Genomic DNA, 50101 nt, shown 5'->3' on the forward strand with positions numbered 1-50101 from the left:
TCTTCCTTTGAAAGATGCTTTACTTGTTGTTTTACGGTAAGATGCATACGGTTTTCTCCTTTCTAAAGACTCGGAAACAGGATTTCCTGTATGCATATTATATCCCTAACCGCCATTCATCCCACGGCCCAAGGGCACGTGGGTTTTCTGTCGGGAACTTTATAAAAAAAGAGATATCCTTTGATATCCCTTCTTCTACCGTGTTTTATTTTTCGTAAATTTTCTGCCAGATAGCTACGAATTCCTGTGCTAAATCAATGACAACTAATGCACACATTAAGTGATCCTGTGCATGTACCATTAATAAGTTCAATGGAGTCTTTTCGCCTCTGATTTCAGCCTGAATCATTTCAGTCTGAGCATGATGAGCTTCATTTACTGATTCCTTAGCAGCATTAATTGATTCTTCTGCCTTTTCTAAATCCCCAGCCTTAGCATACTGAATTGCTTCGATTGCAGAGCTTCTTGCTGATCCTGCGTTCACAATTAAGTTAATGATTGTCTGTTCCTGTTCGTCCATTTTCATTCTCCTTTATCTTGTATTTCCGCTTTATATTTTACCATTTATGTTAAGCGATTTCAATATTGTTTTCGCTTAGCTTATAGTCATAGGGAGAATATAATATTAGAGCTATAATTTACGATAATCAATTAAATCAAAATTCATCAACGCTTTACTGATACCATCATTGTCAATCGTATCAGTTATATAATCAGCAACCGACTTAGCTTCCTGGCAGGCATTGCCCATAGCTACACCAATCCCTACTTCTTCAAGCATTTCTATATCATTTCGACCATCGCCAAAAGCAATTGTATCCTTTATATCCTTGCCCATTGCCTCAACAAGATGGTTAATACCAACAGCCTTTGACTCTCCTCGCAAGGTGAGATCAAATGAATAATCAGACTGATGTCGCTGAATTTCAAAGTAAGGAGAAAGTGCTTCTACCATTGCGGGAATATCCTTCTTATCATTTACAACAATCATCCCAATATAGCTTTCAATTGCTTCAGGATCAAATTCATCAACACAGACTTCATCACGCATTCCCCATTGTTTCGCAAAAGCAATATGTTTAGGATCTTTCTTATCACGAATATAAATATAATCATTGCTTTCAAAATAATAATTAAAGTTCAGTTGATCACTTATTGCCTGAGTAGCTTTAATTGCTTCAGCTGGTACAACAGCCTTATAGAGACACTGATTCTTATATTCGACATAAGCCCCATTACAAGTCACATAGCCGCTAAAAGGATAGGAGAATACGCCCGGCACAATAAAGCATTTGCAGCGTCCTGTCGCTAAAAAGACATCATGTCCATTTTCCTTAAGTTCATCTAGACTCTTCTTGGTTTCATCAGTGATTGAACGAATATCAAGCTTCACATCAATAAGCGTTCCATCTATATCAAAAAATAATAATTTGCCCATAGTTCACCTCATACGCTTATTTTACCCTACATGATGCAACCTTGCAATCATCGATATATGCAAAAAAGGAAGATACCGAAGTATCTTCCAAAGTTTCGAAATTATTCAATGATTTCAGAAACGTTACCAGCACCTACAGTACGTCCACCTTCACGGATAGAGAACTTAGTACCAGCTTCCATAGCGATTGGGTGAATTAATTCAACGTCTAATTCAACGTTATCGCCAGGCATAACCATTTCAACACCTTCTGGTAAAGTGATAATACCAGTGATGTCAGTAGTTCTGAAATAGAACTGTGGTCTATAGTTAGCGAAGAATGGAGTATGACGTCCACCTTCATCCTTTGATAGTACATAAACCTGTGATTTGAACTTCTTATGTGGAGTTACTGAACCAGGCTGAGCTAATACCTGACCTCTTTCGATCTGGTCACGGTTGATACCTCTTAAAAGTACACCAACGTTGTCACCAGCTTCAGCGAAATCAAGCATCTTTCTAAACATTTCAAGACCAGTAGCAACTGTAGTCTGAGTTTCATGGATACCTACGATTTCAAGTGGGTCATTTAATTTACACATACCACGTTCTACTCTACCAGTAGCAACTGTACCACGACCAGTGATTGTGAATACGTCTTCAACTGGCATTAAGAATGGCTTGTCGTTTTCACGAACTGGATCAGGAATATATGTATCCATAGTGTCTAATAATTCCTGGATAGGAGCCTGCCATTCAGGGTCACCTTCAAGTGCCTTTAATGCAGAACCACGGATGATTGGAGTATCATCACCTGGGAATTCGTATTCATTTAATAATTCACGAACTTCCATTTCTACTAAGTCGATTAATTCTTCGTCATCAACCATATCGCATTTATTTAAGAATACGATGATGTAAGGAACACCAACCTGACGAGAAAGTAAGATGTGTTCTCTTGTCTGTGGCATAGGTCCATCAGTAGCAGCTACTACTAAGATAGAACCATCCATCTGTGCTGCACCAGTGATCATGTTCTTGATGTAGTCAGCATGGCCTGGACAGTCAACGTGTGCATAGTGTCTATGTTCAGTTTCATATTCAACGTGTGCAGTGTTGATTGTGATACCACGTTCCTGTTCTTCAGGAGCACCATCGATCTGGCTGTAATCTTCGAATTTAGCTAAACCTTTTTGAGAAAGGTATTTAGTGATTGCAGCTGTTAAAGTTGTTTTACCATGGTCAACGTGACCGATAGTACCAACGTTTACGTGAACTTTGTCACGATTAAAATGTTCTTTTGCCATTTTAAGCTTTTCCTCCTATAATTAGTGCTTTAAAATTTACAAAACTATAATAAATGATTTATTTGGAAAAAGCAATATAATTCAACTTAGTATGAATTAATCTTTGCTCTTACCAGCTTTTTTAACGATTTCTTCTTTAATTGACTTTGGTACCTGTTCGTATCTATCGAACTGCATTGTGTAGTTACCACGGCCCTGTGTGAATGAACGTAAGTCTGTTGCATAACCGAACATTTCTGAAAGTGGTACAGATGCCTGAACGACAACAGCGTTACCTCTTTCTTCCTGACCATCAATCATACCACGACGAGAAGAAATATCACCCATTACTGAACCTAAGTATTCAGATGGAGCAGTAACTTCAACCTTCATGATTGGTTCCAAGATAACTGGATCACACTTCTTAGCAGCGTTCTTTAATGCTAATGAAGCAGCAACTTTGAAGGCAGCTTCTGATGAATCGACATCATGGTAAGAACCATCGAATAATGTTGCTTTGATATCTAAGATTGGATATCCGGCAAGCATACCATTCTGTAATGCATCTTCAAGACCCTGCTGTACAGAACCGATGTATTCTCTAGGAACGGCACCACCGACAACAGCGTCAACGAATTCGAAACCTTTACCATCATTTGGTTCAAACTTGATCCAAACGTGACCATACTGACCACGACCACCAGACTGTCTTACGAACTTACCTTCACAATCAGCAGCCTTAGTGATTGTTTCACGATAAGCTACCTGTGGAGCACCAACGTTGGCTTCAACGTGGAATTCTCTCTTAAGACGGTCAACGATGACATCAAGGTGTAATTCACCCATACCAGCGATAATAGTATCACCAGTTTCAGGGTTAGTAGATGTTCTGAATGTTGGATCTTCTTCAGCTAATTTAGCTAAAGCGTTACCTAACTTATCAGCATCTGACTTAGTCTTTGGTTCAATTGCTAATTCGATAACTGGTTCTGGGAATTCCATGTTTTCAAGGATAACGAAGTTATCTTCATCACATAAAGTGTCACCAGTTGTTGTATTTTTGAAACCAACGGCAGCAGCGATATCGCCGGCATAAACCATATCGATTTCCTTACGTGTATTGGCATGCATCTGTAAGATACGTCCCATACGTTCTCTCTTGTCTTTTGTAGAATTTAATACATAAGAACCGCTTGTAGCAGTACCTGAGTAAACTCTGAAGAATGTTAACTTACCAACATAAGGGTCAGTCATAACTTTGAAGGCTAATGCTGAGAATGGTTCATCATCACTTGCATGACGATCAACTTCATTACCTTCTTCGTCAGTACCTACGATAGCAGGGATGTCTGTTGGTGCTGGTAAGTAATCGATAACAGCATCAAGCATTGGCTGTACACCCTTGTCCTTATAAGCAGAACCGCAAAGAACTGGGAATAAGTCAACAGCTAATGTACCCTTACGGATAGCAGCCTTAACCTGTTCGATTGAAGGTTCTTCACCTTCAAGTACCATCATCATTAAGTCATCATCATAGTTAGCTGCAGCTTCGATCAGTTTTTCTCTATATTCTTCAACCTGATCAACCATATCTGCAGGTACTTCTCTTTCAACAACGTCATAACCGTCAACACCTTCAAAGTAAAGTGCTTTTCTTGTTAATAAGTCAACAACACCTTCGAAAGTATCTTCCTGACCAATTGGTAACTGAAGTGCTACGGCATTAGCACCTAAACGTTTTCCAATTGATTCTAATGACATGATGAAGTCTGCACCAGTCGCATCCATTTTATTTGAGAATACGATTCTTGGTACACCATAAGTAGTTGCCTGTCTCCAAACTGTTTCAGTCTGTGGTTCAACACCAGCTTTAGAGTCTAAGACAGTAACGGCACCATCAAGTACACGAAGTGAACGTTCAACTTCGACAGTGAAGTCGACGTGGCCCGGTGTATCGATGATATTTAAGCGGTATCCCTTCCAGTGAGCTGTAGTGGCAGCTGAAGTGATAGTGATACCACGTTCCTGTTCCTGTTCCATCCAGTCCATCTGTGAAGCACCATCATGAGTTTCACCGATTTTATGAATACGACCAGTATAGAATAGTACACGCTCAGTTGTTGTTGTTTTACCAGCATCAATGTGAGCCATGATACCAATGTTACGTGTTTTTTCTAATGGGAATTCACGTGCCATAATATTCTCCTTTTCTAATAATATATAAAACTATATTACCAACGGAAATGTGCAAAAGCCTTGTTAGCTTCTGCCATTCTATGTGTATCTTCCTTCTTCTTAACAGCAGCGCCTGTGCCATTAGAAGCATCAATGATTTCATTAGCTAAACGATCAACCATAGTCTTTTCGTTTCTTAAACGAGAATACTGAGTTAACCATCTTAAGCCTAAAGTCTTTCTTCTTTCAGCTGAAACTTCAACTGGTACCTGGTAGTTTGCACCACCAACACGTCTTACTTTTAATTCAAGTACAGGCATGATATTTTCTAAAGCTGCATTGAAAACTTCCATCGCATCTTTATTTGTCTTTGCTTCAACTTCTTTGAAAGCATCATATAAGATGTTCTGAGCAACACCTTTTTTACCATCAAGCATGATGTTATTGATTAATTTAGTAACTGTCTTATCGTTATAAATTGGATCTGGCAGTACGTCTCTTTTTGCAATACGTCCTTTTCTTGACATGGGTTATTCCTCCTTCTTTAGATATTCAATGATTTATTTCTTAGGTTTCTTAGCACCGTAAAGTGAACGACCCTGTTTACGATCTTTCACGCCAGCGCAGTCCATAGTACCACGGATGATGTGGTAACGTACACCTGGTAAGTCCTTTACACGACCACCACGAATTAATACAACTGAGTGTTCCTGTAAGTTATGACCGATACCTGGGATATAAGCTGTTACTTCTAAGCCGTTAGATAATCTAACACGGGCATATTTACGTAAAGCTGAGTTTGGTTTCTTAGGTGTCATTGTAGCTACACGAGTACATACACCACGTTTCTGTGGAGCATTTAAGTTTGTAGCTTTTTTAGCTAAAGAGTTATAACCTCTGTTAAGAGCAGGTGATTTACCTTTTCTTACTTTCTGGCTACGTCCTTTTCTTACTAACTGGTTAATTGTAGGCATTAATGTTCTCCTTTCTTGTAAACACACAATTCCGGGTGTTTCAAATTTCTTCATTTTTATAATGCTCGTTTTCGAGCACCTCAGTTATAATACATACTTTCATATTCCAAGTCAACCTTTTTTCTTTGAATTTATCGTAATTTTTAGAAAACGAGACGCACGGTCATGTGTGTAAGGACAAAATATGAACACACGGTATTGTTGTTTAAGAAAAAAAGGCTCTTTCAAGCCTTCACTTCCTTCTTATAAGCATAGATTTTTTCTTCTCTAAAGAATACTAAGGCAAGTAACATCATCATCGCAATACCAACAAAGACATGTAAAGGATAATAAATAACAGCACCTTCAGGGATCAAGAAAGCTAAGATGCCAATTGCACCAGCTGGTGGGATATACATCTTCGTTGTCACAATCATAAAAATCACAAACATGCTTGTTACACAAACTGGTATGATCAATGACATCTTAAGTTGCATCGCCAACATGTAACGCGAATAGCTTGCCACAAGTGCACAGACAAAGATCAATAGAATCGCCTGCATGGGTTTCTTACGCACTTTACCTTGAGGATTCGTAAATTCTGTAAAAGCTACAAGTAATGGTGGCGCAACCGCAAACTTAAAGTCAAAACGAAAAGCCAATACAATGCCAATAAAGGCTAGAAGTGTTCTTGCTAGCATGATCGTTATCTTCTCTTTATTCCACATTGAGGAAAAGACGACAGGCTTAACCTCAACTAAACCTTTCTTTTCAAAGAAGTAATGAACAATCAGAATGAGACTTGTAAAGACAAAGGCACTGATAAGATAATTGATGCTTCTTGTCTGAAGCATGACAGGTAGGACAATCGCCGATATCATGGGCGCAAATGTCGTTTCACTTGATAGAAGCAAGATCTGCCCAATAAAATAGGCAAGAACCATTTCATAGGTAACAGGTAAGTGCACATAGGCTACAATCAACATTCCACATATGGCTGCAACCATGATGGTTATTAAGATACGTATGCGACTTGTTTTCCAGGATAGTTGTGGGCTTACTAAAGCCCCAATCGCAATCGCAGCAATTTCTGGGAACAAGATTTCCTGGTCATGAAAAATGATGGCTGCCTCAACCATCAAAGCAATAATCACAACAGGAATAATATACTTCAATTTCTCTTTCATTTCTCAAACCTCTTGTGATTATTTTATCTTAGCGCCTTAGAGAATGCAATAGTGACTTTAAACACAAAAAACAGACCTCATTTGAGGTCTGCCTTTATTTTAAATATTGCCATTATTATGACGAATAAATTCTTCTGGTTCATCAAAACCAACGCTTTCTGGATCATAAGATTCAGCAGCTTCTTCACTTCTTGCAAGTTCAGCCATTCTTTCAGCTTCTTCTTTTTCACGAGCGATTGTTTCTGGTGACTTTAATGGTCCACGTAAACCAGTACCTGCTGGTAATAAGTGACCAATAATGACATTTTCTTTTAAGCCTTCTAATGTATCAACCTTACCCTTAATAGATGCATCCGTTAAGATACGTGTTGTTTCCTGGAAGGAAGCAGAAGATAACCAAGAATCAGTATCCAATGATGCTTTTGTGATACCAAGTAAGATTGGTCTAGCAACAGCTGGATGCTTACCTTCTTTTAAAACTTCTCTATTAAGTTCTGTAAACTGCTGCTTAGTAAGGTGATTGCCTGGAAGCGCAGTTGTATCGCCACCTTCTACGACACGTAAGCGTTTAAGCATCTGCTTAACGATGATGGCGATATGCTTATCGGAAATTTCGATACCCTGCATTCTGTAGACACCCTGTACTTCCTGAAGGATGTAGTTTTCTACATGTTCAGCATCGGCAACTTCCAATAATTCCTTAGGATCAATAGAACCCTGAGTAATCTTGTCACCAACTTTGACTTCCTGTCCCTGAACAACTTCAAGCTTAGCGTTGTAAGGAGCAAGGTAGCTACGTGATTCAATATCATTTGTAACTGTGATTTCATCACGGCCTTCTTTATCAGTAATCGATGTAACAGTACCATCAATTTCACAGATGATAGATTTCATCTTTGGATTACGTGCTTCAAATAATTCCTGAATACGTGGAAGACCCTGAGTGATATCTTCACCACCAGCGACACCACCCATGTGGAATGTACGCATTGTTAACTGAGTACCTGGTTCACCGATAGACTGTGCAGCCATGATACCAACAGTTTCACCAATTTCCACTGGCTGACCTGTTGCTAAGTTACGTCCATAACAAGCGGCACAAAGACCTTTCTTGGCATGACAGCCAAATACGGAACGGATTTCCACTTCTGTCACACCGGCATCAATGACATCTTGAGCTGTATATTCATCCATTAATTCATTGGCATGAACAACGATTTCTCCTGTTTCTTCATTGATGATGTCCTTAAGTGATGTACGACCAACTAAACGGTCATATAATGGAACGATTACTGAACCATTCGCATTCTTGATTTCTCTGATCTTGAAGCCCTGGTCAGTACCACAGTCTTCTTCTGTAATAACGACTTCCTGAGCAACATCGACAAGACGTCTTGTCAAGTAACCTGAATCGGCTGTCTTTAAGGCTGTATCGGTAGAACCTTTACGAGCACCATGTGTTGAAATAAAGAATTCTGATGCTGTTAAGCCTTCACGTAAGGCAGACTTGATAGGTAATTCGATTGTTTCACCATTAGGGTTAGCCATCAAACCACGCATACCTACGAGCTGAGTAAAGTTAGAGATATTACCACGGGCACCTGAGTCAGACATGATGAAGATAGGGTTTGTACGATCAGCTTCGAACTGATCCTTAACGATGGCCTGTACTTCATCCTTAGCGCGTTCCCAAGTCTTGATAACAGCTTCATAACGTTCATGTTCAGTAAAGAGACCTTTCTGATAGAACTCAACGATATCATCAATTCGCTTATCAGCTTTCTTGAAGATTTCATATTTACCACCTGGAATCTGGATATCGGCAGTTGAAACTGTAATACCGGCAATTGTTGAGAAGTGGTAACCTTGGTTCTTCATCTTATCCAACATTGTTGAGATTTCATCAATGGACATATTAGATTTCTTATAAGCTTCATTGATAATCTTTTCCAATGTCTTCTTACCAAATGGAAGAATAGGAGGCTGTTCTTCAATATGCTTCTTAATATCAGTACCAAATGGTACAAAGTACTTATCAGGTGTAGCTGTTAAGTTTTCTACACTTGTATCATTAACGAATGGGAATTCCCCTTCGAAAATTGAGTTAAAGATAATCTTACCAACAGATGTAATTAAGTAAGAATTATTCTGTTTTTCTGTGAATGTCTGGTTATGTAAAGCATAACCTGGGATAGCACATCTTGTATGTAAGTGAACTGTCTTAGCATCATAAGCCATTAAGACTTCATTAACATCAGCGAAAACAGTACCTTCACCAATCTTACCTGGTGTTTCAGTTGTCAGATAGTAGTTACCTAAGACCATGTCCTGAGAAGGTACAACGATTGGTTTACCATCCTTAGGACCAAGGATGTTATGACTACCAAGCATAAGCTGACGTGCTTCCTGGATAGCTTCTTCACCTAATGGTACATGGACGGCCATCTGGTCACCATCGAAGTCAGCGTTGAAGGCTGGACACATCAATGGGTGAAGACGAATAGCGCGACCTTCAACTAAGATTGGTTCAAATGCCTGAATACCAAGTCTATGTAATGTTGGGGCACGGTTAAGAAGGACTGGATGTTCCTTGATCACTTCTTCAACAACTGGCCAGATACGATCATCACCCTTGTCAATCATTCTTTCCGCAGCTTTGATATTTGTAGCAAGTTCATGATTGACTAAACCATGAATGACAAATGGTTTAAAGAGTGAGACAGCCATTTCTCTTGGAATACCGCACTGGTACATCTTTAATGTTGGACCAACAGCGATAACAGAACGTCCTGAGTAGTCAACACGCTTACCAAGCAAGTTCTGTCTGAAACGACCCTGCTTACCTTTTAAAGTATGGGATAATGACTTAAGCGCTCTACCACCAGCACCAGTGATTGGCTTAGAACGACGGCCATTATCAATCAAGGCATCAACAGCTTCCTGCAACATACGTTTTTCGTTACGAACGATGATGCTAGGTGTTCCAAGTTCAAGTAACTTCTTCAAACGATTATTACGTGTAATAACACGACGATATAAGTCATTTAAGTCACTTGTTGCGAAACGGCCACCATCAAGCTGTAACATTGGACGTAAATCAGGTGGAATAACTGGAAGAACATCAAGGATCATCCATTCTGGCTGGTTACCAGATTCTCTGAATGCATCAACAGCATCCAAACGTTTCAATAACTTTGCACGTTTCTGACCCTGGGCAGTCTTTAATTCTTCTGTAATTGCTTCATATTCGCTATCAAGATCTACTTTCTGTAATAAGACCTTGATGGCTTCTGCACCAATCTTGGCTTCAAACTGATTACCGAATTTTTCCACACATTCACGATAATCTCTTTCTGATAAGACCTGTTTGTATTCAAGTGGTGTTGTTCCCTTATCCGTAACAACAAAGCTTACGAAATAAATGATTTCTTCAAGCTGTTTAGCAGGCATGTCAAGGATTAATCCCATACGTGATGGAATACCCTTTAAATACCAGATATGAGCAACTGGAGCAGCTAATTCAATATGCCCCATTCTTTCACGACGGACTGAAGATCGTGTGACTTCAACGCCACAACGATCACAGACAACGCCTTTATATCTAATTTTCTTATATTTACCGCAGGCACATTCCCAGTCCTTTGTAGGACCAAAGATTCTTTCACAGAATAAGCCGTCTTTTTCAGGCTTTTGTGAACGATAGTTAATAGTCTCAGGCTTCTTAACTTCACCATGTGACCATTCACGGATTTTATCGGGAGAGGCTAAACCTATTCTGATTGCTGAAAAGTTATTCTGCATTATTCTTCCTCCTCGCCTTCATCTTCAAAAGATTCATCATCGAATTCTTCTGAATCAAGGTTTTCATCAGTATCATCAAATGATTCATCGTCATCGAAGGCATCATCAGTATCATGATCTTCTTCTTTATCTTCCTTTTCTTCATCATTTGTAGCTTCTACTGGCTTTTTCTCATCGAAACTACGAGGGAAGCGACGATCTTCATCTTCAATATTACTCATCTGTACTTCATTACCATCTTCATCAAGTAATTCTACATCCAATGATAATGCTTGTAATTCTTTTACTAAGACACGGAATGATTCAGGAACACCTGGTTCTGGTAAAGGTAAGCCTTTGACAATGGATTCATAAGTCTTAACACGACCTACAACATCATCAGACTTAACTGTCAACATTTCTCTTAATGTATAAGCAGCACCATAAGCTTCAAGTGCCCAGACTTCCATTTCACCGAAACGCTGACCACCATTTTGTGCTTTACCACCAAGAGGCTGCTGTGTAACAAGTGAGTATGGACCTACAGAACGGGCATGTAACTTATCGTCAACCATGTGGGCTAACTTGATGAAGTACATAACACCAACAGAAACCTTATTATCAAATGGTTCACCAGTCATACCTGAAATTACTGTCTGCTTACCATCAGGTGCAACACCTGCTTCAGCTAAGATATCCTGTAAATCCTGGGCATTAATACCATCAAAGGCTGGTGTAGCGAAATACTGTCCACCAAGTTCTCTAGCGGCATAACCTAAATGTAATTCTAATACCTGACCGATATTCATACGTGAAGGTACCCCTAATGGGTTCAGCATGATATCAAGTGGTGTACCATCAACTAAGTGTGGCATATCTTCGATTGGTAAGATTTTAGAAATGACACCCTTGTTACCATGACGGCCGGACATCTTGTCACCTTCATGAATCTTACGTTTCTGAATGATATAAACTTTAATAACACGATTAACGCCTGGCTGCATTTCATCGCCATTAGCACGTTCAAAGACTTTGACACGATGAACGATACCAGCACCACCATGAGGAACTCTTAATGAGTTATCTTTAACTTCTCTTGACTTTTCACCAAAGATGGCAAGAAGGAGTTTTTCTTCAGCAGATAATTCTGCCTGTCCTTTAGGTGTAACCTTACCAACAAGAATATCGCCTTCTTTTACTTCTGAACCAATGCGGATAATACCATTTTCGTCCAAGTTACTTCTTGCTTCTTCACCAACGTTTGGAATATCTCTTGTGATTTCTTCAGGACCAAGCTTTGTTTCACGACATTCAATGCTATATTCAACAATATGAATAGAAGTATAGACATCTTCCTTCACAAGTCTTTCACTCATGATAACGGCATCTTCATAGTTATAACCATTCCATGTCATGAAACCAACAAGAACATTCTGACCTAAGGCAAGTTCACCCTGTTCCATAGATGGACCATCGGCTAAGACTTCACCCTTAAGCACATGTTCGCCAACTTTAACGATTGGACGATGATTAATACATGTACCGGCATTTGAAATCGTGAATTTTAATAAACGATAATTTCTTGTCTGACCTTTTTCATTTTCTACGACAATCTTTTTACCATCAACATATGTAACAACACCATCTTCTTTTGCAACAACAGCTGCCCCAGAATCTCTTGCGGCCTGATATTCCATACCAGTACCAACATATGGTGTATGTGGATTTAAGAGCGGTACGGCCTGACGCTGCATGTTACAACCCATCAAGGCACGAGTAGCATCATCGTTTTCAAGGAATGGGATACATGCTGATGCGACTGAGACAATCTGCTTTGGAGAGACGTCAATGAAATCAACATCTTCTGGTCTTGCCATGACGTTTTCACCAAAGTGACGGGCAATAACTTCCTGATCAAGGGCAATCTTGCCTTCTTCGTCAAATTTGACTTTAGCCTGGGCAATGATATAATTCTTTTCTTCATCTGCTGCTAAATAGCGGATATCATTTTCATCAATAACACGATTATTGACTTTACGATATGGTGTTTCAATAAAGCCATATTCATTGACACGGGCATAAGATGCAAGTGTCGAGATCAAACCAATGTTAGGACCTTCTGGTGTTTCGATTGGACAAATACGGCCATAGTGAGATGGGTGTACGTCACGAACTTCGAACCCAGCACGGTCACGTGATAAACCACCAGGACCTAAGGCAGATAAACGACGTTTATTTGTCAGTTCGGCTAATGGGTTAATCTGATCCATGAACTGTGAAAGCTGTGAGCTTGCAAAGAATTCTTTGATAGCCGCAGTTAATGGACGAATATTCGTCAATGATTGTGGTGTCACACTTTCGATTTCAGAAAGTGACATACGTTCACGAACAACTCTTTCCATACGCGATAAACCAATTCTAAACTGGTTCTGAACAAGTTCACCAACTGTACGTACACGTCTGTTTCCTAAGTGATCGATATCATCTAATAAACCTGAACGGCTCATTAAGTTCACACGGTCATCTGACTGTAAGTCAATTGAGTCATAGATATCAACTAAGTTCAACATATAAGAATATGCTGCAATCATGTCAGAAATTGTAATATATTTACAATCCAATGATAAATCAGTACCAATGACTCTCATTTTTCTTGTTTGTTCACTATCAAGGTAGACATCAAGAACTTGGACACGACTATTAGAATCCATTGCTTCATTTGTCTGGATATCACGCATATGTGCACCAGCTTCAAATACAGGCTTTAAGATTTCTAGCTTATCATTTGTGATTTTAGTACCTTTTGGCATAACAAGATTGCCATTTACATCAATAACATCTTCAGCTAAATATCTATTTAAGATACGGTCTAATAGATTGAGCTTCTTATTTAATTTAAAACGACCAGCTTTCGCTAAATCATAACGCTTTGGATCAAAGAAACGCATATATAATAAGTTATTTGCACCTTCTAATGTAGCAGGTTCACCCGGTCTTAACTTATTGTAGATTTCAGTTAATGCGCTATTTGTATCAGTTGTACTGTCTTTTTCGAAAGTATTCTTCAAGAATGGATGTTCACCAAAAATATCAACAATGCTTTCATTGTCACTTAAGCCAAGAGCACGTAAAAGAACAGTACCTGGAATCTTCTTTTGACGGTCAATACGAACATTAAGGACGTCTTTTGAGTCATTTTCGAATTCTAACCAAGTACCTCTTGCAGGGATGACCTGTCCAGAGAATACAGTTTTACCAACTTTATCTGTGCCATTTGTGAAATAGGCACCTGGTGAACGTACTAACTGTGAGACAATAACACGTTCAGCACCATTGATGACGAATGTACCAGAATCCGTCATTAAAGGGAAGTCTCCCATAAAGACTTCATTTTCTTTGATTTCCCCTGTCTGGTTGTTGACTAAACGCAATGTCGCACGAAGAGGTGCAGCATAGATTGAGTCACGATCCTTAGCTTCATCAGCATCATATTTAGGTTCGTCAAAATAACAATCAACGAATTCTAATGAAAGTGTTTCATTATGGTTCTTGATTGGGTAAATATCTTCAAATACTTCTTTGATTCCTTTTTCCTGGAACCATTTAAAAGAGTCTGTCTGGACTTCTACTAGGTTAGGTAAATCTAGTGTTCCAGTGATTCGTGAATAATTGCGTCGTTTAATACGACTTTCTAAATGTGGTACTTTCTTTTCCAAGTCTGATTCACTCCTTTGATGATCTCTAACTATATCAAAAACAGCACAAAAACACTGCTTTTATATATGAGTAGGCATTTTAAAATACTAGCATAGAGCATTATTCGTGTCAACCTTAAATTCAAAAGAATTTATTTTCATATATAGTCGGCAGTGTTATTTATAAGATTGTAAGATGTAATAGCCTTTTTCTCTGTTGATTACTGTTGCATTACCAAAAATATCTTCCATGAGTTTCTTGGCGCTAGGCGCTCCCTGTTTCTTTTGAATCACAATAACTAAGCGACCACCCTTATTCAGATGATCATAGCTTCCTGAGATGATAGCAGAGACAACTTTTTTTCCTGCACGAATAGGTGGATTTGATATGACTAAATCATATGTATCATGTACATTTTCATATACATCACTTTCAATAACATCTATTCCTTCTAGATTATTACACTTAATATTTTCTTTTGCAAGTGAAATTGCACGTTTATTGACATCAGTCATCAGTACTTGTAAATCTTCATGAACACTCTTTAAGGCAATCCCCATTGTCCCATAGCCACATCCAACATCAAGCATGCTTTTAGCATTCCCAATATCAATACTGTCCATTAAGACACGTGAGCCAAAGTCTAATCGCTGGCGGCTAAAGACACCATGATCAGTTGTATATATCAAGTGCTTACCCTGAAAATCATAAGTAATTGTTGCTGGTTCACTAATAACCGATTCATCATTTTCAAAATAGTGTGCCATATTGTAGAAAAAAGGTCCTAGAATCTAGGACCTCGTACTTTTACAGAGTTAAATTATTTAACTTCTACAGAAGCACCAGCAGCTTCTAACTGTTCTTTGATCTTAGCAGCTTCTTCTGGAGAGATCTTTTCCTTGATAGGAGCTGGAGCCTTGTCAACTAAGCCCTTAGCATCAACTAAGCCTAAGCCAGTGATTTCACGTACAGCCTTGATAACCTTAACTTTTGATGCACCAACATCAGTTAATGTAACTGTTACTTCGCTAGGACCAGCAGCTTCGCCAGCATCACCAGCAGCAGCAACTGCAACTGGAGCAGCAGCTGTAACGTCGAATTTTTCTTCGATTGCTTTTACTAAATCATTTAATTCTAAGATTGTAGCTTCTTCTAAATAAGCTAAAATTTCATCATGTGTTAATTTTGCCATTTTTCTTTTCCTCCGAATAATTGTTGTTGGCAGCCTTATTCAGCTGCAGGTGCAGCTTCTTCAGCTGCTGGGGCAGCACCTTCACGTGCTTCTGCTACTGCATTAATAACTCTGGCAACTTTTGCCATTGGGTCTTTTAAGCATGCAAGTAACATTGAGTACATACCTTTTCTGTCTGGTAACTTAGATAATTCTTGAATTTCATCTGTACCAACTAGTTTACCTTCTACGATACCTGCTTTGATTACTAAATTCTTGTGTGTTTTAGCGAATTTAGCTAATACTCTAGCAGGAGCAACAGCATCTTCGTGACCGAATGCTAATGCGTTAGGACCAGTTAAGTATTCGTCTAAGCCCTCATTACCAGTAGCTTCTGTTGCACGCTTTACAAGCTTGTTCTTGTAGATTTTGAATTCTACGCCTTCAGCTCTTAAAGCTCTACGAAGTTCAGTGGCTTCAGCAACAGTTAATCCACGGTATTCTGCGACAACGACAGATGAAGCGTTATTTAACTTGTCAGTAACTTCGTCAATAACGACCTGTTTCTGTGCTAATACTTCTTCCTTAGCCATGTTCTACCTCCATAAAAATATCTATTGCAACAATATACGGCAATGTGTATAAAAGAACACTTCCCACAATGAGGAAGTGTTGTCATTTGTTTGACAATACTACCTCGGTAACAAATTGAGACATACGTCAGTTACTGTCTGCGGTATATTGATTGCATCAATTAATTAGGCAATTAAGCCTGTACTTTTACTGCAGGGCCCATAGTAGCGCTCATAGCGATATTAAGGATGTAAGTTCCCTTTGCAGTAGATGGTTTCACTCTTAAGATTAAGTCATGAATAGTGTTATAGTTTTCTAATAACTGTTCATCAGTGAATGAAGCACGTCCCATAGGTACGTGTACGTTACCATCTTTGTCAGTTCTATAGTTTACCTTACCAGCTTTAGATTCTTCTACAGCCTTAGCAACGTCCATAGTAACTGTACCAGTCTTTGGGTTTGGCATTAAGCCCTTAGGACCTAATACTCTACCATAACGACCTAACTTAGCCATCTGGTCAGGAGTAGCAATTAAAACATCAAAGTTTAATTCACCCTTGCTGATAGCATCTAATACTTCTTCAGCACCTACGTTATCAGCACCAGCTGCTTTAGCTTCTTCAGCCTTAGCACCTTCAGCTAATACCCAAACTGTTTTTGATTTACCAGTACCGTGTGGTAATACAACGGCACCACGTAACTGCTGATCAGCATGACGTGTATCAAGATTTAAATTGAATACAACATCAATACCTTCATCAAATTTAGTCGTAGCAGTCTTCTTTACTAAAGCAACTGCTTCTTCTGCGCTATAAAGCTTGCCTTTTTCGATTAATTTAGCAGCTTCTAAATACTTCTTACCTTTTTTTGCCATTTTCTCATTTCCTCCTAAGTGGTTTTAGCGGTTTGACCTCCCACTATAATGACGGAACATATCCATCACAAAATTACTAAGCGTCTAATCCTTCACATTTAACGCCCATGTTACGAGCTGTACCAGCAACGATTCTCATTGCTGCTTCAATATCATTTGCGTTAAGATCAGGCATCTTGTATTCTGCGATTTCTCTTAACTTATCTGCAGATAAAGTAGCAACTGTCTGTTTAGAGTCAGAAGCTGCCTTCTTTAAGTTACATGCCTTCTTGATCATTTCTGCTGCAGGAGCTGTTTTTGTAACGAAGTCAAATGACTTGTCTTCATAAACTGTTAAAACAACTGGTACTGTTTCGCCTGCACGATCTCTAGTCTGATCGTTGAATGCAGTACAGAACTTAGGCATCTGAATGCCTGCACCTGCAAGTGCTGGACCTGGTTTAGCTCCGCCAGCTGGGAACTGAATCTTCATGATTCTTACAACTTTTTTACTCACGCGATTCGCCTCCTATAAAAATTTAGTTCGCGCCGTGGTCAGAAAGGACAATGTCCTCCCACGTCTTTGGTACACCTAAAGTACCGAAGTTCACTATACAATAACCTTTCCTTAAATGCAACACTATTTTTTAAAAAATCATGCACCTATCAAAGAAAAAAGAGATCTCAATTCGATCTCTTATAAATTCACCTTTTCCATAGCTACTAAATCAGTATCTACTGGTGTCAAGTTACCAAGGAATTCGACAAGTACAACACCTGTCTCTTTATCTTCATCAATAGAATCAACCTTACCAACCTTACCAGCAAAAGGACCAGACAAGATTTTCACTTCATCACCTACACCAAAGTCTAATTCAACCTTGTTTGTAGCTAAGCCCATTTGTTTTAAAATTGGATCAATTTCATGCTTGCCAAGTGGGAATGGCTTTGCCCCACCACCTGAAGATCCAATAAAGCCTGTAACACCAGGTGTATTTCTAACAACATACCAAGCTTCATCAGTCATAACCATTTCAACTAATACATAACCAGGCCAGATTGTTGTTTCTTTATTGATCTTTTTACCATCTTTAATTTCCGTTTCAACGTGTGTTGGAATGAGGATATTATAGACAAGATCCTGCAAACCCATTGATTCAATACGTTTTTCTAAGTTTTCTTTTACTTTATTTTCATGTCCAGAATAAGTATTAACGACATACCACATTCTGCCTTCATCATTCATATCTGCCATATTAATTCATCCCCAATGCTTTCAAAATTAATGCAATAACAGCATCACTTGCATAGAAGAACAAACCAAGAATAAATGTAAAGACCAGAACAATACCAGAATCAATGGCAAGTTCTTTTCCTGTAGGCCAGTGTACATTCTTAAGTTCTTCTCTAATACCTTTTAGTGAAAACCATTCTTTGAATTTTAATGGATTTTCATCAATTGTTTCTGCAAAAGCATTTTCACGCTGAATTTTACGTGCCTTACGTAATTCCTTGCGTTCCTGCTTTCTTTTTTCTTTTAGCGCTTGCTTTTCATCTTTATCCATAGATCATACTCCTATTTCGATTCACGATGCAAAGTATGCTTGCCACAACGTTTACAATATTTATTGAGTTCTAGACGCTTTACATTCGTTCGCTTGTTTTTATATACAGTATAATTACGAGATAAACACTCAGTACATACTAAAATTACTTTTTCTCTCATCGTGCCACCTCTCATGCCACTCTAATTTATCACAATATATACATTGAGTCAAATTGATTTTTTTCGATAGATACACATCTTTCTACTTCTCACTAGCTGCCCGACGCAACTTAACTAGCAAGCGATAAACGATATTGTAAACAGCTTTTTTATCGAGTTGTAAGATTGTGCTTATTTCATCTTTACGATAGCCATCTTTAATGAGCTGGAAGACTACTTTTTCAAGATTATTCATTCGATGCTCTTCATAGCGATTAATAGCAAGAAGCATTTCATTAATTTTATATGCGCTATCTGGCTTATATGTCGCCCTTGAGTCAGCAATGACTTCTTCAAACTTCTTCTTATTCGTATAAGCAATCTGGCTATCAAGTGATATTTCATATTCGCACGCTTCTTTAAGTTTCTTATTTCTTCTTACTTCGGATTGAATGCAACGAATTGTACATAGGCCAATATAGGTCGAAAGCTTCGTTTTCATATCTTCACGATATGCATAAAGCGCATGATCAAAACAAAGCATAGCTTCTTGCGTAATATCCTCATCCTCAAGGCCATCATTAAGATAGTGGTATTTCTTTGTCATACAACGTATAAACTGATAGAAATAATCATAAAGAGCATCACGCGCTTTCATATCCCCACAGCGTGTTAAAAATAATAATTCACTAAAATTCAATTCTCCCATAATAACTCCCCTAAAGCGGGTGACGTGAGTTATAGACCTGATAGAGTAATACAGCAGTAGCAACTGAAGCATTAAGACTAGTAACATGTCCTGCCATAGGCAAAATGACATTGATATCACAATGCTTCTTGACATTATGGCTGATGCCATAACCTTCTGAGCCAATGACGAGAACAGTAGGCATATTGTAATCTACCTGACGATAATCCTGGGCTTCTTCATTTTCACATGCAACTGCCCAATAACCTTCTTCTTTAAGCTTGTCGAGTGTACGACTTAAATTTGTCACCTGGGCTACTGGAATATAATCAATAGCACCTGTTGATACCTTAGCAACAGTTGGTGTTAAACCGACAGAGCGATTTTTACCGATAATCACACCATCAACCTCAGTTGCATCACAAGTTCTTAATATGGCTCCGAGATTATGTGGATCTTCCAATCCATCAAGCATTAAGAGTAGTGGCTGCTTGTCTTTAGGAATCGAACTTAAGATATCATTTAAAGGCGTATAGTCATACCCATCCGTGAGTGCTAGTACACCTTGATGATTGCCCTTACCTGCTTTCTCACTGAAATACTTTCTATTATCAGTCACCCGATATTGTATTTTATTCTTTTTTGCCAGTTCCATTAAATCATCGTTACGATTGCCTTTTAAAAAGACAAGCTCATCGATACGCTTATGATTACTGATCAATTCTCGGATTGTATTTCTGCCATAAATCCACTGTTTCATCTTAACCTAATTTCCTCAATTTCTTTCAAATTTCCTTAAAAGAGCTACTTTCCACGCAGTTTTTTCAGTTTATGCTCATCTACTGCTTCCACAAAGTAAGCAAAAATCTCATTAATACGTTCATCATTGCCTTCTAAATGCAATGTCCCAATAATGGCCTCAAAGCCTGTTGACTGATTATGGATAATCACATTTTTCGCTTTTCTGCCCTTCGTATTACGTCCTCTTTTATAAATCGCAATTTCTCTTTCTGTTAAGAAATTGTTTTGCATGGCAAGGTGTACAAATTCCGCCTGAGCATAGGCAGATACATATTGCACACTGCGCTTCTGTAGTTCATTGACCCTGACCACGCCCTTTTCCAACAAATAATCTCTTACCAGCACTTCAAAGACAGCATCACCAATATAGGCGAGAGCAAGAGAATTTAGTAATTCCGCTCTCATTAAAGAATTCCTTTCGCACTCAATTGTGCTCTAAGCTTATCTGCTTCTTCAAAATTCTTTACTTTCTTATAAGCATTCCATTGATTATAAAGATCAATATCTTCATCACTTAAAACAACACCATCAAACTTAAAGCCAAGCACATCAAGCATAGCCTGCAATGTCGCATATTCATCAGCAATCAATTCATTATCCTTTTCGCGTACACGCATAACCTGATTAAGAACTTTCACCTGATCTAAGACTTCTGTCATCGCTAATGAAGTATTTAAGTCATCCGATAATGCCTCTACCATATGGTCAACAACTTCTTTTTTAGCCAAGCCCTCCTCAATACGATTAACAGCTAAATAGAGTGAAGTATTCTTCACAACATTTTCAATCTTGGCTATTTCTTTCTTGGTTGTTTCAAGAACTTCATCAGTGAAATTCAAAGTCTTACGATAATGTGTTGAAAGCATTAATCCCTTGTAGACATTGACGCCAAGCTTTACAAGCAAGTCTTTTGCCCACAAGACATTACCAAGTGACTTACTCATTTTTTCACCATTGATATTGATCATCTGGTTATGCATCCAGTAGTTAGCAAGATGGGTATTTGAATAAGCAATGGCCTGAGCAATTTCATTTTCATGATGTGGGAATTTCAAATCATATCCACCCCCATGAATATCAATGAGCCCTCTGCCAAAGATATCATTAATCATTACAACACATTCAGTATGCCATCCTGGTCTTCCTTTTGACCATGGTGAATCAAACTGAATGCCTTCATTAGTCTTCTTCCATAAGGCAAAATCAAGTGAACTTTCTTTCTTATCATCATCTTCTGTTGATGTTCTTTCACTTGCTCCCTGGATTAAATCTTCGACATGAATACCGGACAAATGACCATAATCTTTAATCTTTGAGACACGGAAATAGACATCCCCCTGTGATTCATAAGCATAGCCCTTCTCAATCAATGCAGCAACAAAGGCAATAATCTTATCCATTGTTTCAGTAACACGAGGGGTATGTGTAGGTGTTTCAATATTTAGGCCATTACGTACATCTTCATAAGCTTTAATATATTTTTCTGTCAGTTCTTTCTCACTTACGCCTTCTTCCTTGGCTTTCTTGATAATCTTGTCATCAACATCAGTATAGTTTGATACAAAAGTGACATCATAGCCAAGATATTCGAATGTTCTTCTTAAGACATCGAAGATAATCATTGGTCTTGTATTACCAATATGAACATAGTTATAAACAGTAGGTCCACATACATAGATTCCTACCTTACCTTCTTCAATTGGTTTAAATTCTTCTTTCTGATTTGTGAATGAATTGTAGATTTTCATAAATTCCTCCTAAAAAAAGGTCTTGTCTAGAGATTATCCACCCTAAACAAAACCATCTCTTTTAACGCAAGTCTACGTCCCCTCTTTGCAAGGAGCTCAGTCAGGGGCATCCAGTGTATCCTTACAAGCTGCTTTCACCATCCAGCTCTCGCTACAGTCTTCCAACACCTTCATTCCTGCCTTTAATTTATTTATATCTTAGCAAACTTCCTAGCTTGCTTCAAGCTAAACACACGAAAAGCACATCCTTGAAGTGAAAGAAAGGAAGGTCATTGACCTTCCTTTCTAAAGTAATGATGAAAAGACTCTTATATATTGTTCACTTGAATGATCCCAATCTAAGTTTTCTTGCATGCCTCTTACGACTAAGTCATGCCACTTATCTTTCATATCATAATAAACATGAAGGGCATAATCAATTGTATCAAGCATTTCATGGGCATTGTAGTTTGCAAAGCTAAATCCTGTTCCCGTGTTTTCATATTCATTGAATGGTACAACAGAATCTTTCAAGCCACCTGTCTCTCTGACAATTGGTACTGAACCATAACGTAAAGCCATCATTTGTGATAAGCCACATGGTTCAAATAATGAAGGCATAAGGAACATATCCGTCGAAGCATAGATACGTTGTGCAAGTGCTCCATCATATTTCAAATTCAAAGAGAATTTATCAGGATATCTTGAAGCAAAGTTTTTAAGTGGTTCTTCATACTTAGCATCACCAGCACCAAGTACAACAACCTGAACTTCACGTTTCATCAATTCTTCAAAACGATTAATAATCAGATCAAGTCCCTTTTGCCATGTCAATCTTGAAACAATACCAATTAATGGTATATCGGCATTCTGTGGCAAGCCAACTTCTTTTTGTAGAGCAAGCTTGTTTTTCATCTTCATTTCATTCACATTGGAACTATTGAAATGATAGCTAAGATCTGGATCAGTTTCTGGATTAATCGTTTCATTATCAATACCATTCAAGATACCAACAAGATCATGACGACGCATATTCAAGATACTTTGTAAGCCTTCGCCATAAGCATCAGTTAGAATTTCATTGGCATATGTAGGTGAAACAGTCGTAATTAAATCCGCATAAACGATTGCTGCTTTCATCATATTCATGCAGCCATCATTACGTAAATTACCATTGTAATAAAGATAATTATCAAGACCAAAGAGATCCTGTAAAAGTCTTGGATCACACTTACCTTGGTAAGCAATATTATGAATTGTAAATGTCACTTTGACATTCCCATAGAAATCACAATAGCAATATCTTTCTTTATATAGAGGAGCAATCATAGCTGCCTGCCAGTCATGTAAAGAAAGGATATCGGGCATAATATCTAAACGTGACAAGCATTCCAAAACTGCAAAGTCATAGAATGCAAAACGTTCATAGTCATCATCATATCCATAAAGCCCAGGTCTTCTAAAATATTGTTCATTATCAACAAAATAATATGTCACACCATCATGTTCAGCCTTGAAGACACCACAATAACATCTTCTCCAGCCAACCCATAAATAGAAATTCGTCACATATTCTAATTGATCATTGTATTTCAGATCCTGATATTTAGGCAAGATGACATAACATTCATGTCCTTTTTTAGCAAGTGCTTTTGGCAAAGATCCTATTACATCAGCAAGTCCGCCCGATTTAATATAAGGTTGTGCTTCACCAGCCGCAAATACTATTCTCATTAAACAACGTCCCCTTCTTTAATAAAGAGCGGTTCTTTTACTTCACCTTTCAGATTCTTCATGTTCTTAACTCTTGCATGTTTATCCATAATGACATTTTCAAGTACTGAACCTGGATCGATTACTGAGCCAGAGAAGATGATAGAATTCTTAATAACAGCACCTTCACCAACAATAACATCACGACCAATAATAGAATGTTCAACTGTACCGTTGACAACAGCACCATTAGCAATCATGCTGTCACGTACTGAAGCATGTTCTTTATATTTAGTTGGTGGTGTATCGTTTGTATTTGTGAAGATTGGCCAGTTTGTATGGAAGACTTGGGTAGAAACTTCATAGTTCAAGAATTCAAGACATACATCAAAGTAAGCATGATAATTATTGATGCATCTCACATAGCCTTTATATTCATAAATACCAATTCTTCTTTCATCAAGTGAATATGCAAGCATATCTCTAATTGAATAGAATGGAGAAACTTTTTCAGCATTCTTTAAGAAAGTTGCAAAAGCTTTAGCAGAGAATACATATGTTTCAAGAGAGATCATACGATTCTTCGCATTGCCCATATTTGTTTCAAGCTGAGTGACAAGCTTTGTATCGCTATCTAACTTAACATAGTCACAGCCAATCCATTTCTCGTCTGCATTTTTCACTTTCTGTGTAGCGATTGTCACTGCATTACCACTTGCTGCATGTGCTTCAACAAGTTCAGAGAAATCCATTGTATTGATGATATGTGCAGGTGCAACAACAACATAATCAGGTTTATTTGTTTCAAAGAAAGCGATGTTTTCGATAATGTTATTGATATCATTATTATACATGCCATTACCAGCATATTTTTCATCATATAATAACTGTACGCCACCATTCTTACTATTGAAATTCCATGCATTACCATTAGCCATATGTTTGAATAATGATCTAGGTTTTTCCTTGATCAAAACACCAACATTGTCAATATTTGAATTAGAGAAGTTTGATAAAACCAAATCAATGATTCCATAACGTCCTAAGAAGCTAACTGAAGCTAGTGGACGTCTTTCAGTAAGTCCCTTTAAAGAGACATCTGAGTGTAAGTTTACATAACCTATTACTTTAGCCATTCTGATATCCCTCCTTAAAGACTATTGTTGCTGATAAGAGCAACATCTTTCTGTTCTTCATTAATTTTTGTGCCAGCTTTAATAGTTACATTTTCATCAACAATTGCCTTGTAGACTTCTGCGCCTTCTTCTACAAGTACGCCTGGAAGCAAGACAGAATCAACAACTTTAGCTCCCTTGCCTACAAATACATTTGCTGAAAGGACTGAACCTGTTACCGATCCATCTACTGTACAGCCCTGGTTTACGAGTGAATTAGAAATCTCGGCATCAACACCTAATACCTGTGGCTTTGCAAGTGTATCTTCACCATAGATCTTCCAATCTTTCTTTGTATTGTAAAGATCCAATGTATTCTTGTCATCAAGCAAGTCCATATTAGCCTGCCATAATGATTCAACAGTACCAACATCTTTCCAGTAACCCTTGAATTCATAGGCATATAAACGCTTATTATCAGCAAGCATATCAGGAATAATATTCATACCAAAGTCATGCTTACTATCAGCTTTCTTAGCATCTGCCAATAAGTATTTTCTTAATTCCTTATATGTGAAAATATAAATACCCATTGATGCTAATGTAGATTTTGGTTTTTCAGGCTTTTCTTCAAATTCATAAATAGAGCCATCTTCATTTGTATTCATGATACCAAAACGACTAGCTTCCTTTAAAGAAACGTTCAATACAGCTACCGTTAAATCTGCATTCTTCTCCTTATGAGCAGCAAGCATTTCTGCATAATCCATCTTATAGATATGGTCACCTGAAAGAATGAGAACATATTCAGGATCATATTGATCTAAGAAATCAATATTCTGTCTAATGGCATCTGCTGTACCTGCATACCAGTTTGCACCATCAGCACCTTCTCTTGCAGGTAAGATGGCTGCTAATGAATTGTTACCATCAAGCCCCCACTTAGTACCAGCACCAACATATTCTCCAAGTAATACTGACTCATATTGTGTCAATACGCCTACTACATCAATGCCAGAGTTTGCGCAGTTACTTAAAGGGAAGTCAATAATACGATACTTTCCTCCGAAGTGCACTGCTGGCTTCGCTACTTTTGCCGTTAATTCTTTTAGACGGCTACCACGGCCACCTGCAAGAATCATAGCGACTAATTCTTTTCCCATTTGTTTCTCCTCCTAAATTTTGTAATCGCTTTCTTTATATATTCTATCACATTGGATAAAACATATGAAGTTAATTCAGACAAATACAAAAAGCACTTTATAAAGTCTAAACGTGGTTTAAAGTCGACAATCCCTCCCTAGGATCGAGTTCGTTCTACCACCGCTTACATTATATCACATTTTTGAGAGAAATAAGATTCAAATCTATACTTCTTCAAGATATTTTCTTAAATGAGAAATATACGAATACTTTATAAATATGAAAAAACTGAAACAAACAACGTTCATTCCAGTTCTATAGAATCTTTATGCTTCTTCAAGATATTTTCTTACCGTTGAAATAAAATGTAACGAGCCCGTCACAACAACAAGATCATGTTTTAAGGCAGCAGTCTTAAGTGCATCTTTATATGATGCTGTATAAACCATCATATCCGTATCTTGCACCATCTTCTTTAGTGACCCATCCACACGTTCATCATTGAAGCTTGTCACATAGATTGAATAAGGTGTATGAGCTAGTTCCCCGAGCATTTCTTCAACCTGCTTATCCTTCAATGCCGAAAAGACAATCCCGATATCCTGCTGTTCAATACATTTAAGTGTCTCAAGAAGGCTTTGCAAGCCGGGAATATTGTGTGCTCCATCTATAATCACAGGCTTATTGAGATATTGCATCTTTTCAAATCGTCCTGGCCAGCTTGTATTTTCAACAGCTTTAATTGTTTTGTCATGGTCTAATGTGATTAATCTTGAAGCAATAGTCAAGGCTAAGCGGGCATTGCTAACCTGGTAAATACCCTGATCTTTCAGTGTGATATCCATATCACGATATTGGAATTCAAATGGATAGTGGGTTGTTTCATATTCAGGAACGACAATCATTGTTGCATCCATAACATCACATTGTTCCTGCAAGCGTGCTAATATCGTTCCCTTTGTCTCACTTGTGACAAAGAGATTTCCTCTTTTGATAATACCCATTTTCTCATTGATGATATCAAATAAGGTTGGACCAATCTGTTCTATATGATCCATGCCTATATTCGTAATGGCACTAATCTTTGAATCAATAACATTTGTCTTATCATGCTCGCCTCCAATTCCACATTCAATGATACGAAAATCTAATGGCTGTGTATCAAAGTAATCAAGCATAATCAAAGTATCGATTTCAAACATACTCAGATGTTCTCTTTCAATCACATCATAGTATTTATTTATATAGTATAGTAAAGCTGTATCACTGATTGGTGTTCCATCAATGCAGATACGATCATTATGCTTTACAAGATATGGGGAAGTGAAAGTCCCAACCTTATAGCCATGAGCGTTTAAAATAGCTCTCAGGTAATTCACGGTACTGCCTTTACCATTTGTACCAGCAATATGAATCATATTCTTCTGATGCACATTGATATGCAGTTCATCTAAAGTTTTCTGAAAATCTTCAATCGTACGTTTATGACGTTGACTTTCAATATATTCAATAGCACTTTTTACACTATAAAACATTATTCAATCCCCCAGTCTATTGGTGATATGCCATTTGCTTCTAGAAAGGCATTCGTTCTTGAAAATGGTCTTGAGCCAAAGAAGCCACGTGATGCACTTAATGGTGAAGGATGGGCAGACTCAATGACACAATGTTTATTTAAATCAATCATGCTTTTTTTCTTTCTTGCCGCATTGCCCCAAAGGATAAAAACAAGTGGCTTTTCACGTTCATTCATGACTTCAATAATGTGGTCCGTAAAGATTTCCCATCCCCTTCCAGCATGGGAAAAAGCCATACCCTCCTGCACTGTTAAAACAGTATTAAGCAATAATACCCCCTGTTTTGCCCATGAAGTTAAATCGCCATGGTTGGGAATATCAATGCCAACATCATTATGAGCTTCTTTGTAGATATTGACAAGTGATGGCGGAATACGTACCCCCCTGTTGACAGAAAAAGCTAAGCCATTGGCCTGATGAAGTTCATGGTAAGGGTCCTGCCCAAGTATAACAACCTTGATATCTTCATAGTCACAAAAATTAAAGGCATGATAGATCTGTTTATGTGGCGGGAAGATTGTATGTTGGTGGTAAGCATCTTCAACAAACTGATGAAGTTCCTGATAATAGGGCTGTGTTGCCTCATTCGCAATAATTTCTTTAAATGTCTTCATGGTAGATAAATTTACGGATTAATTCAGCAACAACGCCTTCATTATTATCAGCCTTTGTCACATAATCCGCCTCCTTCTTCACATCATCAACACCATTGGCAGCAACAACCGATAAACCTGCCACCTTCAACATACTCAGGTCATTATAATTGTCACCAACTGCAATTGTTTCTTCAATAGGAATGGAAAGACGTTCAGCCAGGTCTTTTAAACCTTCCCCCTTATCCACACCTAATGCATTAAATTCCATATAACGATTAGAACTGTAGCTAATAGCACAATAGCCATCAGTAATATGTTTAATCTTTGGCTCTAGGCTCATCAGATATGGAACATCGATGTTCTGGAATAAGATCTTAGCGATGGGCTCATCTTTTAAGAAGTCCACACTGTCTTCTTCAGGATAGATGGCATCAAGCTTCTGGGAAGCCAGGCGTTCTCTTTCACTTTCTGACAAATGATAAATATAGAGCGTTGTATTGGTATAAACATGGATGCAGACATCCTGCTTTAAGCCAAATTCAAAGATTTCTTTCATCTTCTCAAACGGTAAACCATGCCAATCTAAGAGATGATAATCACTATTTTCTGTTAATGCTCCGCCATTAAATGAAAGGGTATATTCATGAGGCTGCTTATAGAGCTGCAATTGTTTAAGTTCAGGTAAAATCTGCATATAGCCTCTTCCCGTTGCTGGGACAAAACGTACATTATGTTCCCTGCGGGCTTTTTGAATCCAATAGATATTCGTATCAGGTACTAAGTGATCATCATTTAATAGTGTTTCATCTAAATCACAAGCAATTAATTTATATTCCATTTTTCAATCCTCAATAAACTTCTCAATAACTTCTTTTACGCTACCTTCAAAATAATCTTTCTCACAGACATAATCAGAGAGAGACTTAATATCATCAAAACTGCTTTGGACGCAACAGCCAACTCCTGCCTTCTTGATCATTGGGACATCATTATAGTTATCACCAATCGCAATGGCATCCTTTAAGTCAATCTTAAGATAATCACATAACCAGCTAATGCCATAGCCTTTATCGATCCCCTTGGCATTCATTTCAATATAGCGATTGCTTGAGAAAGAAAAAGAAACATTTGAGAAATCTTTTTCAAGAATGTTTTTCACATCACGCAAATAATCCATATCTCTTTTCATAAAGAGAATCTTGGCAATCTTTTGACCTTTTAAGACATCAAAATCATACTTATCCATTACTTGAAAAGGTGCTTTCTGGGCTTTCTTACGTTCGATTTCATTCTCATCAGGATGATAGATATAGCAACAATCCAAAGTAAAAACAAGGACGCAGACATCAAGAAAACGCCCCCGTTCAAAAAGCGCCTTAGCAAGCTGTTCTTCTAACCCCTTAAAATGAAGAATACGATTATTTTTATTTTCAATAATCAAGCCACCATTAAAACAAATCGCATATTCCCCTTCTTGATTATATGTTCCTACTTCCTGCAGGATTTCTTGAATCATGTTATATGAACGCCCCGTTGCGACTACGAAACGTACGCCCTTCTGGCGTGCTTTCCTAATAGCTTCTTGATTAAAAGAAGGGACATGGTGATTGACAAGCAATGTTTCATCTAAATCTGAAAATAGAATTTTATACATCATTTTTCTCCTATTCTTCCGGGACGATGACAGCTTTCTCCCCATCTTTTGAGAAGATGTAATTGTCTCTTGCATATCTTACAACATAATCATCGTTATTAAGTTCTTTGACTTCCTGATCAAGATTCTTGCGTTCTTTCTTTAATGCATCACGTTGGACAACTAGCTGTTCATATTGTCTTTTGGCATGAATCATACTGATGACTCTATTCGCCACACTGGTGATCAGAACAATACTTATGAAAATTGCTAGAAAACTGACAATAATCTTGCCCTTGGGCACTCTTTTCTTAGCCATTCCTATTCCTCTTCTCTTTCGCTTTCTTCAATCACTTCATAAAGCTCACTTGCATCATCCTTTAAAACATGCTCAGCAAGCTTCTTCACACGCACCTTTAAAATCGTCCGTCCAAAAGTCACTTCAATAATATCGCCCACCTTCAGCTTTAAGCCTGGCTTTGCAACACGCCCATTCACTTTTACACGACTCGCGTCACTGATCTCCTTAGAAAGCGTTCTTCTCTTTACAATTCTTGAAACTTTAAGAAATTTATCTAATCGCATATTAACCCCTATAATATAAAATCATTCATAAATACAAACATGATATTATTTTCTTTAAAGTATAACAAGTCCTTCTTATTTTTTAAAGTCCATGCACCAACTTTCACTCCGACTTTCTGGTAGTAAAGTAAATCTTTGAACTTTAAAAGAGAATAACGGGCATGAATACCATCAAAGTGATGATCATGAATGATTGTATTTGCTTTCTTTAAGTGGTGCGAGACAATATAACCGCAATAACTTGTAGGTGACAACTTCTTGATTGTATCAAGCTGTGCGATTGATGCACTCGAATAGTATACCTGGCTTTCAAGATGCATACTTGCTACAAGGGCAACAGTCTTTTCCACCGTCCCGCTTAGCGCTTCCTTCTTAATTTCTAAATTCACGATCTTCTTGCTTTCTATGATCAGCTTTAATAAGTCCTCTAAAAGACAGATGGCATAATGGCCATGGTGATCATTATTGAAATTGTATTGCAGCAATTCTTCATAAGTATAATTCGCAAGCTTGCCTTTACCCGTTGATGTTCGATTAATTTTGGCATCATGTAGTAAAACAAGCTGGCCATCCTTGGTCATCTGAACATCTGTCTCAACCCCATCAAACTCACTTTTTAAAGCTTCCTTGAAGGCGACAAGACTATTTTCTGGAAAACGTCTGCTTAAGCCACGATGTGCAAGTGTATACATGCTCTCACCCACTTTCATTGTCATTATACAACCTTATTGCCAAAAGAAAAAAGGAAAGTATGAACTTTCCTTTAAGCTTCGTTGATTGCATTTGTGACAGCTGGAACAACCTGTTTCTTTCTTGAAATAACCCCTGCAAGATTAGCCTGATGGTCATCAAGATGCACTCTAAAGGCATTTTCCACAATCTCAGGACGAGGTCCAGCAACAAAGACTTCACTGCTTGCATTAATGACATCTGTCAACAAGAGAATCGCAACATCAAATTTATTCTCCTGAGCAAGGTTTTCCATATAGGCGAGCATATCTGCTTTATATGGGGCAAAGCCTTCAATATCCATCGTATTTACCTGAGCAATACCAACTTTGGCCTCACCAATATTGAACTTCTTGTAATCCTGATTGAAGATTTCTTCAACACTCTTACCTACCAATGAAGTACCTGCCTTAAACATTGCCATACCATATTCAGCTGGTTCCACACCAACAATATCGGCAAGCTTATAAACAATCTTACGGTCGACATTTGTGCATGTTGGACTTCTGAATAATAATGTATCTGAGATAATGGCAGAAAGCATTAAGCCGGCAATCTCTCTTGGAATTTCAACATCCTCTTCTTCAAACATCTTGGCAATAATTGTACAAGTACAGCCAAGAGGTTCAGCACGGAAGTTTAGTGGACCAACTGTCTGGAAGTCAGCAATACGGTGATGATCAACAACACCGAGAATATCAGCTTCTTCAATACCATCAACAGCCTGTCCTCTTTCATTATGGTCAACGAGGATGATTTTCTTCTTTTCCCCACGGATTACCTGATAACGGGAAATCGTACCTTGAACCTTGCCATTGAGATCAACAACAGGATAGCTACGATATCTTGTATTACTCATCACATCACGTAAGTATTCAACAGTATCATCAGTTGAGAATGTTGTTAGTCCGCCTTTCTGCATGACATATTCAACAGGAATAGCCTGTATAATCTGCTGTGAAGTGACAAAGGTATTATATGGTGTTGAAATAACAGAAACATCATGATCCTTACAAATCTTGACAATTTCTTCATCAACCGCAAAAGCCCCTGTTAAAACAACCAAGCCCACCTTCTTTTCAACTAAGAAGCGGACCATATCAACACGGTCACCACCAATAATAGCTATATCATTTTCTTCAATATAGCCATCTGCATTCTTCTCACTCATGGAAACAATATGAATTGTTCCTTCTACAGTTGTAAGATTCTTTGATAAATAAAGAACATTAGCAGCTAAAGTATCAATAACATTCTCAATTGGTGTATGCGCCTTCTTCAAGACTTCACTATCCCATTTATCCATATAGCCTTCAATGATATTTGAAGCAGAAAGCAAGCCAAGCAGCTTACCATGATCATCTGAGATTGGTGCACTCTTAAGATTTTGTTCCTTCATTAATGACCATGCTGTCTTTAATGTCAGTTCTTTAGAAAAGACAGTCACTTTATCATAATCTAAATCTTCAACCTTCTGTTTAACACTTTTTAAAAGTACTGGACTTTCTACATGAAAGTGTTTTAAGGCATATTCTGTTTCACGGTTGATTTCACCAAGTCTTACTGGTACCGCATTGTATTTTCCAATCTTATTCAATAGATATGAATAAGAAATAGCCGCACAGACTGAATCCGTATCAGGGTTCTTATGTCCGCTGACATATACAATATCACTCATGTATTTTTCCTCCTAAGATTTCTTTAAATAACGATAAATCGTTGGCTCTGAAACATCAAGTTTCTCGGCAACAAGAGCTATAGCTCCCTTCACCTTGAAAGTTCCCCTTTCTTGTAGATACTTGACGACTCTGATTTTTTCATCTACTTTTAATCTTTCAACAAGTACATAAGATGGAATACCCATTTCATTTAAGGCTTCCTTCATGTACTTATCAACCATCTCATCAAGTGGTGACGAGAGGATTTCAATTGGATTTTCGCGTTTGAACTCAACATCAGAATTTTGTGAATCATCCTTGATACCAAGAATCTTACGCAAAGTTACTTCCATATATTTTAAGTCAGTAATATTTGTATTGATACAAAGCATACCAACAGGCATAGTTTTGCCTTCTTGTTTTATGAAATAGGTAGCTGAACGAAGTAGCTTGCCGTCAGGACCGGCAGTCTTATAATTCATTACATAATCATGATCAAGATACTGCTTCGTTTCTAGATAGTGTATTGATAAGTTTGATAACTTTGCGCCAATCGTTCTCCCTGAGATCTTACCGTTCGCAATTGCCACTACTTCCTGATCCTCGCTTGTCAGGTCATGTAAAGCAATTTCTACGTTCTCGCCAAGAGCTTCGCCTAAGAAAGGCACAATTGCAGCGTATGGCTCTAGAAATTTATTCATTTTCATTCTCCTTTACAGCCTCATCTTATCATGATAATAAAATCTTTTCCATGTTTACATTAATAAAAAACTAGTAAAGCCCAAACACCATATTTCCTAGCACAAGTAATACGATATTAACTATCAGTCCCATTAAGCCACCAATTCCGGCACTACGGGCTTTTAAAGGTGATTTCTTATAATAAAATGCATAAAGCACAAAACCAATAATAGGGAACAGGAAACCAATAAGCTGAAACATGTATGATGGTCCATCATTATTGATTGTTTCACCTTGATAAACATCTGGTACTTTCTGGCCACAGTATGGACAGAATTTTGCATCTTCACTAATTTGTTTTCCACAATATGTACAATACATCTATTTCCTCCTTGAGAAATATCATATCAAAAAGAGCTATCTTGCGATAGCCCTAAGTCTTATTTACCTGAAAGTTTTTCATCAATGGCAATTGCTGCCTTTTTACCTGCACCCATGGCTAGGATAACTGTAGCTGCACCAGTTACAGCATCACCACCGGCATAGACAGAATCTCTTGAAGTTTCCATTGTTTCTTCATTGACAATAATGCCACCCCATTTTTGTGTATCAAGACCAGGTGTTGTCTGTCTGATCAATGGGTTAGGTGACTGACCAATTGCAACAATGAACGTACCTGTTTCAATGTCAAATGTATGACCTTCTACTGGTACCGGTCTTCTACGGCCGCTGGCATCAGCTTCCCCTAATTCCATTTCCTGACATGTAATAGACTTAACCCAGCCTTCTTCATCACCATTGACTGCGATTGGATTAGTCAGGAATTTGAACTGAATGCCTTCTTCTTTGGCATGATGAATTTCTTCTTTACGAGCAGGTGCTTCTTCTTCACTACGACGATAAACAATATAAACATTTTCAGCACCTAGACGCTTAGCTGTACGAGCAGCATCCATAGCCACGTTTCCGGCACCAACAACACATACTGTTGGTGAAATCTTAACTGGGGTTGGACGATCAGGGAACATATATCCCTTCATCAGATTCACACGTGTCAAGAATTCATTAGCTGAATAAACACCGTTGAGGTTTTCGCCAGGAATACCCTGGAAACGAGGTAAGCCAGCACCACTGCCAACAAAGACTGCATCATAGCCTGCTTCTTCAAGTTCATCAACAGTAATTGTACGTCCAACAACGACATTTGTTTCAAAATCAACACCATAGTCCGCTACAACATCAGCTTCAGCTTGAACAATTGTCTTAGGAAGACGGAATTCAGGGATACCATATGAAAGGACACCGCCAGTCTTATGTAAAGCTTCAAAAACATGAACATCATAGCCGCGTCTTGCAAGTTCACCAGCACATGTAATACCAGCTGGACCAGACCCTACAACGGCAACCTTCTTGCCATTCTGTTCAATGTGAGGTTTCTTATGTTCACCATGCTCTCTATGATAATCGGCAACAAATCTTTCAAGACGACCAATACCAACTGATTCACAGCCTTTAGCACGTCCTCTGACACATTTACCTTCACACTGGTTTTCCTGTGGACATACACGACCAGTGATTGCAGGTAAGGCATTTTCTTCAGTAATGATTTCATAAGCCTTTTCGAAGTTACCGGCAACAACCTGTTCAATAAAACGTGGAATAGGAACATTAACTGGACATCCTTCCATACAGAAAGGCTTCTTACAATTAAGACATCTTGTTGCTTCTTCCATTGCCATCTCTGGTGTATAACCTAAAGCAACCTCTTCAAAGTTTCTATTTCTTACGTTAGGATCCTGTTCCGGCATCTTAACTTTTTCTTTTGCCATATTTGGCTTTCTTCTTACTGCATCTGCCATGACTATTCAGCTCCTCTCATAAGATCACAAATTCTATCTGCATGTTCATCAACATACTTTTCTTCCTTCTTAAAGAATCTCTGTCGTTCCATTAACTCATCAAAGTCGACATTCAAGCCATCAAAGTCTGGGCCATCAACACAGGCAAACTTTGTCTGACCATCAACAGTAACACGACAGCAGCCACACATACCTGTGCCATCAACCATGATTGGGTTAAGAGATACAGAAGTTGGAATATTATATGGCTTTGTCACTTTTACAACATTCTTCATCATGATGACAGGGCCAATTGCAATAACTTCATCAAACTTAACGCCTTCATCAATTAATTGCTGTAAAACAGTTGTGCCAAATCCCTTAGTACCAAGTTCACCATTATCAGTTGCAATATAAACATGATCACAGAAAGTTTTAAACTTATCAGCCCATAAGACATACTGTGCTTCACGGCCACCAATAATAACATCTACTTTAACGCCTTTTTCAGCTAAAGCTTTAAGCTGTGGATACACTGGAGCAGCACCAATACCACCACATACGCCAACAACACGCTTTAATCCATCGTGGAATTCTGTTGGTCTTCCTAAAGGACCGACAAAGTCTGTCACTTCATCGCCCACTTCAAGCTTTTCAAGCTGTTTTGTAGAGAAGCCAACAGCCTGAACAACAATTGTGATTGTACCTTTTTCACGATCAAAATCACCAATTGTAAGTGGTATTCTTTCACCATCTTCACCAACTCTCAAGATGATAAACTGCCCTGCTTCACACTTACGTGCAACCATTGGGGCTTCAATTTCCATCTCGAAAGCAGCATCATTCAATGTTTCTTTTCTTACTATTTTATACATTTCTTCTACCCTCTTTCCCTTTGGTTAAAATTTTATCATAAAACGCTTTCACGCTCAATGTTTCATATGATTATTAGTCCTAACTAACTTATCTTCTATTGCATTTTCCTGACTGCTTCGCTATATTGTAAAAGTAAAGGAGTCATTATGGACAAGAAAATTATCTTTTTTGATATCGATGGCACACTCGCCGATGAATATACATTTGAAATTCCCACGAGTACCATTCTCGCCATGAAGCAAGCTCAGGCTAATGGACACTTGCTTTTCGTCAATACAGGGCGTGGTTCATGTTTTGTCGAGAAAAGCATTCTCAGTTTGCCCCTCGATGGTATTATCTATGGCTGTGGAACGGAAATAAGCTATCATCATCATACAATCGCTTTTCACCAGTTCTCAAAAGATTTAAGAAAACGTATTATCGCTGCTTCCTACAAATATCACCTGGAAAATATCCTCGAAGGCAATACAGCCATCTATTATCCCAATAAAAAACTGATAGATCCCTTTGTCATTCACCAGCGCCAGCATTATCTTGATGAAGGCTTTCCCGTTCGTACATATGATTTAAATGATGATTGTATTTTCCAGAAAATGGCAACCTGGTATCAGGATGAAAAGGACATCAAAGCGTTCATGAATGAATTCAAAGACGAATTAGCTTTTATCAATCGTAATGGCTTCTATGAAATCCTGCCCAAAGCTTACAATAAAGCAACCGGTATTCAGGAAACAATTGATTATTTACATATCCCTCTTGAAAACACTTTTGCGATTGGTGATTCCACAAATGACTTAACAATGCTGAACTATGTTCATACATCTATTGCCATGGGCAATAGTGCTAAGGAACTCTTTCCTGTTGTTGATTATGTCACAACATCATTGCATGATGATGGCATCTATAATGCTTTGAAGCATTTCCATATCATTTAAAAAGCGTAGGACAATCTGTCTTACGCTTTTTCATACCTCCACTAACTTGCCATCTTCAATTTTCAGACAAACATCCATTTGTCTGGCAAACCCCTGATCATGTGTCACGACTATCACTATACGTTTATCTTGATGGGCAAGCTCAATGAAGTTCTGGATAATCGTTTGTCCTGTAGCATAGTCAAGATTACCCGTTGGTTCATCGGCAAGAATAACCTGAGCATTCTTGGCAATAGCCCTAGCAATGGCAATACGTTGTTGCTGGCCCCCTGAGAGCTTGCGAATATCACGCTTCGCTTCTTGTTCATGAATGCCTAGTCTTCCAAGAATCTTCAAAGCTCTTTCTTTTTTATTAGGCTCTTTAATATGTGCAATATCCATCGCACAGACAATATTCTGATAGGCATTCATATAATTGATGAGATTATAGGATTGAAAGATTAAAGCAATATCATATCTCTGATAATTATTGAATCCCTTTTTTTCTATATTCTCTCCATCATATTCCACATAACCATCACATGGCGCTTCTAGACCACCCATCAGTGATAGCAATGTCGTCTTACCACATCCTGATGGTCCAATAATCGCATAAGTCTTGCCTTTTTCAAAACTATATTCACAATCCTTAAGAATATCAACCCTTAAGCCACCGTCCTGATAATGATAGCTTAAATGATGTAACTGAAATAATGCATCCATACTAACCCTCCTTTTTCATGAGAATTTTACGTGGTGACATCCGCAAGATGGCAAGTGAAGGAAGCAGTATGGCAATCACTACAATCAATACACTAACGCCTGTAACTTCACCAATCACTTCGCCACTTAAGCTAACATCAAGGTCTTTTGTTTTCTGTTGCGGCTGTTGCTCATTATTATTTTTATTTGTCGGAATCTTCATCGTGACTGCTGGTGTATTTGAAGAAGCACTAGCGAGCATATTAGAAATCTTCTTACCGACAAATTGCCCACTGCCTAAAGAAAGCATGAAGGCAAAAGCAACAACTAAGCCCACCTCAATAAGCTGCTGACCAACAATTCTTAGCTTGCTTTCTCCAAGCGACAAGAGAATGCCATATTCATGATATCTTGAACGCAATGCGAGCATAAGCACAAGTGCCATAACGATCCCCCCACCAACAATGACAATCATGACAAAGAGTGAGGCAAACTTATTCATATTCTTCAATGAACCTATTGACATCTGATAAACCTGGTCATTGGCATCCAATGTATACGTATTCCAGTCAACGGATGTCTTCTTGGCAATCTTTTTAAAGGCACTAATATGTGATGAATCATCAAGGGTATAAATGGCACTAGAGATTGTTGTTGTCGATCCATTGAGCTTCTGGGCTGTTTCTAGTGATGAATAAATGGTATTGTAAGGGGACTGACGATTACTCATACCACCAATCTGATTCACCGTTTTAACACGATAAATACCTACTACATTAACTGTTATCATTATTTTATTATTGGAAGAATCTGATGTATAAACGCTAAATGTACTGCCTACTTTTAGGTTATTGTCCGAAGCAAGCTCACTTGAAATGACAACATTATTCGTATGCGCATCACTTTCACTTAGTAAACGACCGGACTTTAAAACATATTGCTTATTCACAAAAGCACTTAATGTTTTCATTGTCGACTGGCCACTGACAGTGAAGTTATTATTGTCCATTGGCCCTAGTTTCTTATTGTCTTGATTGTTTTCTAATTGTTCAGACTGACTGGTAGTCGTTGTAGAAGACATATTGACAGGTTCAATATCATCCGTATCAACAGAGACAGACTGTAAATAATTAACAGATGTCACGTATTTCAGTTTCGATAACTCATTGGCATCACTCACTTTGATAGATATATTGAACTGATCAAGTGCTTCTCCTTTCGAACGATTACTCATTAAGGCTTTCATATTATAAGCCAATGTCACATCACTGCCTAGTGACTGTCTTGTGGCATCCATTGACTTCTTTGTCGCCGTCCTGATTTCTAGTCCTGCCATAACAAGATTGATGATCAAGAAAGCCACACCCAAAAGCAAGATGGTTCTACCCACATTCTTTCTTATGCTCAGCACAGCATTTTTCCACATATCTCACGCCTCCTATAAATTGTATTCTAGAAGGTAAATCTATGAAAAAAGCATCAGGATTATGGGAAATTATCAAAAAAAGACCATTTATACAGTCTCAAAACTTACTGATATGCCATTGGGGGCACAGACAATACTCTTGCTATCCTCACGTTGAATCCAGCCTGTATGGACACAAATCTGATTAGGACAATCCACATCATAAGCACGTGCTTTACCATTCTTGACTTCAAGATGGAATACGCCAACATCACCATGATAGGTATATCTGGCATTCTTTGAAAGATCGATGTGATCAATAATCTTTTTATGATGATAAACAACAAGTTCTTCATGCTTGCTAGACTTTTGATAGAAGTATAAACCCACCCCAATAAATAACAAGCATATGATAATGAATATTTCTTTTCTCTTCATAAAACTCACCTATCTCCATCATACCTTGATTCAATCACAATGCAAAGAAAAAGACTCCCCGAATGGAGAGTCCTTAAAACTATTTCTTTTTAGCTGCGTTTCTTGCATCTCTTTGTTTAGCGAATTCTGGATATAAATCACCATATGGAGTCTGGTAGTCATATGATTCAGTGAAGATTCTTTCCATATCCTTAACCATAGGCATTCTAGGGTTAGCTGGAGTACACTGGTCTTCATAAGCATTCATAGCCATTCTATGGATAGATTCTTTCCATTCAGTTTCACCAATACCCTGAGACTTGATATTTGTAGCACCACCTACAGATACCCATAACTTTTCAACTGCAGTTGCATACATTTCCACACCTTCAGCATCAGTCTTTGGATGTAAGCCGATTAATTCAGCTAATTCTCTATATTTCTTATCAGCTTTATAGTTTTCAATCTTTGGCCATACACCTAACTTAGTAGGAACTGTACCATTGTATCTGATGACATGTGGTAAGATGATACCATTTGCACGACCATGTGGGATATGCCATTCGCCACCAATCTTATGAGCCATTGAGTGGTTCATACCTAAGAAGGCATTAGCGAAAGCCATACCAGCGATACATGCAGCATTATGCATCTTAATTCTTGCTTCAGGATCAGCTTCAAGAACTGACTTCTGTAAGTTTTCAAATACTAACTTAACAGCCTGCTTAGCCCAACCATCAGTATAATCAGATGCGAGTAATGAAACATAGGCTTCTGTTGCATGAGTTAATACGTCGATACCTGTATCAGCAGCAATTGTTGCTGGAACAGACATAGTGAATTCTGGGTCTACAATAGCGATTGTAGGAGTTAATGAGTAGTCAGTTAAGGCATACTTAACATTGTTTCTTGTATCTGTAATGATTGCGAATGGAGTAACTTCGGCACCAGTACCTGATGTTGTAGGAATAGCGACTAATGTAGCCTTCTTACCAAGTTCTGGGAACTTAATTGCACGTTTACGGATATCCATGAATTTCTGTTTGATGTCATCGAAGTTAACTTCTGGATGTTCATACATTAACCACATAACTTTAGCAGCATCCATAGATGAACCACCACCTAAGGCAATGATTGTATCAGGCTGGAAGCTTCTCATTAAGTCAACACCCTTCTGTACAACTTCAAGAGTTGGGTCTGACTGTACATCGAAGAATAATTCAACATCAACTTTATTTCTTCTTCTCTTGATAACGTCTTCAATCTTTGCGACATAGCCAAGGTTATACATACCACGGTCAGTGATAATCATAGCCTTTTCCATTTTTCTCATATCTCTTAAGTATCTAATTGAATTACGTTCGAAGTAGATCTTAGGAGGAAGTTTAACCCACTGCATATTATTGTTACGTCTCCCGATTCTCTTAATATTGAGTAAGTCAGCAGTACTTACGTTATTAGATACTGAGTTATGTCCGTAAGAACCACATCCAAGTGTTAATGATGGTAAGAATGCATTATATACAGAACCAATACCACCAAATGTAGAAGGCGCATTTTCAATAATACGAATAGCTTTTACGCGTTTACCGAATTCTACAGTAATATTATGATCAGTTGTATGGATAGCAGCAGAGTGACCTAAGCCGTTAAATTCAACTGAATCACAAGCTAACTGGATACCTTCATCTGTAGAGTTTGCCTTTTCCATAGCTAATACTGGAGAAAGCTTTTCTCTTGTCATTGGTTCATTCACACCAATTTCCTTACATTCTACAACAATCATCTGTGTATCTTCAGGAACAGTGAAACCAGCCTGAGCAGCAATCCAAGTTGCATCTTTACCAGCTACTGCACCATTTAATCTTGCATTGGCAACATTTTCTGAATAAGCTTCAGCCCCGAACATGAAGTTTTCAAGTTTCTTCTTTTCTTCAGCATTAGCATAATAAACATGATATCTGCCTAATTCTTTTTTGAATTCATTATAGATTTCTTTATCAACAATAACATTCTGTTCAGATGCACAAATCATACCATTATCGAATGTCTTTGAAAGATAAACATCGTTAGCAGCCATTTCCAACTTACATGACTTTTCAACATAAGCAGGAACGTTACCAGCACCTACACCTAAAGCAGGTTTACCACATGAGTAAGCAGCCTTAACCATCGCATTACCACCAGTTGCGAGGATAGTCGCAACACCTGGATGATTCATTAATGCATTTGTTGCATACATTAAGAGGTTATTACCTTTTTCAGATTCTTTTTCCGTATTGCCAATAGACATTGGTAACCACTGGATACAATCTTCTGGAGCACCAGCAGCAACAGCAGCATCTCTCATAACCTTAGCAGCTTCAACAGATGAATCATGTGCACCTGGATGGAATGAGAAGATGATTGGGTTTCTTGTCTTCATGGCAATCAAGCTCTTGAAGATTGCAGTTGAAGTTGGGTTGGTAACTGGTACGATACCACAAACAACACCAACTGGTTCAGCAATTTCAGTAATACCTGTAAGTGGATCTTCATTGATGATACCAACCGTCTTAGTATGACGCATATTGTTTGTGACATATTCACATGCGAATAAGTTCTTTACAGCCTTGTCTTCAAATACCCCACGTCCAGTTTCATCACGAGCAAGTTCTGCAAGATAGCCATGATGATCAAGACCGGCAACTGACATCTTCGCAACAATGTAGTCAACCTGTTCCTGGTCAAATCCTTCAAACTTGTCGAGTGCAACTAAAGCTTTCTTAACTGCTGAATCAACGAATTCATCAATTTGAGCTTCTGTTGCCCATTCTTTCTTTGTGACTGTTTCTTTAGCCATAAATATATCCTCCATTTATTTCTTTGAGAATTAATTCCCAATTACTTTCTGAAACCACTATACATGGTATCTTGTGAAATTTCAATCATGTATTTCATGTAAGCGTTTATAAGTTTTCAGAATTCCTTTTCTGCCTATAGTTTAGCACTTACATTTCGAAAAAACACCATTTTTTAACAACAGATTGTTTCTAAATAAAAAATGGAGCACATGCTCCATTTTTATTCACTACGTAAAGCTGTCACAGGGTCCTTTTTAGCGGCAATACGGCTAGGTATAAAGCCTGCAAGCAATGTCAGAATAACCGAAATACCTATTAGGACAAAACTTGCCTTAACTGGTAAAACCATGACATGAGGTACCTGCATTGTCTTTAAGACATATGCATTGACTGGGAAGGTGATCAGCCATGAAACAAAGATACCAAAGATACCTGAAAGTAGTCCTTCAATAAAAGTTTCGGCATTAAAGATTTTGGAAATATCACCCTTACTAGCTCCTAACGCTCTTAAAATACCAATTTCCTTCGTACGTTCAAGTACGGAAATATAAGTAATAATCGCAATCATAATGGATGAGACAATCAACGATATAGCAACAAAGGCAATCAGTACCGTTGAAATCGTATCAACAATCTTTGTGATATTTTCCGTAACCGTACTAATAAGATCCGTATAAGTTACCTTATCGTTATCATTCTTAGCTTGTTTATTATAGGCTTTAATAAAGCTTTCAACATGTTTTTTCGCATCAAATGAGTTGGGATAAAGGGAAATCTTGCTTGGATCTTCAAGCGTACTATAGCCTAATTTACTCATCATATCTTCATAATTCGTTGGCGTTGTATTATTCATTGAAGCAAGCAAGGCATCAAGTGACTGCTGGTTCAAATTACTAGCAAGTGAACTCTTAATCTTATTGAGATATTCCTGCTCATACTTCTTCATATATGCCTGCAAGTATGTCTTCATATACTTGTCAATAAGCTTTGGATTCTGCTTGAGATATTGTGTCGCATAATTCATCATATACTGATTCATTTGCGCCTGAGAAATATTTGTCCCCAGATTCTTATTCATTAAATCACGCAACTGATTCATATCAACCTTGCTTGGGTCAAACTGCGCTCCGCCATTGGCCTGAACTTGTTGCTTTATATAGTTATTTAAGGCTTCATTGGCCTTCTTGATTTCATCATCCGTCAAATAGTCTTCTAGCTTGCTGGAAGTACTTGTGGACGCAAATACAGCTGTATAGGTCTCATCCTGAGTGACCGTTACACTTCTTAACTGTTTTGAAGTGAAGTAGTTGCCTGCTTGATCCACCCAGCCTACAAAGGTATAACGCACGCCATTTTCATCCGTCCTGATTGGATTGGTTTCTGGGAAGGTTGTAATGGTTGCGCCAGCTTGGTAAGTAGACGATGCAAGAACACTTTCACCGTTTTTAAATGTTACTGTGTACTTGTTATTTGTAACTGGAGGGGAAGGCTGCGGGTTGTCAATCTCTGGTTGTTCAGGAGTTTCTGTCTGTTGAGACGCGTTTGTTTCACCAAGTAATGTAACAGTTGGCTTCATGCTAGATTTAAGCGTCATTGTTGTGGATTGTATATGTGTATTTGTTTTTAAGAGATTATTGTTCATCTTAAAGAAGCTATTTGTCTTACCGCTATTTTCTTCACCAAAGGCTTTATTAGTCATGATATTGATCTTTTTATTAGCTAGCTGAGCAGTGATGGCTTCACTCTTATTTCCAACTTGCATCAAATAGTTTGTCAATTTACGATCATAGCCGACACCACTTGATATTTCCGCATCTTTCTTCGCTCTTAGCACACCAGCAATCTTGACTTCCAAGCCTTCATTAAGATGAGCTTTGAGATAGTCATTATTGGCACTTTGATCGACAAAGACATTATCCTTTTTTTCAAAAAGCTGACTTGGGGCAAAGACACGATAACTCTTCCCAATGACTTCCTTGTAATCAAAGCTATGTTGTGTATCTTCATACTTCTTGCCATCCTGAATAGCCTTGATCATATCATTCATACTATTAATATCCAGCATGCCAAGTGTATAAAGGGTATAGTCTGAAACTTCATTATTCTCTGAAAGCACTAAGACGACTTCATTGTAGTTCTTAGGATAATGCCCAGCTAACAACTTATATTGTTTTTGACGTAAATTCTGACTGCTGACAAGTTCACTCCATGATGAACTCACAGCCCCACTCATACTATATTTCGAAAAGAATGAGTTTGAGGCAAAGGGTGATGACTGTTGTGAGTTTGTTGAAAGCAAGCTTGCCGGTGAGACAGTGACGACCCCGGCCTTTTCATCATTACGATAGACTTTTGGTGTGATATCATAGCTATATTCTATCGCTGAGACATCTTTCTTTAAGTCTTTTTGATGATTATCAAGATAGAGCTTGAATTTATTCAGATTATTGGTTTTGATCATGTCCTTTGTTTCCTGGATGGTATCTCCAACAATATTCTTTGAATAAACAGCTTTCTTATCATGCCCCTTCTTATGCGCATTCTTCTTTTCACGATTCATCATCGCATCTAAATCCACCGCCTGTTTTTCTAGCGTAATGGGATAGGAGCCAAGCATATCTGTCTCCTGAGTACTTATATAGTCATTAACCCCTGAACTTAAAGCTAATATCGCGGCAATGCCAATAATCCCAATACTTCCTGCAAAAGAAGTTAAGGCGGTACGACCTTTTTTGGTCATTAAGTTATTAAGTGATAAACCTAGTGCTGTGGTGAATTTTAATCGAGTATGTTTAAAGCTGGCATTGATATTTTTATTTTTCTTTGTTTCCACAGGATGAGAATCATGAATAATATGCCCGTCCTTGACTTCAACAATACGATTGGCATACTGATGAGCAAGTTCAGGGTTATGCGTCACCATGATAACAAGCTTATCCTTAGCCACCTCTTCCAACAAATCCATCACTTGAATACTTGTTTTGGTATCTAAGGCACCTGTTGGTTCATCCGCTAAGATGATATCTGGATTGTTGATAAGGGCACGGGCAATGGCCACTCTTTGCATCTGACCGCCAGATAACTGATTCGGTCTCTTATGAATATGTTCTTCTAAGCCAACCTTTTTAAGAGCTTCAATCGCTCTTTTCTTACGTTCACTTGGTGATACACCGGACAATGTGAGGGCTAATTCCACATTGGATAAAACGGATTGATGGCCAATAAGATTATAAGCCTGAAAAATAAAGCCGATCTTATTATTACGATAGGCATCCCAGTCTTTATCTTTATAGCGTTTTGTCGAAACACCATTGATGACTAAATCACCATCATCATAGCGATCCAACCCACCAATAATATTCAACAAAGTTGTTTTTCCAGAGCCTGAAGGTCCTAATATAGCCGCAAACTCATTATCACGGAAATTCACAGAAACATCATCAAGGGCAACCTGCGTAAAATTACCGGTAACATATTTCTTTGTGATATGTTTGATTTCAAGCATTCCATTTTCCTCCAACAAAAATATACTAACCAAAGTATAAGAAATTTTATTATTCAAAACAAGAAATGTAATCCGGCCTTTAATGCAATTCCTACTCTTTACACAACTTTAAAAAACAAAGAGCCAAAAGCTCTTAAAACTTCTGGTTCTCAATATGAATATAGAAACAAATCAATTAGTATCTCATAGAAAACCGTCCATGTCCCTCAATCATTTTCCCATTCTTTTGGTAAAACGCTTGAACAGTTTTCTTCCCTTGCTTTGAAGATAGATCATGCCCATTAGCTATATGCCTTACTTAAAGCAAGCAATGCTAAGCCAATGATCCTCAGCCTTTCTTCTGTATCCATTGTTTTTACTCTTCTATCTTAATACTTCTGTGTCATTAGACAATAGCCTAAAAGAAAATGATACAAAGATATAGCTAATGTATCATCACAAATATTATTAAAAAAGACTGAGTCCTAAGACCCAGTCATATTATAGTTTTAGTCTAAAGCAGCAACCATAGCAAGGTATGATTCTTCTTTTAAAGAAGCACCACCTACTAATGCACCATCGATATCAGGCTGTTCTAATAATGCCTTTAATCCTTCAGGTTTTACAGATCCACCATACTGAATTCTTACTTTTTCAGCAGTATCTTCACCATAAAGATCCTTAACGACTGAACGGATATAGCCACAAACATCTTCAGCAATTTCATTAGTAGCTGTCTTACCAGTACCAATAGCCCAGATTGGTTCATAAGCAATAACGATTTCAGCAGCATCAGCAGCTTCTACATCCTTGAATGCAGCAACAGTCTGGTTCTTAACAACATCTTTTGTTTCACCAGCATCATACTGAGCTTCAGATTCACCTACACAAACGATTACTTTGATATCGTTCTTGATAGCCTGTTTAATTTTAGCATTAACTGTTTCATCAGTTTCACCAAACATCTGTCTTCTTTCAGAGTGACCGATGATTGTCCATTCAACGCCTAATTCCTTTAACATAGCTGCAGAAACGTTACCAGTGAATGCACCATGATCTGCCCAATGCATATCTTCAGCAGCAACAATTAAATTCTTTGCAGCTTTAGCAGCCTGTAAATCTGTGAATGGAGTTGCGATACCCCAGTCAGCTTTATCAGAAACTTTGCCATCAACAGCATTAACGAATGCAGTTGTTTCAGCAATAGTCTTGTTCATTTTCCAGTTTCCAACAATAATTGGTTTTCTTGCCATTTTCTTTACTCCTAATATTTTTTATTATTTATCATCTACAGCAGCGATACCAGGTAATACTTTACCTTCCATGTATTCAAGTGAAGCGCCACCACCAGTTGAGATATGAGATACTTTATCCGCAAATCCTAACTGTTTAACAGCCGCAGCTGAATCACCACCACCGATGATTGTATTAGCATCTGGCATATTAGCTAACATTTCACATACAGCTAATGTTCCCTTAGCGAATGGTTCCATTTCGAATACGCCCATAGGACCATTCCAGATAACTGTCTTAGCACCAGCTAAGTTTTCTTTAATTAATTCGATTGACTTAGGACCAATATCTAATCCCATGTAACCTTCAGGTACATTACCTTCAACAGTCTTAATATCACCTTCAGCTGCAAATGCATTATTCACAACAGCATCAACAGGTAATACAAGCTTATCAGCACCTTTTTCTAAGTATGCCTTAGCTAATTCAACCTTATCTTCTTCAACTAATGAGTTACCAACTTCTAAGCCCTTAGCTTTCCAGAAAGTAAACATCATACCGCCACCGATAATAACCTTATCAGCAACCTTTAATAAGTTTTCAATAACACCAATCTTAGAAGAAACCTTAGAACCACCTAAGATAGCTACTAATGGTCTTTCAGGATCAGAAACTGCTTTTCCAATATAAGCGATTTCCTTTTCAAGTAAGAAACCAGCTACAGCAGGATGTAAGTTTGTAGGAATACCTACAGTTGAAGCATGAGCTCTATGTACAGAACCGAATGCATCTTCTACGAATACATCACCAAGAGATGCCCAGTATTTACCTAATTCTGGATCATTCTTAGTTTCACCTTTTTCATAACGTGTATTCTGAACTAAGATAACCTGACCATTTTCAGCATTCTTAATGGCATCTTCTAATTCAGGACCACGTGTTGCATTAACGAACTTAACGTCTCTTCCTAATAATTCAGCTAATCTAGGAGCAACAACAGCCATGTTGTTCTTAGCCTTATCTTCTTCAGTCTTGATCTTACCTAAGTGTGAGAATAATACAACAGCCTTAGGGTTATGTTCCAACAAGTAATTGATTGTTGGTAAAGCTGCAACGATTCTGTTATCATCAGTGATAACTGTTCCATTGTCTTTCATTGGTACGTTGAAGTCAACACGTACAAGGACAGTCTTGCCGGCAACATCAACATCTCTAATAGTTAATTTATCCATTGATTTATTCCTCCATGCCCGTATTATAACACCCATATATAGCCTTTTCAATTGATTTTAGGCTCTCGGAAAAAAGGAATGATAACGTTTTAACATAATTTACAATTCGTTACATTTTTATGTTAATACAAAGAAAAAAAGAAGGCTGAACCTTCTTTAACGACGTATTGATGATGCCATTGTATGATATGTCCAACGCTTGCCTCTAATCGCAATTGATAAAGTCATGATATTCTCTGGTAAGGCAATACCTTGCCAGCCAGCATCACCAATATGTTGGATATCGACACCGCAGCGTTTATTTACAATACCAATCTCTCTCACCGTCTCTTTATCGGCACCTTCCTGTGATGTCCCAATTGAACTTAAGGCCAAAGCACCCTTTCTATGAATGAAGTCACAGGCTGCACGCATTTCTTCTTCACTTAATGATGGTACAGTATTCACAGCTGGAAGCAAGATCACATCAGCTCCTGCTTCAATAAACTTACCAATAGCCTTTAAATCCACGAGTGGCTCATCAACACCAGCTGAATGCATTTTTCCAGCAATGATTAAGCCCGAGAAATACTTTTTGGCATTTTTTATTGCCCTGGCAATAGATTCATTTGTTACGCCTGTGCCTGGATTACCTGTCAGACAGACAAAATTAAAGCCTAGCTGCTGGGCTTTCTTGAAAGTTTCAGCGCTTGCCATTCTGCCTGTCGGAATACGTAAACGTTCTTCCATCATCTTCGCATCAGGATCAACCGGCTCTAAATTACAGCCAACAGGACGACCGATAAGTTTCTTCAATAAAGCAACCGGATTCCCATCCGTCACGACACCGGCAATTTTGGGATTATTACAATCAAAGACATTCAATAAACACAAATCACTCCCAAAGGCTGCTGCTAGTTCAGGATTCGAAACATCTCCAAGTAATGGACTCACCGCAATCACATTCTCACTCATAATAACGCGCCCTTCACAGGCTTTGATTGATTGTTTTAATTCTTCACCATTCATTGCAAGTTTCTCACTTGCAGTGCAATTCAATAATCTTTTCATAAGTAACCTCCACTACTTCTATTATAATATTTCTAGAAATAAGGAAAAGGAAATTACGAAGAATCAAAAAACTTGTCTTTTCAAAAGACATCATTATAATAGTAATTGTAGTGCAGAATTGATTCATCGGTAGAATGCCACCTTCCCAAGGTGGATAGGCGGGTCCGACTCCCGTATTCTGCTCCATGTTTATAAGGAAAGGCTTTGTTTTCAAAGTCTTTTTCTTTTTTTGTCAAGAAATTATGCATATTTCATAAAAGTTCATAAACTATTCATAATTCATCTTTATTATATGAATCACAGGAGGCAAGAATCCTGTAGAAATTTTCCCCAAAATATAATAAGTAAAAAAACATAAGTTTCTCCCCTATAACACTTATGTTTTTTTATTGTTGATGATTTGTCAAATTAAGTGCAACACCTACGATGAGTTACCCAGTAATTCTTCTTTAGGTGTTTTATATTTTATGCATTTACGTGGCCTGTTATTCAGTAAATTCAGATTCTTTTTCAGTTCCTCCGGGTCCACTTCGGATAGATCCATCCCTTTAGGATAAAACTCCCGCAGTAATCCGTTCGTATTCTCATTGGTTCCTTTTTGCCAGGCACAGTAGGGATCACAGAAATAGGTTTTGCATCCTAATGCTGCTTCGATCTTTTCATAC

General features: G+C 38.0%; 46 protein-coding genes, 1 tRNA gene and 1 other annotated feature. Of the genes, 2 read left to right on the forward strand and 45 right to left on the reverse strand.

Translation table 11 applies throughout. The features are described 5' to 3' along the window. Positions 1-205: 205 nt before the first annotated feature. From T529_RS0104195 to T529_RS0104365, 36 genes are all read right to left on the reverse strand, one after another. Complete coding sequence (locus T529_RS0104195; protein ID WP_033162371.1) at positions 206-520, reverse strand: PTS lactose/cellobiose transporter subunit IIA; 315 nt, start codon at positions 518-520, stop codon at positions 206-208. Between the two features lie 111 nt (positions 521-631). Beyond that, the gene (locus T529_RS0104200) at positions 632-1438 is read right to left on the reverse strand and encodes a Cof-type HAD-IIB family hydrolase (RefSeq protein ID WP_033162372.1); all 807 of its coding nucleotides are present in this window, start codon (positions 1436-1438) and stop codon (positions 632-634) included. A 101-nt stretch (positions 1439-1539) separates the two neighbouring features. Next, positions 1540-2724 (reverse strand): elongation factor Tu, encoded by a 1185-nt coding sequence (tuf, locus tag T529_RS0104205; RefSeq protein ID WP_033162373.1) that lies wholly within the window; start codon positions 2722-2724, stop codon positions 1540-1542. Positions 2725-2820: 96 nt separating this feature from the next. Continuing rightward, positions 2821-4899, reverse strand: a complete 2079-nt coding sequence (fusA, locus tag T529_RS0104210) for an elongation factor G (protein ID WP_033162374.1) — start codon at positions 4897-4899, stop codon at positions 2821-2823. A 35-nt stretch (positions 4900-4934) separates the two neighbouring features. Next, on the reverse strand, positions 4935-5405 hold the full coding sequence (gene rpsG, locus T529_RS0104215) for a 30S ribosomal protein S7 (protein WP_033162375.1): 471 nt from the start codon (positions 5403-5405) through the stop codon (positions 4935-4937). Positions 5406-5438: 33 nt separating this feature from the next. Beyond that, positions 5439-5852 carry a 30S ribosomal protein S12 gene (rpsL, locus tag T529_RS0104220; protein ID WP_033162376.1) on the reverse strand — a complete coding sequence of 138 codons (414 nt, stop codon included), beginning with the start codon at positions 5850-5852 and terminating at the stop codon, positions 5439-5441. Positions 5853-6076: 224 nt separating this feature from the next. Beyond that, positions 6077-7018, reverse strand: coding sequence for a hypothetical protein (locus T529_RS0104225; protein ID WP_033162377.1), 942 nt, complete (start codon positions 7016-7018; stop codon positions 6077-6079). 99 nt (positions 7019-7117) lie between these two features. After that, positions 7118-10819: a DNA-directed RNA polymerase subunit beta' gene (gene rpoC, locus T529_RS0104230; RefSeq protein ID WP_033162378.1), complete on the reverse strand. Its 3702-nt coding sequence runs from the start codon at positions 10817-10819 to the stop codon at positions 7118-7120. Beyond that, positions 10819-14514 carry a DNA-directed RNA polymerase subunit beta gene (gene rpoB / locus T529_RS0104235; RefSeq protein WP_033162379.1) on the reverse strand — a complete coding sequence of 1232 codons (3696 nt, stop codon included), beginning with the start codon at positions 14512-14514 and terminating at the stop codon, positions 10819-10821. The genes rpoC and rpoB overlap by 1 nt, the downstream gene beginning before the upstream one ends. 156 nt (positions 14515-14670) lie before the next feature. Beyond that, complete coding sequence (locus tag T529_RS0104240) at positions 14671-15261, reverse strand: class I SAM-dependent methyltransferase (protein ID WP_033162380.1); 591 nt, start codon at positions 15259-15261, stop codon at positions 14671-14673. Positions 15262-15314: 53 nt separating this feature from the next. Further along, the gene (gene rplL, locus T529_RS0104245) at positions 15315-15686 is read right to left on the reverse strand and encodes a 50S ribosomal protein L7/L12 (protein WP_033162381.1); all 372 of its coding nucleotides are present in this window, start codon (positions 15684-15686) and stop codon (positions 15315-15317) included. Between the two features lie 35 nt (positions 15687-15721). Continuing rightward, positions 15722-16258, reverse strand: coding sequence for a 50S ribosomal protein L10 (gene rplJ, locus T529_RS0104250; RefSeq protein ID WP_033162382.1), 537 nt, complete (start codon positions 16256-16258; stop codon positions 15722-15724). A 42-nt stretch (positions 16259-16300) separates the two neighbouring features. Next, positions 16301-16420, reverse strand: a sequence feature (ribosomal protein L10 leader region). A gap of 11 nt (positions 16421-16431) precedes the next feature. Then, complete coding sequence (rplA, locus tag T529_RS0104255; protein WP_033162383.1) at positions 16432-17112, reverse strand: 50S ribosomal protein L1; 681 nt, start codon at positions 17110-17112, stop codon at positions 16432-16434. 76 nt (positions 17113-17188) lie between these two features. Next, entirely contained in the window at positions 17189-17608 is a 420-nt protein-coding gene (gene rplK / locus T529_RS0104260) for a 50S ribosomal protein L11 (RefSeq protein WP_033162384.1), read from the reverse strand. A 180-nt stretch (positions 17609-17788) separates the two neighbouring features. Further along, positions 17789-18346: a transcription termination/antitermination protein NusG gene (gene nusG / locus T529_RS0104265; RefSeq protein WP_033162385.1), complete on the reverse strand. Its 558-nt coding sequence runs from the start codon at positions 18344-18346 to the stop codon at positions 17789-17791. Position 18347: 1 nt separating this feature from the next. Further along, positions 18348-18656 (reverse strand): preprotein translocase subunit SecE, encoded by a 309-nt coding sequence (gene secE / locus T529_RS0104270; protein ID WP_081823058.1) that lies wholly within the window; start codon positions 18654-18656, stop codon positions 18348-18350. An 11-nt stretch (positions 18657-18667) separates the two neighbouring features. Continuing rightward, entirely contained in the window at positions 18668-18817 is a 150-nt protein-coding gene (gene rpmG / locus T529_RS12750) for a 50S ribosomal protein L33 (RefSeq protein ID WP_074732215.1), read from the reverse strand. Positions 18818-18899: 82 nt separating this feature from the next. Next, positions 18900-19505, reverse strand: coding sequence for a sigma-70 family RNA polymerase sigma factor (locus T529_RS0104275; protein ID WP_033162386.1), 606 nt, complete (start codon positions 19503-19505; stop codon positions 18900-18902). A gap of 10 nt (positions 19506-19515) precedes the next feature. After that, positions 19516-20244 carry a 23S rRNA (guanosine(2251)-2'-O)-methyltransferase RlmB gene (rlmB, locus tag T529_RS0104280; RefSeq protein ID WP_033162387.1) on the reverse strand — a complete coding sequence of 243 codons (729 nt, stop codon included), beginning with the start codon at positions 20242-20244 and terminating at the stop codon, positions 19516-19518. 44 nt (positions 20245-20288) lie between these two features. Continuing rightward, positions 20289-20690, reverse strand: a complete 402-nt coding sequence (locus T529_RS0104285; RefSeq protein ID WP_033162388.1) for a Mini-ribonuclease 3 — start codon at positions 20688-20690, stop codon at positions 20289-20291. Beyond that, positions 20690-22033, reverse strand: coding sequence for a cysteine--tRNA ligase (gene cysS, locus T529_RS0104290; protein ID WP_033162389.1), 1344 nt, complete (start codon positions 22031-22033; stop codon positions 20690-20692). Before cysS ends, T529_RS0104285 begins: the two co-directional genes overlap by 1 nt. 285 nt (positions 22034-22318) lie before the next feature. Then, entirely contained in the window at positions 22319-23746 is a 1428-nt protein-coding gene (gene glgA / locus T529_RS0104295) for a glycogen synthase GlgA (protein WP_033162390.1), read from the reverse strand. Further along, on the reverse strand, positions 23746-24861 hold the full coding sequence (gene glgD / locus T529_RS0104300) for a glucose-1-phosphate adenylyltransferase subunit GlgD (protein ID WP_033162391.1): 1116 nt from the start codon (positions 24859-24861) through the stop codon (positions 23746-23748). The genes glgA and glgD overlap by 1 nt, the downstream gene beginning before the upstream one ends. 14 nt (positions 24862-24875) lie before the next feature. Continuing rightward, on the reverse strand, positions 24876-26003 hold the full coding sequence (locus T529_RS0104305) for a glucose-1-phosphate adenylyltransferase (protein ID WP_033162392.1): 1128 nt from the start codon (positions 26001-26003) through the stop codon (positions 24876-24878). A gap of 306 nt (positions 26004-26309) precedes the next feature. Beyond that, entirely contained in the window at positions 26310-27518 is a 1209-nt protein-coding gene (locus tag T529_RS0104310) for a bifunctional folylpolyglutamate synthase/dihydrofolate synthase (RefSeq protein ID WP_033162393.1), read from the reverse strand. Next, entirely contained in the window at positions 27518-28174 is a 657-nt protein-coding gene (locus tag T529_RS0104315; RefSeq protein ID WP_033162394.1) for a uracil-DNA glycosylase, read from the reverse strand. The genes T529_RS0104310 and T529_RS0104315 overlap by 1 nt, the downstream gene beginning before the upstream one ends. Beyond that, on the reverse strand, positions 28161-28994 hold the full coding sequence (locus T529_RS0104320; protein WP_033162395.1) for a Cof-type HAD-IIB family hydrolase: 834 nt from the start codon (positions 28992-28994) through the stop codon (positions 28161-28163). Before T529_RS0104320 ends, T529_RS0104315 begins: the two co-directional genes overlap by 14 nt. 3 nt (positions 28995-28997) lie before the next feature. Continuing rightward, positions 28998-29810, reverse strand: a complete 813-nt coding sequence (locus tag T529_RS0104325) for a Cof-type HAD-IIB family hydrolase (protein WP_033162396.1) — start codon at positions 29808-29810, stop codon at positions 28998-29000. Positions 29811-29820: 10 nt separating this feature from the next. Further along, positions 29821-30108, reverse strand: coding sequence for an FtsB family cell division protein (locus tag T529_RS0104330; RefSeq protein ID WP_033162397.1), 288 nt, complete (start codon positions 30106-30108; stop codon positions 29821-29823). Between the two features lie 2 nt (positions 30109-30110). After that, positions 30111-30374: an RNA-binding S4 domain-containing protein gene (locus T529_RS0104335; protein ID WP_033162398.1), complete on the reverse strand. Its 264-nt coding sequence runs from the start codon at positions 30372-30374 to the stop codon at positions 30111-30113. 8 nt (positions 30375-30382) lie between these two features. Next, positions 30383-31066, reverse strand: coding sequence for a glycerophosphodiester phosphodiesterase family protein (locus T529_RS0104340; protein ID WP_162172987.1), 684 nt, complete (start codon positions 31064-31066; stop codon positions 30383-30385). A gap of 71 nt (positions 31067-31137) precedes the next feature. Continuing rightward, positions 31138-32781: a putative manganese-dependent inorganic diphosphatase gene (locus T529_RS0104345; RefSeq protein WP_033162399.1), complete on the reverse strand. Its 1644-nt coding sequence runs from the start codon at positions 32779-32781 to the stop codon at positions 31138-31140. Between the two features lie 12 nt (positions 32782-32793). Then, positions 32794-33462: a helix-turn-helix transcriptional regulator gene (locus T529_RS0104350; RefSeq protein ID WP_033162400.1), complete on the reverse strand. Its 669-nt coding sequence runs from the start codon at positions 33460-33462 to the stop codon at positions 32794-32796. Positions 33463-33532: 70 nt separating this feature from the next. After that, positions 33533-33823 carry a zinc ribbon domain-containing protein gene (locus T529_RS0104355; RefSeq protein ID WP_051646845.1) on the reverse strand — a complete coding sequence of 97 codons (291 nt, stop codon included), beginning with the start codon at positions 33821-33823 and terminating at the stop codon, positions 33533-33535. A gap of 59 nt (positions 33824-33882) precedes the next feature. Next, entirely contained in the window at positions 33883-35301 is a 1419-nt protein-coding gene (gltA, locus tag T529_RS0104360; RefSeq protein WP_033162401.1) for an NADPH-dependent glutamate synthase, read from the reverse strand. Between the two features lie 2 nt (positions 35302-35303). After that, positions 35304-36155 carry a sulfide/dihydroorotate dehydrogenase-like FAD/NAD-binding protein gene (locus T529_RS0104365; protein WP_033162402.1) on the reverse strand — a complete coding sequence of 284 codons (852 nt, stop codon included), beginning with the start codon at positions 36153-36155 and terminating at the stop codon, positions 35304-35306. Between the two features lie 147 nt (positions 36156-36302). On the opposite strand from T529_RS0104365, the gene T529_RS0104370 reads away from it, so the two are divergent. After that, entirely contained in the window at positions 36303-37091 is a 789-nt protein-coding gene (locus tag T529_RS0104370; RefSeq protein WP_033162403.1) for a Cof-type HAD-IIB family hydrolase, read from the forward strand. Between the two features lie 30 nt (positions 37092-37121). Here the strand turns inward: T529_RS0104370 and T529_RS0104375 are convergent, their stop codons facing one another. The 8 genes from T529_RS0104375 to T529_RS0104410 all read right to left on the reverse strand — a co-directional run bounded on the left by T529_RS0104375 (position 37122) and on the right by T529_RS0104410 (position 49436). Continuing rightward, positions 37122-37793 (reverse strand): ABC transporter ATP-binding protein, encoded by a 672-nt coding sequence (locus T529_RS0104375; RefSeq protein ID WP_033162404.1) that lies wholly within the window; start codon positions 37791-37793, stop codon positions 37122-37124. A 1-nt stretch (position 37794) separates the two neighbouring features. Next, a complete protein-coding gene (locus T529_RS0104380) occupies positions 37795-39198 on the reverse strand; it encodes an ABC transporter permease (protein ID WP_033162405.1) in 1404 nt (467 codons plus the stop codon). 87 nt (positions 39199-39285) lie between these two features. Continuing rightward, complete coding sequence (locus T529_RS0104385) at positions 39286-39615, reverse strand: NusG domain II-containing protein (RefSeq protein ID WP_033162406.1); 330 nt, start codon at positions 39613-39615, stop codon at positions 39286-39288. Between the two features lie 79 nt (positions 39616-39694). Continuing rightward, entirely contained in the window at positions 39695-42436 is a 2742-nt protein-coding gene (adhE, locus tag T529_RS0104390; protein WP_033162407.1) for a bifunctional acetaldehyde-CoA/alcohol dehydrogenase, read from the reverse strand. Between the two features lie 221 nt (positions 42437-42657). Continuing rightward, positions 42658-45942: an ATP-binding cassette domain-containing protein gene (locus T529_RS0104395; RefSeq protein ID WP_033162408.1), complete on the reverse strand. Its 3285-nt coding sequence runs from the start codon at positions 45940-45942 to the stop codon at positions 42658-42660. Positions 45943-46430: 488 nt separating this feature from the next. Further along, a complete protein-coding gene (gene tpiA / locus T529_RS0104400; RefSeq protein WP_033162409.1) occupies positions 46431-47174 on the reverse strand; it encodes a triose-phosphate isomerase in 744 nt (247 codons plus the stop codon). A gap of 24 nt (positions 47175-47198) precedes the next feature. Then, a complete protein-coding gene (locus T529_RS0104405; protein ID WP_033162410.1) occupies positions 47199-48386 on the reverse strand; it encodes a phosphoglycerate kinase in 1188 nt (395 codons plus the stop codon). A 156-nt stretch (positions 48387-48542) separates the two neighbouring features. Then, complete coding sequence (locus T529_RS0104410; protein WP_033162411.1) at positions 48543-49436, reverse strand: DUF7916 family protein; 894 nt, start codon at positions 49434-49436, stop codon at positions 48543-48545. A 112-nt stretch (positions 49437-49548) separates the two neighbouring features. Between T529_RS0104410 and T529_RS0104415 the strand changes: the two genes are divergently transcribed. Further along, a tRNA-Gly gene (locus T529_RS0104415) sits at positions 49549-49622 on the forward strand. A gap of 235 nt (positions 49623-49857) precedes the next feature. Here the strand turns inward: T529_RS0104415 and T529_RS0104420 are convergent. Next, a partial coding sequence (locus tag T529_RS0104420) for an IS30 family transposase (RefSeq protein ID WP_156032157.1) occupies positions 49858-50101 on the reverse strand: 244 nt, incomplete at its 5' end.

This window comes from Sharpea azabuensis DSM 18934 (genome assembly GCF_000702165.1).
GTDB lineage: Bacteria > Bacillota_I > Bacilli_A > Erysipelotrichales > Coprobacillaceae > Sharpea > Sharpea azabuensis.

Coding starts and splice junctions, on each gene's coding strand:
- rpoC (WP_033162378.1), bottom strand. CDS start 10,819: ATGCAGAATAACTTTTCAGCAATCAGAATAGGTTTAGCCTCTCCCGAT.
- T529_RS0104340 (WP_162172987.1), bottom strand. CDS start 31,066: ATGTATACACTTGCACATCGTGGCTTAAGCAGACGTTTTCCAGAAAAT.
- tuf (WP_033162373.1), bottom strand. CDS start 2,724: ATGGCAAAAGAACATTTTAATCGTGACAAAGTTCACGTAAACGTTGGT.
- T529_RS0104410 (WP_033162411.1), bottom strand. CDS start 49,436: ATGAAAAGATTATTGAATTGCACTGCAAGTGAGAAACTTGCAATGAAT.
- rplL (WP_033162381.1), bottom strand. CDS start 15,686: ATGGCAAAATTAACACATGATGAAATTTTAGCTTATTTAGAAGAAGCT.
- rplA (WP_033162383.1), bottom strand. CDS start 17,112: ATGGCAAAAAAAGGTAAGAAGTATTTAGAAGCTGCTAAATTAATCGAA.
- secE (WP_081823058.1), bottom strand. CDS start 18,656: ATGGATAAAGATGAAAAGCAAGCGCTAAAAGAAAAAAGAAAGCAGGAA.
- T529_RS0104375 (WP_033162404.1), bottom strand. CDS start 37,793: ATGGATGCATTATTTCAGTTACATCATTTAAGCTATCATTATCAGGAC.
- nusG (WP_033162385.1), bottom strand. CDS start 18,346: ATGGCAGATATGAATGATGAAGGCAGAATGTGGTATGTCGTTAATACT.
- T529_RS0104395 (WP_033162408.1), bottom strand. CDS start 45,942: ATGCTTGAAATCAAACATATCACAAAGAAATATGTTACCGGTAATTTT.
- T529_RS0104365 (WP_033162402.1), bottom strand. CDS start 36,155: ATGTATAAAATAGTAAGAAAAGAAACATTGAATGATGCTGCTTTCGAG.
- fusA (WP_033162374.1), bottom strand. CDS start 4,899: ATGGCACGTGAATTCCCATTAGAAAAAACACGTAACATTGGTATCATG.
- rpmG (WP_074732215.1), bottom strand. CDS start 18,817: ATGAGAGAAAAAGTAATTTTAGTATGTACTGAGTGTTTATCTCGTAAT.
- T529_RS0104285 (WP_033162388.1), bottom strand. CDS start 20,690: ATGAGAGCGGAATTACTAAATTCTCTTGCTCTCGCCTATATTGGTGAT.
- T529_RS0104225 (WP_033162377.1), bottom strand. CDS start 7,018: ATGAAAGAGAAATTGAAGTATATTATTCCTGTTGTGATTATTGCTTTG.
- T529_RS0104310 (WP_033162393.1), bottom strand. CDS start 27,518: ATGTTTTATAGTGTAAAAAGTGCTATTGAATATATTGAAAGTCAACGT.
- rpsG (WP_033162375.1), bottom strand. CDS start 5,405: ATGTCAAGAAAAGGACGTATTGCAAAAAGAGACGTACTGCCAGATCCA.
- T529_RS0104335 (WP_033162398.1), bottom strand. CDS start 30,374: ATGCGATTAGATAAATTTCTTAAAGTTTCAAGAATTGTAAAGAGAAGA.
- T529_RS0104325 (WP_033162396.1), bottom strand. CDS start 29,810: ATGTATAAAATTCTATTTTCAGATTTAGATGAAACATTGCTTGTCAAT.
- cysS (WP_033162389.1), bottom strand. CDS start 22,033: ATGAAAATCTACAATTCATTCACAAATCAGAAAGAAGAATTTAAACCA.
- glgD (WP_033162391.1), bottom strand. CDS start 24,861: ATGGCTAAAGTAATAGGTTATGTAAACTTACACTCAGATGTCTCTTTA.
- adhE (WP_033162407.1), bottom strand. CDS start 42,436: ATGGCTAAAGAAACAGTCACAAAGAAAGAATGGGCAACAGAAGCTCAA.
- rplJ (WP_033162382.1), bottom strand. CDS start 16,258: ATGGCTAAGGAAGAAGTATTAGCACAGAAACAGGTCGTTATTGACGAA.
- T529_RS0104195 (WP_033162371.1), bottom strand. CDS start 520: ATGGACGAACAGGAACAGACAATCATTAACTTAATTGTGAACGCAGGA.
- T529_RS0104330 (WP_033162397.1), bottom strand. CDS start 30,108: ATGGCTAAGAAAAGAGTGCCCAAGGGCAAGATTATTGTCAGTTTTCTA.
- T529_RS0104380 (WP_033162405.1), bottom strand. CDS start 39,198: ATGTGGAAAAATGCTGTGCTGAGCATAAGAAAGAATGTGGGTAGAACC.
- glgA (WP_033162390.1), bottom strand. CDS start 23,746: ATGAGAATAGTATTTGCGGCTGGTGAAGCACAACCTTATATTAAATCG.
- T529_RS0104320 (WP_033162395.1), bottom strand. CDS start 28,994: ATGGAATATAAATTAATTGCTTGTGATTTAGATGAAACACTATTAAAT.
- T529_RS0104305 (WP_033162392.1), bottom strand. CDS start 26,003: ATGGGAAAAGAATTAGTCGCTATGATTCTTGCAGGTGGCCGTGGTAGC.
- T529_RS0104345 (WP_033162399.1), bottom strand. CDS start 32,781: ATGAGTGATATTGTATATGTCAGCGGACATAAGAACCCTGATACGGAT.
- T529_RS0104370 (WP_033162403.1), top strand. CDS start 36,303: ATGGACAAGAAAATTATCTTTTTTGATATCGATGGCACACTCGCCGAT.
- T529_RS0104385 (WP_033162406.1), bottom strand. CDS start 39,615: ATGAAGAGAAAAGAAATATTCATTATCATATGCTTGTTATTTATTGGG.
- T529_RS0104350 (WP_033162400.1), bottom strand. CDS start 33,462: ATGAATAAATTTCTAGAGCCATACGCTGCAATTGTGCCTTTCTTAGGC.
- T529_RS0104405 (WP_033162410.1), bottom strand. CDS start 48,386: ATGGATAAATTAACTATTAGAGATGTTGATGTTGCCGGCAAGACTGTC.
- rpsL (WP_033162376.1), bottom strand. CDS start 5,852: ATGCCTACAATTAACCAGTTAGTAAGAAAAGGACGTAGCCAGAAAGTA.
- tpiA (WP_033162409.1), bottom strand. CDS start 47,174: ATGGCAAGAAAACCAATTATTGTTGGAAACTGGAAAATGAACAAGACT.
- T529_RS0104355 (WP_051646845.1), bottom strand. CDS start 33,823: ATGTATTGTACATATTGTGGAAAACAAATTAGTGAAGATGCAAAATTC.
- T529_RS0104200 (WP_033162372.1), bottom strand. CDS start 1,438: ATGGGCAAATTATTATTTTTTGATATAGATGGAACGCTTATTGATGTG.
- T529_RS0104275 (WP_033162386.1), bottom strand. CDS start 19,505: ATGGGAGAATTGAATTTTAGTGAATTATTATTTTTAACACGCTGTGGG.
- rlmB (WP_033162387.1), bottom strand. CDS start 20,244: ATGAAACAGTGGATTTATGGCAGAAATACAATCCGAGAATTGATCAGT.
- T529_RS0104315 (WP_033162394.1), bottom strand. CDS start 28,174: ATGAAGACATTTAAAGAAATTATTGCGAATGAGGCAACACAGCCCTAT.
- T529_RS0104240 (WP_033162380.1), bottom strand. CDS start 15,261: ATGGCACACTATTTTGAAAATGATGAATCGGTTATTAGTGAACCAGCA.
- gltA (WP_033162401.1), bottom strand. CDS start 35,301: ATGGCAGATGCAGTAAGAAGAAAGCCAAATATGGCAAAAGAAAAAGTT.